Source organism: Flavobacterium tistrianum (assembly GCF_003254545.1).
GTDB classification, from domain to species: Bacteria; Bacteroidota; Bacteroidia; order Flavobacteriales; family Flavobacteriaceae; genus Flavobacterium; species Flavobacterium tistrianum.
This window is the reverse complement of record NZ_QJRH01000071.1, coordinates 1-57,671: the sequence shown is the minus strand read 5'-3', so window position 1 is coordinate 57,671 and position 57,671 is coordinate 1. Positions and strand designations below refer to the sequence as shown.

Annotated in this window: 49 protein-coding genes; 26 read left to right on the top strand and 23 right to left on the bottom strand. The window is 33.3% G+C overall.

Annotation, left to right across the window (positions count from 1 at the left end; all coding sequences use genetic code 11):
* The first annotated feature begins 37 nt into the window (after positions 1-37).
* From trmB to DMB71_RS15280, 3 genes are all read left to right on the top strand, one after another.
* The gene (trmB, locus tag DMB71_RS15290; RefSeq protein ID WP_111368046.1) at positions 38-715 is read left to right on the top strand and encodes a tRNA (guanosine(46)-N7)-methyltransferase TrmB; all 678 of its coding nucleotides are present in this window, start codon (positions 38-40) and stop codon (positions 713-715) included.
* Between the two features lie 42 nt (positions 716-757).
* Positions 758-1,396: a lysine transporter LysE gene (locus DMB71_RS15285; RefSeq protein ID WP_111367532.1), complete on the top strand. Its 639-nt coding sequence runs from the start codon at positions 758-760 to the stop codon at positions 1,394-1,396.
* 134 nt (positions 1,397-1,530) lie between these two features.
* The gene (locus tag DMB71_RS15280; RefSeq protein WP_111286436.1) at positions 1,531-1,857 is read left to right on the top strand and encodes an MGMT family protein; all 327 of its coding nucleotides are present in this window, start codon (positions 1,531-1,533) and stop codon (positions 1,855-1,857) included.
* A gap of 128 nt (positions 1,858-1,985) precedes the next feature.
* Here DMB71_RS15280 and DMB71_RS15275 read toward each other — a convergent pair whose 3' ends face one another.
* Entirely contained in the window at positions 1,986-3,311 is a 1,326-nt protein-coding gene (locus tag DMB71_RS15275) for a sensor histidine kinase (protein WP_111367530.1), read from the bottom strand.
* A gap of 99 nt (positions 3,312-3,410) precedes the next feature.
* On the bottom strand, positions 3,411-4,760 hold the full coding sequence (locus DMB71_RS15270; RefSeq protein ID WP_111367528.1) for a sigma-54-dependent transcriptional regulator: 1,350 nt from the start codon (positions 4,758-4,760) through the stop codon (positions 3,411-3,413).
* 160 nt (positions 4,761-4,920) lie between these two features.
* On the opposite strand from DMB71_RS15270, the gene DMB71_RS15265 reads away from it, so the two are divergent.
* The 3 genes from DMB71_RS15265 to DMB71_RS15255 all read left to right on the top strand — a co-directional run bounded on the left by DMB71_RS15265 (position 4,921) and on the right by DMB71_RS15255 (position 9,549).
* Positions 4,921-6,171: an efflux RND transporter periplasmic adaptor subunit gene (locus DMB71_RS15265; RefSeq protein ID WP_111367526.1), complete on the top strand. Its 1,251-nt coding sequence runs from the start codon at positions 4,921-4,923 to the stop codon at positions 6,169-6,171.
* A 109-nt stretch (positions 6,172-6,280) separates the two neighbouring features.
* The gene (locus tag DMB71_RS15260; protein WP_111367524.1) at positions 6,281-6,988 is read left to right on the top strand and encodes an ABC transporter ATP-binding protein; all 708 of its coding nucleotides are present in this window, start codon (positions 6,281-6,283) and stop codon (positions 6,986-6,988) included.
* Positions 6,989-7,122: 134 nt separating this feature from the next.
* Positions 7,123-9,549, top strand: coding sequence for an ABC transporter permease (locus tag DMB71_RS15255; protein WP_111367522.1), 2,427 nt, complete (start codon positions 7,123-7,125; stop codon positions 9,547-9,549).
* Positions 9,550-9,614: 65 nt separating this feature from the next.
* Here DMB71_RS15255 and DMB71_RS15250 read toward each other — a convergent pair whose 3' ends face one another.
* Positions 9,615-11,216: a L,D-transpeptidase family protein gene (locus tag DMB71_RS15250; protein WP_111367520.1), complete on the bottom strand. Its 1,602-nt coding sequence runs from the start codon at positions 11,214-11,216 to the stop codon at positions 9,615-9,617.
* A gap of 420 nt (positions 11,217-11,636) precedes the next feature.
* Here DMB71_RS15250 and DMB71_RS15245 point away from each other — a divergent pair, with 420 nt between their 5' ends.
* The 4 genes from DMB71_RS15245 to DMB71_RS15230 all read left to right on the top strand — a co-directional run bounded on the left by DMB71_RS15245 (position 11,637) and on the right by DMB71_RS15230 (position 14,158).
* Entirely contained in the window at positions 11,637-12,764 is a 1,128-nt protein-coding gene (locus DMB71_RS15245; RefSeq protein WP_111367518.1) for an Mrp/NBP35 family ATP-binding protein, read from the top strand.
* An 83-nt stretch (positions 12,765-12,847) separates the two neighbouring features.
* Positions 12,848-13,087, top strand: a complete 240-nt coding sequence (locus DMB71_RS15240; RefSeq protein ID WP_008466263.1) for a NifU family protein — start codon at positions 12,848-12,850, stop codon at positions 13,085-13,087.
* Between the two features lie 215 nt (positions 13,088-13,302).
* Positions 13,303-13,782, top strand: coding sequence for a hypothetical protein (locus DMB71_RS15235; protein ID WP_111367516.1), 480 nt, complete (start codon positions 13,303-13,305; stop codon positions 13,780-13,782).
* A gap of 58 nt (positions 13,783-13,840) precedes the next feature.
* Positions 13,841-14,158 (top strand): 2Fe-2S iron-sulfur cluster-binding family protein, encoded by a 318-nt coding sequence (locus tag DMB71_RS15230; RefSeq protein WP_091490641.1) that lies wholly within the window; start codon positions 13,841-13,843, stop codon positions 14,156-14,158.
* Between the two features lie 56 nt (positions 14,159-14,214).
* On the opposite strand, the gene DMB71_RS15225 is transcribed toward DMB71_RS15230, so the two are convergent.
* The 7 genes from DMB71_RS15225 to DMB71_RS15195 are packed head-to-tail and all read right to left on the bottom strand — an operon-like array spanning position 14,215 to position 19,546.
* A complete protein-coding gene (locus tag DMB71_RS15225; RefSeq protein WP_111367514.1) occupies positions 14,215-14,769 on the bottom strand; it encodes an SMI1/KNR4 family protein in 555 nt (184 codons plus the stop codon).
* Positions 14,770-14,783: 14 nt separating this feature from the next.
* Positions 14,784-15,464 carry a DUF6058 family natural product biosynthesis protein gene (locus tag DMB71_RS15220; RefSeq protein ID WP_111367512.1) on the bottom strand — a complete coding sequence of 227 codons (681 nt, stop codon included), beginning with the start codon at positions 15,462-15,464 and terminating at the stop codon, positions 14,784-14,786.
* Between the two features lie 56 nt (positions 15,465-15,520).
* Positions 15,521-15,814: a YciI family protein gene (locus tag DMB71_RS15215; protein ID WP_111367510.1), complete on the bottom strand. Its 294-nt coding sequence runs from the start codon at positions 15,812-15,814 to the stop codon at positions 15,521-15,523.
* 32 nt (positions 15,815-15,846) lie between these two features.
* On the bottom strand, positions 15,847-16,395 hold the full coding sequence (locus DMB71_RS15210) for a hypothetical protein (protein ID WP_111367508.1): 549 nt from the start codon (positions 16,393-16,395) through the stop codon (positions 15,847-15,849).
* A gap of 9 nt (positions 16,396-16,404) precedes the next feature.
* On the bottom strand, positions 16,405-17,436 hold the full coding sequence (locus DMB71_RS15205) for a hypothetical protein (protein ID WP_111367506.1): 1,032 nt from the start codon (positions 17,434-17,436) through the stop codon (positions 16,405-16,407).
* A 15-nt stretch (positions 17,437-17,451) separates the two neighbouring features.
* The gene (locus DMB71_RS15200; RefSeq protein WP_162614835.1) at positions 17,452-18,501 is read right to left on the bottom strand and encodes a hypothetical protein; all 1,050 of its coding nucleotides are present in this window, start codon (positions 18,499-18,501) and stop codon (positions 17,452-17,454) included.
* Positions 18,502-18,514: 13 nt separating this feature from the next.
* Positions 18,515-19,546, bottom strand: coding sequence for a hypothetical protein (locus tag DMB71_RS15195; RefSeq protein WP_111367502.1), 1,032 nt, complete (start codon positions 19,544-19,546; stop codon positions 18,515-18,517).
* A 158-nt stretch (positions 19,547-19,704) separates the two neighbouring features.
* Here DMB71_RS15195 and DMB71_RS15190 point away from each other — a divergent pair, with 158 nt between their 5' ends.
* The 3 genes from DMB71_RS15190 (at position 19,705) to DMB71_RS21990 (ending at position 20,839) form a co-directional block, all read left to right on the top strand.
* Entirely contained in the window at positions 19,705-20,154 is a 450-nt protein-coding gene (locus tag DMB71_RS15190; protein ID WP_111367500.1) for a hypothetical protein, read from the top strand.
* 155 nt (positions 20,155-20,309) lie between these two features.
* Positions 20,310-20,687: a hypothetical protein gene (locus tag DMB71_RS15185; protein ID WP_111367499.1), complete on the top strand. Its 378-nt coding sequence runs from the start codon at positions 20,310-20,312 to the stop codon at positions 20,685-20,687.
* Entirely contained in the window at positions 20,666-20,839 is a 174-nt protein-coding gene (locus tag DMB71_RS21990; RefSeq protein WP_162614834.1) for a hypothetical protein, read from the top strand. The genes DMB71_RS15185 and DMB71_RS21990 overlap by 22 nt, the downstream gene beginning before the upstream one ends.
* Positions 20,840-20,899: 60 nt before the next feature.
* Here the strand turns inward: DMB71_RS21990 and DMB71_RS15180 are convergent, their stop codons facing one another.
* The 4 genes from DMB71_RS15180 to DMB71_RS15165 form a co-directional block, all read right to left on the bottom strand.
* Positions 20,900-21,283 (bottom strand): hypothetical protein, encoded by a 384-nt coding sequence (locus tag DMB71_RS15180; RefSeq protein ID WP_111367497.1) that lies wholly within the window; start codon positions 21,281-21,283, stop codon positions 20,900-20,902.
* A 177-nt stretch (positions 21,284-21,460) separates the two neighbouring features.
* Complete coding sequence (locus DMB71_RS15175; protein ID WP_111367495.1) at positions 21,461-22,450, bottom strand: aspartate-semialdehyde dehydrogenase; 990 nt, start codon at positions 22,448-22,450, stop codon at positions 21,461-21,463.
* A gap of 176 nt (positions 22,451-22,626) precedes the next feature.
* Positions 22,627-23,004: a large conductance mechanosensitive channel protein MscL gene (gene mscL, locus DMB71_RS15170; RefSeq protein ID WP_111367493.1), complete on the bottom strand. Its 378-nt coding sequence runs from the start codon at positions 23,002-23,004 to the stop codon at positions 22,627-22,629.
* A gap of 68 nt (positions 23,005-23,072) precedes the next feature.
* Positions 23,073-25,544, bottom strand: coding sequence for a bifunctional UDP-N-acetylmuramoyl-tripeptide:D-alanyl-D-alanine ligase/alanine racemase (locus DMB71_RS15165; RefSeq protein WP_111367491.1), 2,472 nt, complete (start codon positions 25,542-25,544; stop codon positions 23,073-23,075).
* Positions 25,545-26,002: 458 nt separating this feature from the next.
* Here DMB71_RS15165 and DMB71_RS15160 point away from each other — a divergent pair, with 458 nt between their 5' ends.
* Entirely contained in the window at positions 26,003-26,608 is a 606-nt protein-coding gene (locus DMB71_RS15160) for a hypothetical protein (RefSeq protein WP_239452987.1), read from the top strand.
* Here the strand turns inward: DMB71_RS15160 and DMB71_RS15155 are convergent.
* Positions 26,603-27,307, bottom strand: a complete 705-nt coding sequence (locus DMB71_RS15155; protein ID WP_111367488.1) for a porin family protein — start codon at positions 27,305-27,307, stop codon at positions 26,603-26,605. The two genes, DMB71_RS15160 and DMB71_RS15155, sit on opposite strands and share 6 nt — an antisense overlap.
* A gap of 748 nt (positions 27,308-28,055) precedes the next feature.
* Here DMB71_RS15155 and DMB71_RS15145 point away from each other — a divergent pair.
* The 3 genes from DMB71_RS15145 to DMB71_RS15135 all read left to right on the top strand — a co-directional run bounded on the left by DMB71_RS15145 (position 28,056) and on the right by DMB71_RS15135 (position 34,179).
* Positions 28,056-30,263, top strand: a complete 2,208-nt coding sequence (locus DMB71_RS15145; protein ID WP_111367485.1) for a TonB-dependent receptor — start codon at positions 28,056-28,058, stop codon at positions 30,261-30,263.
* Positions 30,264-30,493: 230 nt separating this feature from the next.
* Complete coding sequence (locus DMB71_RS15140) at positions 30,494-32,602, top strand: prolyl oligopeptidase family serine peptidase (protein WP_111367483.1); 2,109 nt, start codon at positions 30,494-30,496, stop codon at positions 32,600-32,602.
* Positions 32,603-33,183: 581 nt separating this feature from the next.
* Positions 33,184-34,179: a Gfo/Idh/MocA family protein gene (locus DMB71_RS15135; protein WP_111367481.1), complete on the top strand. Its 996-nt coding sequence runs from the start codon at positions 33,184-33,186 to the stop codon at positions 34,177-34,179.
* A gap of 186 nt (positions 34,180-34,365) precedes the next feature.
* Here the strand turns inward: DMB71_RS15135 and DMB71_RS15130 are convergent, their stop codons facing one another.
* Together DMB71_RS15130 and dnaE are read right to left on the bottom strand one after the other, a co-directional pair.
* Entirely contained in the window at positions 34,366-35,328 is a 963-nt protein-coding gene (locus DMB71_RS15130; RefSeq protein ID WP_111367479.1) for an outer membrane beta-barrel protein, read from the bottom strand.
* A 177-nt stretch (positions 35,329-35,505) separates the two neighbouring features.
* A complete protein-coding gene (gene dnaE / locus DMB71_RS15125) occupies positions 35,506-40,038 on the bottom strand; it encodes a DNA polymerase III subunit alpha (RefSeq protein ID WP_111367477.1) in 4,533 nt (1,510 codons plus the stop codon).
* Between the two features lie 322 nt (positions 40,039-40,360).
* Between dnaE and DMB71_RS15120 the strand changes: the two genes are divergently transcribed.
* The 6 genes from DMB71_RS15120 (at position 40,361) to leuB (ending at position 47,726) form a co-directional block, all read left to right on the top strand.
* On the top strand, positions 40,361-41,164 hold the full coding sequence (locus tag DMB71_RS15120; protein ID WP_111367475.1) for an SDR family oxidoreductase: 804 nt from the start codon (positions 40,361-40,363) through the stop codon (positions 41,162-41,164).
* 76 nt (positions 41,165-41,240) lie between these two features.
* Positions 41,241-42,161, top strand: a complete 921-nt coding sequence (locus tag DMB71_RS15115; RefSeq protein ID WP_111367473.1) for a helix-turn-helix domain-containing protein — start codon at positions 41,241-41,243, stop codon at positions 42,159-42,161.
* A 518-nt stretch (positions 42,162-42,679) separates the two neighbouring features.
* Complete coding sequence (leuC, locus tag DMB71_RS15110) at positions 42,680-44,074, top strand: 3-isopropylmalate dehydratase large subunit (protein ID WP_111367471.1); 1,395 nt, start codon at positions 42,680-42,682, stop codon at positions 44,072-44,074.
* 164 nt (positions 44,075-44,238) lie between these two features.
* Complete coding sequence (gene leuD / locus DMB71_RS15105; protein ID WP_111367469.1) at positions 44,239-44,835, top strand: 3-isopropylmalate dehydratase small subunit; 597 nt, start codon at positions 44,239-44,241, stop codon at positions 44,833-44,835.
* A 208-nt stretch (positions 44,836-45,043) separates the two neighbouring features.
* Positions 45,044-46,564 (top strand): alpha-isopropylmalate synthase regulatory domain-containing protein, encoded by a 1,521-nt coding sequence (locus DMB71_RS15100; RefSeq protein ID WP_111367467.1) that lies wholly within the window; start codon positions 45,044-45,046, stop codon positions 46,562-46,564.
* A gap of 106 nt (positions 46,565-46,670) precedes the next feature.
* Positions 46,671-47,726 carry a 3-isopropylmalate dehydrogenase gene (gene leuB, locus DMB71_RS15095; RefSeq protein ID WP_111367465.1) on the top strand — a complete coding sequence of 352 codons (1,056 nt, stop codon included), beginning with the start codon at positions 46,671-46,673 and terminating at the stop codon, positions 47,724-47,726.
* A 101-nt stretch (positions 47,727-47,827) separates the two neighbouring features.
* On the opposite strand, the gene DMB71_RS15090 is transcribed toward leuB, so the two are convergent.
* Complete coding sequence (locus tag DMB71_RS15090; RefSeq protein WP_111367463.1) at positions 47,828-48,172, bottom strand: RNA recognition motif domain-containing protein; 345 nt, start codon at positions 48,170-48,172, stop codon at positions 47,828-47,830.
* A gap of 99 nt (positions 48,173-48,271) precedes the next feature.
* On the bottom strand, positions 48,272-48,766 hold the full coding sequence (locus DMB71_RS15085; protein WP_111367461.1) for a DUF6252 family protein: 495 nt from the start codon (positions 48,764-48,766) through the stop codon (positions 48,272-48,274).
* A gap of 189 nt (positions 48,767-48,955) precedes the next feature.
* Between DMB71_RS15085 and DMB71_RS15080 the strand changes: the two genes are divergently transcribed.
* The 3 genes from DMB71_RS15080 (at position 48,956) to DMB71_RS15070 (ending at position 50,840) form a co-directional block, all read left to right on the top strand.
* Positions 48,956-49,516: a 30S ribosomal protein S16 gene (locus DMB71_RS15080; RefSeq protein WP_111367459.1), complete on the top strand. Its 561-nt coding sequence runs from the start codon at positions 48,956-48,958 to the stop codon at positions 49,514-49,516.
* Positions 49,517-49,532: 16 nt separating this feature from the next.
* On the top strand, positions 49,533-50,057 hold the full coding sequence (gene rimM, locus DMB71_RS15075) for a ribosome maturation factor RimM (RefSeq protein ID WP_111367457.1): 525 nt from the start codon (positions 49,533-49,535) through the stop codon (positions 50,055-50,057).
* Between the two features lie 75 nt (positions 50,058-50,132).
* Positions 50,133-50,840 carry a tRNA1(Val) (adenine(37)-N6)-methyltransferase gene (locus tag DMB71_RS15070; protein WP_111368044.1) on the top strand — a complete coding sequence of 236 codons (708 nt, stop codon included), beginning with the start codon at positions 50,133-50,135 and terminating at the stop codon, positions 50,838-50,840.
* Between the two features lie 43 nt (positions 50,841-50,883).
* Here DMB71_RS15070 and DMB71_RS15065 read toward each other — a convergent pair whose 3' ends face one another.
* The 4 genes from DMB71_RS15065 to DMB71_RS15045 form a co-directional block, all read right to left on the bottom strand.
* Entirely contained in the window at positions 50,884-52,179 is a 1,296-nt protein-coding gene (locus tag DMB71_RS15065) for an HlyD family secretion protein (RefSeq protein ID WP_111367455.1), read from the bottom strand.
* Positions 52,180-52,181: 2 nt separating this feature from the next.
* Positions 52,182-54,374 (bottom strand): peptidase domain-containing ABC transporter, encoded by a 2,193-nt coding sequence (locus tag DMB71_RS15060; protein ID WP_111367453.1) that lies wholly within the window; start codon positions 54,372-54,374, stop codon positions 52,182-52,184.
* A 769-nt stretch (positions 54,375-55,143) separates the two neighbouring features.
* Positions 55,144-55,326 carry a hypothetical protein gene (locus DMB71_RS15050; protein ID WP_111367449.1) on the bottom strand — a complete coding sequence of 61 codons (183 nt, stop codon included), beginning with the start codon at positions 55,324-55,326 and terminating at the stop codon, positions 55,144-55,146.
* A 61-nt stretch (positions 55,327-55,387) separates the two neighbouring features.
* Entirely contained in the window at positions 55,388-56,944 is a 1,557-nt protein-coding gene (locus DMB71_RS15045) for a vitamin K epoxide reductase family protein (protein WP_111367447.1), read from the bottom strand.
* Positions 56,945-57,671 lie beyond the last annotated feature (727 nt).

The following is a 57,671-nucleotide window of genomic DNA, read 5'->3' as shown; positions in this document are numbered from 1 at the left end:
TTTATATTCCTTAATTTTGCCGAAAATTTTTGTAAAAGTGGGAAGTAAAAATAAACTTAAGAGATTCAGAGAAAACGAAACATTTCAAAACGTTTTTCAACCAACCAGAGAAGAAGTTGTAGGCGATTTAATGCCTTTAAAAGGAAAATGGAACTCTGATTTCTTTAAAAATGATAATCCATTAGTTTTAGAATTAGGATGCGGAAAGGGAGAATATTCTGTTGGATTAGCAGAAAAATACCCAAACAAAAATTTTATCGGAATCGATATTAAAGGAGCGCGTTTCTGGAGAGGTGCAAAAACTGCTGTAGAAAACGGTCTTCACAATGTTGCTTTCGTACGTACACAAATCGAATTGATCGACCATATTTTTGCTGAAGGCGAAGTAGACGAAATCTGGATTACTTTCCCAGATCCACAAATCAAATATAAAAGAACTAAACATAGAATGACTAATTCTGAGTTCTTGAAATTGTACAAAAAAATCTTGAAAAAAGACGGTGTCGTAAACCTTAAAACCGACAGCGAATTTATGCACGGTTATACTCTTGGATTGCTTCACGGAGAAGGTCACGAAGTTTTATACGCAAATCATAATGTATACAAAAACGAAGGAAGCCCAGAAGTTGTGACTTCTATTCAGACTTTCTACGAAAAACAATATTTAGAAATTAATAAGGCAATTACGTATATTCGTTTCAAAATTAAAGACTAACTTTAATTTTGAAACCTTTATCTAACAGTTTTTAATAACTAAATGACCTACCTAACTCCTTTAATTTCAGGTTTTATTGCCGCTGCCATTGGAACTATTCCGCCTGGATTGCTCAATATGACGGCTGCCAAAATAAAAATGAAAGAAGGGAAAAAGAATGCTCTGTCGTTTGTAATTGGTGCGGTTTTAATTATTTTTTTTCAGGCTTACATTGCGGTATTGTTTGCTCGCGTCATAGACAATCGTCCAGATGTTGTAATATTATTGCGTGAAGCTGGTTTTGTCATTTTTTCTATCTTAACCATTTATTTTTTCTTTTTTGCGAAAGATCCGATAGCAAAGAAAAAAACGAAACTAAAGAAAACCAGCAAAAAAAGCAGTTTCTTTCTCGGAATGCTGCTTTCTGGACTAAACTTTTTTCCTATTCCTTATTATGTTGTAATAAGTGTAACGCTTGCTTCGTACCATCTATTTGTATTCGAAAACACTATTATTTTAACCTTTGTATTAGGCTCAGTTCTTGGGGCTTTTGCAATTTTATATAGTTACATTGCTTTCTTCGGAAAAATCGAAAAGAAAACCGATTACTTCATGCGAAACATGAATACTATCATCGGAACCATAACAGGATTAGTTGCTCTTGCAACACTTTTTAATATCCTGAATTACTATTTCGGATAATTTTTATAGCCACAGATTTCACAGATTAAAATGATTTTTTTACTTTGTGGCTAAATATTTTTCATGCAGATTTTTAAGGATTTAAGCAGATAATCTCTTTAATCTTTCTAATCTGTGGCAAAAAAAACAAAATCATGGCAGAAGAGAATTTTTTCGAAAGAGTTTATGTAATCGCCAGACAAATTCCGTTTGGAAAAGTAACTTCTTATGGCGCTATCGCGAAAGCATTAGGTACGGCTCGTTCTGCACGAATGGTGGGCTGGGCAATGAACGCTTGCCATAATATGGATGATGTTCCTGCACATAGAGTCGTAAACCAAAAAGGACTTCTAACAGGAAAACATCATTTTGACGGAACGAATTTAATGCAGCAGCTTTTAGAAAACGAAGGAATCAAAGTCGTAAACAATCAGATTGTAGATTTTGAAAAGCACTTTTGGAAACCTGAAGTCGAATCGTAAAATCCAGGGCTCTTCCTGCAAGGTTTTCAAAACCTTGTAGGTCTAATATTTTAATTGACAATAGTTATAAAGACATTTAAAAGAACAATACCTACAAGGTTTTGAAAACCTTGCAGGAACACTAAAGATTAAATCAGACAAATCACAAAACTCGTTTTATCTTCGTCGGTTTGGTAGCTTAGATAACCTCCGTGGGCTTCTATAATGTTTTTAGAAAGCGTCAAACCAATTCCCGCGCCATCTTTTCTGGTGGTGAAAAACGGCAAGAAAACTTTATCTCTAATTTCGGCATCTACTCCTTTTCCGTTATCTGCAATCACAATGAAAAAGCGATTGTTTTCGGTATAACTTGAGATTAGCAGTTTCTTTTCTTCTTTTTCTTTTAAAGCATGAATACTATTGGTAATCAAATTGATAATTACTTGTTCCATCTGATTTTTATCAATCATAATAGAACGTGAACTATGTATTTCATTTATCAACTCGATTTTTTCATCCTTCAAAATTGGACTCATAATACGCAGACAATCTTCAAACAAAGCATTAATTGGCGTCATTTGTTTGTTTGGCGTTGGCAGCATTGCCAGTTTACGGTAATTCTCTACAAAAAACTGCAAATGATCGCTCCTATTTATAATTGTTGAAATACTGCTTTTAATGTCTTCAAAATCATCCTCTTCCAATTCTTCCTGATCCACAATATGAAGCAAATTTTGCGAAAGCGCGCGAATTGGCGTTAATGAATTCATTAATTCATGCGAAATAATCTTCATTAAATTAATCCACGCCTCTTTTTCTTTTTTCTCGATCACACGCTGAATGCTATCCAGCAAAATGATAAAATACTCTTTATTATATGTTTGAGTATGCGAAGTCTGAAGCATAAAAGTCTGAAGATCCTGATCTTCAATTTTGATAGAAATGGCTGTTTTAAGTTCTGTAAAACCAACCTTTTCAATCTCACTGCACAAACTCGGAAGATAGTTTTTAAGATATTGCCAATGACTTACTTTTGGCACTTTGAACAGCTTTGAAAAACAGTCATTCATTACAAAAACAGACCAATTATCATTTTCTTTTTCTAAGATTAAAGTAGCAGTATCAATACTGTTCAAAATCGAACGATAAATTAATTCTTTTGAAGTCTGCTCTTGTTTCTGAACCTTTAAAGTGTCATATAAAAGATACAGACTATTAAAATTGTCTCTTTTATGTTCTTCTGGAAAGTGAGCTGAAAAGTCGTCGTGTAGAATCGAGTTTATCGTTTTGTCATAAAACAGCAATTGGTTTTTGACAAAAAAATACATTTCGAACAGAAAAATCAAAACAAAAACACCTACCAAAATGCCATTGAATCGAAATCCTTTATAAAACAATAACGCACTGCAGAAAAAGAGCGCCATTACAAATAGAACTCTCACGAACAATGCATTATAAAATTTCCAGTTCTTCATTTATTATTTTTTTTTGCCACAGATTAAAAGGATTAAAAAGCATTTTTTATCTTAAATCTGGGAAAATCCTTTTAATCTGTGGCAAAATTATTATTCTTCCTAATTCTTCAAATCGTATTTCTCTATTCTTCTATACAAAGCCGCACGAGACAAACCTAATTCTTCTGCAGTTTTACTGATGTTTCCGTTGTTCTTAAAAAGTGCTTTTTCGATTGCGCCTTTTTCCATTTCTGATAATGGATTTTCATCGTTTTCCTGAATTTCTTCAAAGTCCAAAATATCCAAATCTATTACAGAAATTGTATTGTTTTCTGCCAAAATCAAAGCGCGTTCAATTTTGTTTTCCATTTCTCGAACATTTCCTTTCCACGGATATTTTTCCAAATAAGATGCTGCATTTTCTTCAAAACGCCAGTTTTCCTGATTGTATTTTTCGGCTATCTGTTCCAGAATAAAGTTTGCCATCGGTACAATATCATCTTTTCTTTCGCGCAAAGAAGGAAGATTTATTTCCATTGTATTGATTCTGTAAAGCAAATCTTCACGGAATGTTTTATTTTTTACTTCTGTTTTAATATCACTGTTTGTTGCCGCAATAACGCGAACATTTAATGGTCTTGGTTTGCTTTCGCCTAAACGTGTTACAGTTTTAGTCTGTAAAACATGAAGCAGTTTAGCTTGAAGATGTAGCGGAATATTCCCGATTTCGTCTAAAAAAATAGTCCCGTTTGAGGCATTTTCAAAACGTCCTGGAGTATCAACCTTAGCATCGGTAAAAGCCCCTTTGGCATAACCAAAAAGTTCGCTTTCGAACAGATTATCACTTAGAGAACCCAAATCTACATGCACAAAAGGTTGATTTTTCCTCTCTGAATGCTGATGAATAAATTCTGCAAAAACATATTTTCCTGTTCCGTTTTCGCCCAAAATCAAAACATTGGCATCTGTTCTGGCTACTTTTTCGGCGATAGAATAAGCTTGTTTTATTTTGGCTGAAGTTCCGACAAAATATTTCTTTTCGGTTTTTTCTACCTTTTCAGCTGTTTTTTTACTGTTTTTTCTGCTTTCAGCAATTGCCTTATCAATAACTTCTATAAGTTTTTCGTTGTTCCAAGGCTTTAAAACATAATCAAAAGCGCCAATTTTAATACCTTCTACAGCGGTTTCAATTTTACCAAAAGCCGTCATTAAGATTACAATAGTCTGCGGAGAAAGTGTTTTAATTTCTTTTAGCCAATGAATTCCTTCTCGCCCGTCTTCAAAACCAATTCTATAATTCATATCCAACAACACCACATTTATGTCGTTTTCGCTTAAGATTGAAATGATTTTTTTGGGACTATTGGTTGTAAAAATCATCTCAAAATGTTTTTTAAGAATCATTTTTGCAGAAAAAAGAATTTCTTCCTGATCGTCGACAACTAATATTTGGGCTAGTTTTTTTCTCATGTAGTCTTTTTTCTGTCCGTTTCCGAACGGTCAACTGTTCATTATCGGACACTGCTTTTTTGAAGTGTTTTCTGAAGCCTCTTTAAAATCAATACTTTACAAATAATAAATTCTATGGCACAGTATTTACCTATTGATTATCAGTAAAATATTTAAAAAAATGGACACGATAATTCCTCGTAAAAATAAAAAATTTAGATATCTCGCAATAGCAATTGCTGTTTTTTTAGTTTTGCTTACCATCTCGGTTTTCGCTTTTAACACCAAAAGAACTTTAAATGTAAAAGCAGACGAATTGGTAATTCAAAAAGCGGAAAAAGCCTTTTTTGAAGATTTCGTAGTTTTTCAAGCAAAAGTAGAACCTTTGAATGTGATGCTGGTAAACGTTACCGAAGGCGGTTCTGTAAAAGAGATTTTTGTAGAAAATGGCGCAATGGTTACCAAAGGACAATCGCTGGCTCGTTTATACAATCCGAATACAGAATTGAATTACCTGACTCAAGAAACTGCGATTATTGAGCAAATCAACAATTTAAATACTGGAAAATTAAATATTAGAAATCAAGAATTAAACTTAAACAAAGATTTAGTTTTAATTGAACACGACTACAACGATGCAAAAAGATTGTACGACATGAATGCAAAGTTGTATGAGAAAGATGTGATTTCTAAAAATGACTGGAATACTTTTAAGGAAAGCCTTCGTTTTCAGGAGGAACGTAAAAGAACAATTCAGCAAAGCATTCAAAAAGAAAAACAAAGCAATCAGGTTCAGATTTCTCAAATAAACCGTTCGATCCAGACTATGGAAAAGAGTTTGGATATTCTTAGAAATAACAAAAAGAACTTTTTAATCACAGCGCCAGAAACAGGTCGACTGACTTCTTTTGAACCTGTTCTAGGGAAGACTTTTCAGGCAGGCGCAAGTATCGGAAAAATTGATTCTAATAAAGGATACAAATTGACTGCCGAAGTTGACGAATTTTATTTGGAAAAACTTAGAGAAGGATTAAAAGGACAAGTGGAATTTAAAGGCAAAAATCTTGAAGTTATTGTTACTAAAGTAATTCCAGAAGTTAAAGGCGGAAGATTTACCGTAGAATTGGCTTTTGCATCGAAAGAAAATATTGTGCTTCAGGATGGACTTAGCTTTGGCGTAAAATTGATTTTATCTGAAAAGAACAAAACTTTAGTTATTCCGAGAGGCGCTTTTAATCAGGAAGCAGCCGGAAAATGGATTTTTGTAGTAAACGGAAATAAAGCCGTAAGAAGAAATATCAAATTAGGACGCGAGAATCCTTCTTACTACGAAGTTTTAGAAGGCTTAAAAGAAGGCGAATCTGTAGTCACTTCTTCTTATACCGATTATAAAGATATTGAAGAGCTTTCTCTTGAGTCGCAATCGCAGTAATTCAGTTTTCAGTCACAGTCACAGTTTACAATTCACAATTTACAATTATAAAGACATCAATCATCAATCAAAAAACGATTTTAATAACATTTCAAAACCTTAAAAAATTATGATCACAATTCAGAATTTAACCAAAGTTTTTAGAACAGAAGAAATAGAAACTGCTGCTTTGAGCGGTATCAATTTAGAAATAAAAAAAGGAGATTTTTTAACCATCATGGGACCTTCGGGCTGTGGGAAATCGACTTTATTAAACATCATTGGTCTTCTTGATGGCGCTAGTGGCGGAAGCTATAAATTATTAGATCAGGAAATGATCGGGCTTAAAGAAAAAGGAAGAGCAAAAGTGCGAAAAGAAAACATTGGTTTCATATTTCAGAATTTCAACTTAATCGATGAGCTTTCTGTTTACGATAATATCGAATTGCCTTTGCTTTACAACAACGTAAAAGCTTCTGAAAGAAAACAGAAAATTGAGGCTATTGCCGAAAAATTAAACATTTCGCACCGTTTGAAACATTTCCCTCAACAGCTTTCTGGAGGACAGCAACAGAGAGTTGCCGTTGCAAGAGCTTTGGTAAACGATCCAAAAATTATTTTGGCCGATGAGCCAACAGGAAACCTAGACAGTAAAAACGGTAATGAAGTAATGGAACTTTTAACCGATTTACATGCTAAAGGCGCTACCATTTTGATGGTTACCCACTCTGATTATGACGCTTCTTTTTCGCAGAGAACCATTCATATGAAAGACGGAGTTATATTTTCTGAAAAGTTAAATCAACGTAATGTTGATGTTTTTATGGACGCTAAATAACAAAGTGATGATTAAAATTATTGTTACTGCACTTGTGGTTCTGGTAGAACTGGTGTGCAAAATATTTACTATGATTTAAAACCGAAAGGTTTACCAAAAAACAACCATATCAACTATAAAAAATATACATCAAAATGATTTTTAACTGGTTTAAAATATTTATATATCATTTAAAGCAAAGCAAACTGTTTTCATTTTTAAATGTTCTCGGATTAAGCATCGGAATTGCAGCGGTCATTTTTGCCATACTTTATTGGAACAATGAGCACTCGTACGATCAATGGAATCCTGGAAAAGAGAATACTTATATGGTTCTCAACAAAATAAGCTCTGGAGATACTTGGGGTTCTAACTCTATTCCGTTTGGGGAAACTTGTAAAGCTACAATTCCCGAAATCGATAAAATCTGTTTCTTCAACACTTGGTATGCCGAAGATCTTGTAAAATATCAGGATCAAAAACTGATGGTTAAAGATATCATGATAAGCGATGAAAATTTCTTTGATTTCTTTCCTTTTGATATTGTAAAAGGAACAAAAATCAATATTTTGAAAGAAAAAAATAGTGTTGCCGTCTCTGAAGAACAAGCAAAATTGCTTTTTAAAGACGAAGATCCTATTGGTAAATCTATCACTTACAATAATAAAGATTATACTGTGAAGTCGGTATATCGTATTATTAGGCCTTCATCTATAGAACCTTCTTATGTTTTTAGTGGTATAAAGAGAGATAACGACTTAAATCAATGGGGAAATTTTAATTATGGTTTGCTAATTAAAATTAAAAAAGACGCAGCTGTGGCTACTGTTTTAAAGAAAATGCAAAATGTCTATTTTGTAAACAGAACCATAAAAGATGCCAAAGAAAGCGGCATGACAGTTGAACAATATGTCAAAGAAAATGGTGAAGTAAAAGTCATTTTAGACCAATTGAAAACGTCTCGCCTATATGGAACCAAAAGTTCAGCGGGACAAAATTATCCTGAAGGAGTTGGTAATTTAAAACTGCTTTATATCATGGGCGGTTTGTCTATTTTGATTTTAGTTTTATCATTGGTAAACTATATCAATTTGGCAACAGCATCTGCAATAAAACGTGCCAAAGAAGTTGGAGTTCGTAAAATCGTGGGTGCTTCAAAAAACCAGATTATTGCGCAGTTTATTTTTGAAACTGCCATAATTGTTACGCTGGCTATTTTATTTGCTTTGGCAATTGTGGAGCTTTCATTGCCTTACTACAATAATTTCTTGAACAAAACACTGACTATGAATGGCAGTGAATTTTACCTGCAGCTTATTTTAATATTTGGATTAGTAATCATTTTTGCGGGTATCTTCCCTGCCATTTATATTGCAAATTTTGAAACACTAAAGGTTTTAAAAGGGAATTTCTCAAGAAGTAAAAGCGGCATCTGGATTCGTAATTCGATGCTTATTTTTCAGTTCGGAATCGCGGCATTCTTTATCATTGGAGCGCTAATTGTAAATTCTCAAGTGAACTATATGATGGAGAAAGATTTGGGCTTTAGTGGCGATCAAGTCATTTCAATTCCTTACAATACTTTAGACAGGCTTAAAAGGACTGATGAATATTTAGCTTCAAAACAAGAAATTAAAAAAATCCCTGGAGTTGTAGATGTTGCCACATTTGCGGGAGATTTTGGAGGTAATTCGGGCTCAAGTTCAGGATTTAAACACAATGGAATTTTTGTACAGCCAAAAAATATTGAAATGGATTTTGGTTTCCTAGATATGATGAAAATAAAAATCGTAAAAGGGCGTGACCTATCTCCTCAATATGCTTCAGACACTATAAGCAGTATGCTTATGAATGAAACATTGGTCAAAACATTAAATCTGAAAGACCCAATTAATACGGTTATAACTTCAGGATGGAGCAATGGAGGTGACAATTTAAAATTTAAAATTGTTGGGGTTGTAAAAGATTTTAATTTGACTGGATTGCAAAATAAAATTCCTCCAATGGTTTTTATAAATCTTAAAACTTTAAAATGGAATAACTTTAATAGTGTACTTGTAAAGGTATCGCCTAATAATTTAACAGAAACGTTAGAAAATTTGAAATTATATTGGGAGAAGAATGTTAATCCAGACTATCCTTTTGACTACGAATTTGTTAACAAAAGTTTTGCGAGGACTTATGAGCAGCAAGTGAAACAAAAAAAACTGTTTTTTATCCTAAATCTGGTTGTAATTATAATTGCAATATTCGGATTGTTTGCTTTGGCATCATTTTCGATGGAGAGAAGATTGAAAGAAATCGCCATTCGAAAAACATTAGGAGCTGAAACAGATATCCTCTTAAAAGAATTATCGAAACAATATATTGTTTTCTGTTTAATAGGGTTTGCAATCGGGATTGTTCCTGCTTATATATTATTACAGAAATGGCTTGAAGATTTCGCTTTTAGAATTGGAATTTCGACAGTACCTTTTGCAATTGCCTTGATTTCTCTTTTGATTTTAACTTTAGTAATTGTTTTGACAAAAGCGTTTCAGGTAACCAAAATAGATGTCTTAAAATATTTAAAATACGAATAAGCTTGTAGACCATTTTTTTTAAAGAAGCCCGACAGATTTCAGTAAAATCCGTCGGGCTTTTATTTTTAGTCTTTCATCGTTACAGCATCATTATAAATCAGCTTGTCTAGATTTTGGTCACGATCGTATACATCTGGGAAAAAATTAACTTCTCCGTTGTCCTGAACCCAGCAGGTAAAATAACCTATATAAACTGGAATCTTGCGTTTAAGCATACAAGTTGTTTCTTTTCCACCATTCATAGCGCTCTCAATTTTGTCCGCTGGCCAGTCTGGATCATCTTTCAAAATATGTAGTGCAAGCTGTTTGGCTTCTTTCACATTTATACAGCCGTGACTGAAAGTACGTTTTTCAAATTCGAATAAACTTTTTGCAGGCGTGTCGTGCATGTAGATGTCGTTTGGATTCGGAAACATGAATTTTACTAATCCTAGAGAATTTTTTGGCCCTGGTTTCTGCCTTACCTTTCCTCCATTCCATTCCATATTATGCTCTTCTAGATAGTTTTTGTCACTCGCAATCTGAAGTTTTAGCTCGTTTTGAATAATACTTGTCGGCACATACCAATACGGACTGAAAACGATTCGATCCATATTTCCGCTAAAAATCACAGTTTCACTTAGCCTGTTACCAACAAAAATATCCGAAACCAAATCATACTTTCCATTCTTAACATAAAACAGCCTGAATGAAGGAATATTTACCATAACGTATTCATCTGCTTTGGCCAATTTGGTCGGAATCCATCTGCATCTTTCCATATTCAGCATAATGGTTCTGATTCTCTTGCTAATAGGTTCATTCATCTGATTGATAATATCTCTAGTTAGAGCATAATTTATTTTTAGATTATATCTTTTCTTATAATTTAAAACTCCTGCCATCAATTCTTCATCATAAATATCACTTCCAGAATCTTTTTTCAAATCTCCTACTACAAATAATCGATTTCTAATTTGCTTTATGGCAATAGCTGTATCATCTGGTCTTAAATCTTTAAAAGTAGCACTGTCAATCGCAATTTTCTGCCAAAGATTATCGGTTTCTATTTTACGATATTTTTTCAGCGCATCTTTCAGTTTATAATATTGGCTGAATAAAAGATTATCGTCTTTATCCAATCGATCTGTGTCCACCATTAAAGAATCTAGAATATGAGTATACGAAATAGATTTTGCAGGCAAGTACCATCCTATTTTTTTCAATGTCGCAGGATCGACACCAGAATACACATTGCTTGCATAAAATACATACATGCTTGTCAGCAGCAATTCGGTATCAAGCTGTGATGGCTTGCTAGAAGCACTCTCATTAAAAGCCTCATCAATTTGCTCTTTATAGGGCATTTTTTCTTCAATACCCTGATCTTTCAGAACATTTACTTTCTGATATAATAATGAGCCAAATTCTGTTATACTTTTATCATCATACCAAATAGATTTGTACTCTTTAGCTTTATAAATACCCTCAACATCTTTCTGATATTTTTTAAGCTTAGGGTATTTTTTAAAAAAGGCATTAATTGAAGCTGCATCGATGGTAATGACTGCAACAGCTTTTCGATTTGTTAAATCAGCCTTGCTTTTAGCATTGTTGGAAAATGAATTGAATGAAAATGCAAAAAAACTGACTGTAACAAGAATTAAAGAAAAAGTAAAATTTCGCATATTTTTAAAGTTTTAAATTGGTAGAAACAACTTTAAAAAAAATATCGAAAACCCAATAAATTACTCAAAAAACCTTAGTTTTCACATATTTTTTTCATATCTGATAATCATCGATTTGGGCAATCAAATATAACGAAGTTTTGTGAGAATTTTATTTAATTGAAAGAAAACTTTACGTAAAAAATATTCATTTAAATCGAATAAACTTTTCGCGCAACATTAAATTGATTAATCATTCTTGATTATAATTTTCAATAAAAATACTTTTGAATAATTTTGAATAATCTCAATATCAATAATTACAATCCAAAAACGCTTAATTTCCGAACTTAATCTGTTATCTTTGCACCCTGAAATCAGTTTAAATAAACATAATCTTATAAGACTGTTTTTGGAGAATAAAAAAATAGCCCATTACAAATGAAACTAGATAGAAAAGAAATTCTAAAAGCCTTAGAGACAATTACTATTGCTGGAGAAGGAAAAAATATGGTTGAAAGTGGCGCTGTAACCAATGTAATTACATTTGGAGACGAAGCTGTTGTAGATCTTGTATTGCATACACCTGCTATGCACATCAAAAAAAAAGCAGAAGATGATATTAAAAAAACAATTCATGATTTAATATCTCCTGATGCAAAAGTAAAAGTAAACATTAAAGTTGAAGCTCCAGAAAAACCAGAAATTAAAGGTCGCGCTATTCCTGGAATCAAAAATATTATTGCAGTCGCTTCTGGTAAAGGAGGAGTAGGAAAATCTACTGTAACTGCAAACTTGGCTGTTACACTTGCAAAAATGGGCTTTAAAGTTGGTGTTTTAGATGCTGATATTTACGGACCATCTATGCCGATCATGTTTGACGTTGAACATGCAAAACCTGTTTCTGTAACAGTTGACGGAAAATCTAAAATGAAACCAATTGAAAGCTACGAAATCAAAATGCTTTCAATCGGATTTTTTACAGCGCCAAGTCAAGCCGTAATCTGGAGAGGTCCAATGGCTGCAAAAGCATTAAACCAAATGATTTTTGATGCAGATTGGGGAGAATTAGATTTCATGCTTCTTGATTTACCTCCAGGAACTGGAGATATCCACCTTTCTATCATGCAGTCGCTTCCTATTACTGGAGCTGTTGTAGTAAGTACTCCACAAGCTGTGGCACTTGCTGATGCTAAAAAAGGGGTTGCGATGTTTATGCAGGATAACATCAATGTTCCTGTTTTAGGGATTATAGAAAATATGGCATACTTTACACCAGAAGAATTGCCAGACAATAAATATTATATCTTTGGACAAGAAGGTGCTAAAAACCTTGCTGAAGATTTAGGCGTTCCATTTTTAGGAGAAGTGCCAATTGTACAATCTATTCGCGAAGCAGGAGATTACGGTCGTCCAGCAGCATTGCAGACAGCATCTCCAATAGAAAAAGTGTTCGAAGGAATTACTAGAAATGTTGTACAAGAAACCGTAAACAGAAACGAAAGTCTGCCTGCAACAGAAGCTATCAAGATTACAACAATGGCAGGCTGTTCTGCAGTGAAAAAATAATTAGATAATTGAGATAATGTGATAATTAGAAAATTCTTTAAAATTACCTAATTATCACATTATCTAATTGACACATTAGTATTATGACAACAGAAGAAATAACAAGCAATGTTTTATTGGCCTTAGATGAGATAAGACCATTCTTAAAATCTGACGGTGGAGATATTTCATTAATTTCTATTGAAGATGACAAACATGTAAAAGTTCGTTTGGAAGGAGCTTGCATTAGTTGCAGTGTTAATCAAATGACACTGAAAGCAGGTGTTGAGACCACTATAAAAAAATATGCTCCACAAATAGAAACTGTGGTAAATGTTATGTAACAAATCATCGTTTTTTTGTCAAAATTGAACCCTTATAGTTTAACAAGAATAATAAGTGTTTTATTATTTAATTGAAAAAATAATAAAATAACACTGAAAAAAGGACGCTTTTTGCCACATTCATAAAAAACAATGCAAAGTTTTAAGAGTTTCTGTTAAGGAATTGTTACATTTTTAACTTAAATTTGTCAACATAACCCTTAAATCTGAAACTTATGAGAAACTTTTACGCTCTTTTTTTATTATTTTTTATAAGCGCTGTAAATGCACAACAGGGCCAAACACTTTTTGCTGAAAAAGCTTGGGTAAATGAATCTGAAGAATGGTCAGATTTCCAATATTCAGGACAAATCATTTTTTCTACAAATGGAAAAACTGAAGAAGGTGCTTTAAGAATCGGAAATTATGATTTCTTATATGACCTTTGCGACGGAAAGGCAAAGTTTTCAAATAAGGCAACTTATAGCTCAGCTGATTTTTCGCATCCGCGAAAACTTAGTGCGCAGACAGACAAACAAGGAATTTTAAACTCTACTTATGAAGGGACCTTAATTTTCCAGTCTGACAAGGATTATTATTCTGTTATCTCTCTAGTGACAATACTAGAAAAAGGAGGTAATATTATTGGTGTAAAAATGCGCCTTAAAGACGGTAATCGAAAAGAATATGCTTTTAGCTTAAAAGAAAAAAGTTAAAATTAATAGAGAATTTGAACACATTTTTCAAATTCTACACAAAATTCCAATAATTAAAATGGATGTATTAATAAAGATTAAAGATCGAGAAGGAGTTATACACGAATTACAGGCTCCAACTGATATGGCAATGAATATAATGGAGTTATGCAAAGCATACGAACTTCCTGTTGAAGGAACCTGCGGAGGAATGGCCATGTGCGCTTCTTGCCAATGTTATGTTCTAAATGATGTTGCATTACCAGAAATGGGTGACGATGAAGAAGCTATGCTTTCGGAAGCCTTTTACGTTAAATCTAATAGCCGTTTAGGTTGTCAGATTCCAATTACTGAAGACTTAGAAGGTTTAGAGCTGGAATTAGCTCCTGAATACTAAAAATATAAAAAGCGAGAATTTATTGATTCTCGCTTTTTTTGTATAACTTTTATAGATTACTCAACAATAAACTCTTTAGGAAATCCTTCAATATCTTCTATTTCAAAATATTCATCAAAATCTTCTTCCTTTGTATTGTCATAATAATTCACAATCTTAGAAATAAAAGTTTCAAGATTTGGCGCAATAACATTTCTGTCATTATCCCTATTCCAAAACTCAATTAATTGTCCTTTATCTCCAGTAAATAATCCTCCTAAATCATAACAGATATAGCTTCCTCCACCATTCCCAAAAATTGGCAGCCAATTCATATTCCACCAGTTTTCTATTTCAAAATCAGAGCCAATCATTGATGTTAGTTCTTCCCATGATTCCAATACATCTTCCAAAGGCATAAACATTGAATTATTTGCAAAAGCTTCATAACAATCATAAACTTGACCGTTTTTCCATTTATAAAGTTCTATCAAATCATTCGGAATTTGAACTTGATATTTTTCTACTAATATTTCTATTCCTTTCTCACTTAATGGCTCTTTAAGATTTTGATAATAATCAGGTCTCAATGTTTCCAATTGATCATTTAATCTCTTAACTAATTCTTTCATTTTTATGCAAATTATTATTCATAAGACTTAATCGAATCCTCCAAAGAAAACTCTTTTAACAACTTATCTAAATATTTTCCTCGACTACTAAATTCTCTTTGATACGGCGCAAAAGAACTTGTAGATTTATTAAATTCTATATTAAGTTCTTGCAACTCTAATTTTTCGTCGTCTGTCAATGACGTTGATTTCTTTTCTATAAAATTCAAAATTCTTTTTATTGCGATTTCTTTATTGGTAATTGCTTCTTCATTATTATTTAAAGTGCAAATTCCGTAGACACCTTTGCAGAAATAGCCCCACTCTTCTTCTAATGCATTTTCAATCTTTTCAGTATTAATATTGTGATTTTCATCAAAAACATTCCCGTATGCAAATGTTTTGTAAGCATGATTTTTCAGGTTTGTCAATAAATTTTCTTTAAACTCTGTTTTAAATTTTTCAGAATCTGAATTTGCATTCATTTTAATAAGTTCTAAAACTCTTGGATGAAAATACTTTTTATCAGTATTAATAATATGATTGTCATTTAGAGAAGAGCTTATTCTAATTTCCGAATTAATTACATAAGATGGCTGCGGAACAAGCTTGTTTTCAATTAAAGCAGTCAATTCATCCGAAGTTATATTTGCTAATTTTATGACTTCTTCAAATTCTATGAAATTGCCTTCGATGTATTTTATGTTTTGATCCATATCTTATTCTTTTTAAAATTTTCAATTTCAATCTAATTTTGAAATAAAATCTATTTTTAAGTTATTTCGGTAAAATGTTCAAAATCTTTGGCAAATTTTGTAGGTGTAAATTCCGTAATGTCATAATCAGCAATTTGATTTTGATAAAAAGGATCTTCTTTCAATAAATTCAATAACTCAAGCTTAGAAAGATTGTATGCCAAAATGATCCCTCCAGTTCTAGGTTCCTTTCTTCCTGAACAAATAAACTTATTTCTTGAATAATATTTTTCCAAGAAAAGAATATGCTCTTGAATAAATCTCTCGACTACTTCGATTGGCTTTTTGTATGTTAGTGAAATTACAAACATTGCTTTGTCTTTATAAGTAAATTAATTTATAATTATTGCCACTTCCAATCTAATTCTGAAATAAAATCTATTTTCAAATTTTTAGCAATTGATTTTAGTTTACTGCGCAATTCTTCAACATCTACAATTTTTTCTTTTGGAATTATTAAATTTACGTTTGTTTTAAAGGTGATAAAAACATAATCCTCAATCTCACTGATATTTTCAAACATAGAAAAATTAGTTACTGAACTTCCCATTCCTTCTGTAAAAGCTTCCAAAGTATCCTCTTTGAATACTATTTTAGAAACAACTCCTATTCTATTTTTAAAGTTTTCAGTAACATATTTCTTAAAAATTCTATAATAATATTTTTTTAAATAAAATGGAAAAAATAAGAAGCAGACTACACCCGCACCACCAAAATAATAGCCTAAAAACATATTTTTATTGATTAAAAATAGAATCCCTATTATTATCAATATTACAAGCACTAATATTCTTGCCGTTTTTCTTTGTTTTTTTATTAATTTACTTTTTGAAGCAAGAAATAGTTGCTGTTGTAAATAATCGTTTTCTGTTAGGCTATAGTTTAGTTCCATGAATGTGATTTATTTAATAAGTTCAATTTTTGTAATCTGCCATTTTTCATTAGTTTCTATAAGCTTAAATCTTAATTGATAGTTTACATTTTTCTTTGAATCATTAAAATCTACCGTTAAAATAGCTCCAAATTCGGCTTCTATTTCGTCAATCTTCAATCCATCATCTCCATCGGTTATTATTTTCAAATACGCTGATTTCCAAATTTCTGTATTCAGCGCTAATTCGTTTACATTTTTATCTAAACAAAGCTCATCTAGTCTTTTGCTACTAGCTTTATCAGTAAACCCTAATGATTTTAAGCAAATGTATTGCGTAACTACAGATTCAACTTCTTTGGGATAATTTTCGAATACACAACTTCTTTTTTTAAGTTTAAAAGTATTGTTTTCAAAAGAGAATATATTTTCTACATTAAATAGTTCATACATTAAAGTTTGAGTATATCCATCAAAAAAACCGTTTTTTTGTGAATCCGTTAGAGAATCATCATATTCATAAGAGTTTTTACCAACGGAAGCACTAAGAAAAGTTTGCTTTATTTGATTATCAACCATTTCATAAATAGCAAATCCTATTGCAGAAGGCCCTTCGAATGTTTCTAACTTGATGTAAGGTTTGTCTTTACCTTTTAATGATATTAACTCAATATTATCAAATTCGTATTTTTCATAATTCGAATTAAATTTGATTTCTTTAATGATTCCATTTTCATTTTTCAGGACAAAAAGATTTTGTATAAAAGGTCCTGCATCAGAATCTCTTTCGAAAGCAAGAATTACCTCATCTTGACCATCTAAATCAAGATCACTTTCTTTAAAAAATGATACTTTATCATTTTCATTCAATGCTTTCGGATGATTTTTTTTTATAAAAGCATAGTATGGATTTTTTCTGTCAAAAATGGTGTCAAAAACTGCTTTTGATTCTGTTTTATCTTTGACAGTTTCATTTTGAGTTTTAGAGTTATCTTTTTTGCAACTTGTAAGCTGAAAAATCAGAACAAAAAGTAAAGCGTAAACTATTATCGTATTTTTCATTTTCTTGTATTAAAATTATCTTATCACTTCAACTTTCGTAATCTGCCATTTATCAAGTGTTTTTTGCAAGCTAAATTGTAATTGATAAAAGCCTTGGTTTTTATCTGGGTCTAAATACTTATTAGTTGCTATTACAATTGCTGTATCATCATCTTCTTCTTGTATTTCACATATTCCAAAATCATCTCCATCTCTTATATGATAATAGCTTCTTACGCCTATACCATACCAGTTCTTGTTCCATTTTATTGCATTGGCATTGGCGTCAATGCACAATTCGTTCAATCTATAATTTATAATGTTATCATTAAAAGGCTCAGATCGAAGTCTGATATATTGCAATAAAACATCCTGAATTTCATCCGGGTAAGCATCCATATAATTTTGCGAACCTTTTTCTATACAGATTCCGTTTTCAAAAGCAAAATTGGTGTCCTTATAATAGTTTATTCTACCATCGTATGTTACACGCTGTGAATAGCCTTCATATTCACCATCATCATCATCGTCGACTAGTCTTTCTTCGTATTCTTTCTCAAATCTGGAAAGTCTGGTTTCTTGAATTACATTAAGATGATTGTTTTTTAATTCAAAAATCGAGACACCTGTATTCGAACTTGAGACTAAATTGTACTTTACAGCAATACAAGTTTCTTGTTGATTTTGTAGCTTTATTAAACTGACCTCGTTTGCAAAAAAATCGGAATCATTTAAATTAAAAGAACCTATAACTTGTTTTATAGTTCCCTTATCGTTTTTAAGAATAAAAAGGTACCTTATTTTTGTCCCTTCTTCTGTATAGTTTCCTAAAGCAACAATTGCTTCATTTATGCCGTCTAAATCAATATCTTGTTCTTTAAAAAAGAAAAGCTTTTCTTTTATTAGATCGGGATTGTTTTTTTGAATGAAAATGTAATACGGACTTTCTCTATCAAAAATAGTATCTGAAGCAATTTTTTGTTCACTATGGGCCTTCGCACTTTTTGTCTTCTTTTCTTTTGTACAACTATTTAATTGAAGCGCTAATGCAATTAAAACAAAGAAGATTATTGATTTAATTTTCATTTTATTTTGAAGATTATTCATCATCTTTAAGTATTGTTACTTTTATAATCTGCCATATATTACCATATTCTCTTAACTCAAACTGACATTCATATTGCTTTTTATTTTCATCCGTATAAGTTGCTGTAGTAGTATAAGTATCTTCTTGTATTTGAAACTGTATTCTATTATCTAATTCCATATAACTATTAAAATAGCCTTCAGCCCAAGCATCTGCATTCCATTTTAATGAAGAAGCATTTTGATCTTTACAAATCAATTTCAATCTTTGATTTACTTCTTTAGATTCGCCAAAACCTAATGAGCGAAGTGAAATATATTGCAATAAGATTTCTTCAATTGTATCAGGGTACTCTGGTGGAATTTCAACATGAGTTCGCGATTGTTGAAACGTGCCATTCTTGAAAATGTAATGTATATCGATTTCATAGTATAATGCATCTATACCATTACGTAATTGAACATAACCATCATATTTTCCATCATTATTTTCATCTACCAAATCATCATTTCCTACTCCGGTTGCAGAAGCGCTAGTGCAAATTTTCTTTAATTTATTGTTTTCCAATTCTTGAAGACTAAAACCTTTCAAATTTGCTCCATTTGTTAAACCTAAATAAATATATTTTTGTCTTTTTCCCTGTAATGATACTAATTTAACAGTATAAATAGTATAACCATAACTTCCAAAATCATCTATTTTTTTTATTACACCATTTTCATTTCTTAGTAAAAAAATATCACTCACAGAAGTCTGCATTTCATCCTCTTTATCAATTTCACCCAACGCAACAATTGCCTCTTTTTTTCCATCAAAATCAATATCTTCCTCTTTAAAGTAAATAAGTTTATTTTCTTTTAAAACTTCAGGATTGTTCTTTTGTATAAAAATATAATATGGATTTTTTGAATCAAAGATTGTATCTGAAACCATGAGTTTCTGTGAAGTTTCTTCTTTTACATCTGTTGTTTTTTCTTTACCACAACTTGTTAATTGTATAGCCAAGACTAGAAGTAGAACTCTTAAAATTAACTTGTTTTTCATTTTTTTTAAATTTTCAACAAAATTATTTTAGTATTAGAAGTCCACTGACTACTACAAGACATATTTGTGTTGTTATAAGGCATTTTTAAAATAGAAAACGTATTTCAAAATAAGAATAATCTTTCTTTTATTATTTTTGCCGAAATAATAATCATATAATGAAAAATTTAATTTGCATTCTTGGTGTTGCTTTTCTGATGGTTTCGTGCAACAATAAGGATAAAACAGACTTGGAAACAGCCACTACAAAAAACAACTCAAAAACTATTGAATATGATCTTTCTGAAGAAATGGGTTCGACAGAAGGAGCTGGAGCCAAAGCAGACTATATTGATGGAAAAATAAAAAGATGTACTATTAATATTTACGGTGAAATGGGGCAAACTGAAATTATTTACGTTTTTAAAAATAACGAAATTCAGGTTGCTCAGGAAAATCAAACCTATTCTACAGAAGGAGATTCTATAAATAGACAAAAGTGGCAATCTGAAAAAATCTCTTATACAATTGATTATAGTGGTCTTTTAATAAAAAGTAGGGCCGATCAGGAAAAAATTACAAACATATTTGAAGAAGTCCATAAAGTCATTCCTTTTGACTTGAAGTAATATCAGCTTCTTTTAAATATAATCCCAAATAGTCTTATTCTATTATTCAAAAATCTTTTAGTGGTTATCTAAAACATCTATTAAAAATATTTTTGCAAAAATTTTGAGGATTATAAACAACTCGTTTATTCCGTAGGTAATCAAAAATATTTAAAATGAAAAAAATTCTAAATTACATTAGTATTGCAGTTCTTGCATTCACATTATTCTCATGCAACAAAAATGAATGGACCCCAGAAAAGGAAGCTGACTTTAAAAAAGAGATGAAAGAAGGTTTATTATCTCAAGGAAAAGGAATGTTTTCTGATGAACAAGCAACTAACGTGGCTGATTGTGTATTAGAGAAAATAAAAAGCAAAAATTTAAAACCAAACGATTCTAAAAACCCAGGAACTACTATCATGGTAAGACAAATGGGAAAAGATTGCGCACAAGAAGTATTATCTAAAACTAAAAAAAAAACACTTGGGACTCACAAACCGAATCTCAATGCAAAGCTATGCTTAAAACTATGTTTTTGCGCTCTGGTGTAAATAGCTCAAACGCTTCATTTCTTGCTGATTGTGCTATTACCAAAATCAAAGAGCAAAATCTTAGTCCTGCAGATTTAGAAAATCCTAAGAACGAAGATCTGGTTCAGAAAATTGGAAAATCTTGTGGAGAAGAATTAATGAAAAAGAAATAGTTTAAACTCAAATTATAAGTTTATTATTTTTAGCAAAAAACCGTAATTACATTACTGCAATTACGGTTTTTTCTTTATAGCAATTTTCTGCCATTGTGGAATGGTTTCTAACATTGTTTCAGCCAACTCTTTTATGATTTCAGGTTCAAATTGATAATGTTGTTCTTTTACTTTTCCAATTATGTTTCTCTTATAAACCGTTTTTATTCTTAAATTCTCAACTAAATTTACTTTTATACAAATTGAAATAATTTTCTTTGTTTTTCTTTGAATTCCTGCAACAACTATTGTTTCGCATGTTCCAGGATACCAATTAATTATATAAACCTTTGTACCGCCGCTAAAATGTTTTGCGCCTTTTTTAAGTTCTTTATTTTCTCCTAAATAGCTTTCGGCAACTATATTACCTACTAATAGTTGAATTGGCTCATTCTCCTCTTGCATTAACTTTATATTTAAGATAATCGAATAAGTACAAAATTATACAAAATAGATTACTAAAATAACCTATATAAGCCACAAAACCAACAAAATAAGTCAATTATAAAATCAAAAAAACCGTAATTACATCACTGCAATTACGGTTTTTTCTTTATAACAATTTTAATTAATCTCTCTCGATTATACCAAACCTGCTTTAATTAAATATTCAGCAATTTGGATAGTGTTTGTTGCAGCACCTTTTCTTAAGTTATCAGCAACAATCCACATGTTTAAAGTATTTGGCTGGCTTTCGTCGCGACGGATTCTTCCAACAAAAACATCATTTTTACCTTCTGCATATAATGGCATTGGGTAAGTAAAAGTATCTAAATTATCTTGTACTGTTACGCCATCAGTATGGTGTAGAATTTCGCGAACTTCATTTACGTCAAAATCATTAGTAAACTCAACATTCACTGCTTCACTGTGTCCGCCTACAACTGGTACACGAACTGCAGTAGCTGTAACTCTGATAGTGTTATCACCTAAGATTTTTTGAGTTTCACGAACTAATTTCATTTCTTCTTTAGTGTACCCGTTTTCTTCAAAACTGTCACAATGTGGAATTGCATTTCTGTGAATTGGATATTTGTATGCCATTTCACCTTGAACTCCAGCGTACTCATTTTCTAATTGTTTCACTGCTTTTACACCAGTTCCTGTGATAGATTGGTAAGTAGAAACGATGATTCTTTTAATATTGTATTTTTTATGCAAAGGTGCCAAAGTCATTACCATTTGAATAGTAGAACAGTTTGGATTTGCAATAATTTTATCTTCTTTAGTTAAAACATCTGCATTGATTTCTGGAACTACTAATTTTTTAGTTGGATCCATTCTCCATGCAGAAGAGTTGTCAATAACAGTTGTTCCAGCAGCAGCAAATTTTGGAGCCCATTCTAATGAAGTATCTCCACCAGCAGAGAAAACCGCAATGTCAGCTTTCATATCAACAGCTGTCTGTAATCCTACTACTTTATATTTGGTTCCTTTGTATTCAATTTCTTTTCCAACTGATCTTTCTGATGCAACAGGAATTAATTCTGTAACAGGAAAATTTCTTTCTGCTAATACTTTAAGCATTACTTCGCCTACCATTCCAGTAGCGCCTACAACTGCAATTCTCATTTTTATATTTTTAAATAATCAATTAATCTAATTTAGTAAGGCAAAAGTAAGTATAATAAAAGTCTTAGCAAGGTGATTCACAAAAAATAACAAAATGTTATAAAATAAACATTTTGTAAAAAAACCGCCTCTTCAAAAGGCGGTTAAGTTAGACTTAGTGTAGCGGTATTATATTTTTATTTATTTTTTAATAAATCTCTAATCTGTGTCAATAATTCTTCTTGAGTTGGGCCAGCTGGAGGTGGCGGTGCAACATCTTTCTTTTTAGCGTGATTAATTCCTTTTATTATTAGGAATAAAACAAAAGCCACAATTATAAAGTTAATTACTGCCGATAAAAAAACTCCGTACTTTACACCTCCAAAAGCAGTTAATTGTTCAATAGTCGATAAATGTGCAGCATCTAAAGCTGGTTTCAACAGCAATGGCGTGATTACATCTTCAATAAATGAGCTGACAATTTTGCCAAAAGCAGCTCCAATGATCACCCCGACAGCCAGGTCAACCACGTTGCCTTTCATTGCAAATTCCTTAAATTCTGAAAAAAATCCCATATCGTATCTGTTTATATTTATAATTAAGCAATATCGAAAATACGCAATTTTATTGGAAATTCTTAATATTATCTAAAAAATACCCTCTTAACACGCTGCGAAATACTCGTCATTATCTCATACGGAATTGTTTTTAATGCAATAGCCATCTCTATCACAGTCGGGCTTTCGCCAAAAATAATTACCGAATCGCCTTCTTTACAATCGATATTGCTTACATTAACCATCAGCATATCCATGCAGACACTTCCAACGATTTTTGCTTTCTGGTTTTTAATGGTTACATAACCGACTTCATTTCCCCATAATCTCGAAATTCCATCTGCATAGCCAATCGGGATTGTTGCGATTTTTGTTTCTTTTTCTGCCATAAAACGACGTCCATAACCTACGCTATCATTTGCAGGAATTGATCTAATTTGAGAAATTATAGATTTTAAAGTTCCAACATTTTCTAAATATTTCTGTTCTGCAGGATCGTTTGAAACGCCATACAAACCAATTCCTAAACGTACCATACTGTATTGTGCATCAGGAAAATTACTAATTCCTGAAGTATTCAATATATGTCGAATTGGATTGATATTTAATTCTGATACTAATTTTGACGAAAGCTTTTCGAATAATGCAATCTGCTGTCTCACAAAATCAAAATGCTTAGGTTCGTCACTTGTTGCCAGATGCGATAAAATACTCTGAACACGAACCGTCGAATTGCCTTTTAATGTCGCAATCAGTTCATCGATTGTATTGTTTTCAAAACCTAAACGATGCATTCCTGTATCCATTTTGATATGAATTGGATAATCTTTTAAATTCTTTTCTCGAGCAATTTTCAAAAAGGCATTCAGCCCTTTTAAGCTATAAATTTCAGGTTCCAACCCATATTGAATCATAGATGGAAAACTCGTCGATTCTGGATTCAAAACCATAATTGGCACTTTTATACCGCCATTTTTTAGTGATATTCCTTCATCGGCGAAAGCCACACCCAAATAATCCACTTTATGATGTTCTAATAATTTCGCGATTTCCAATCCGCCATTTCCGTAGCCAAATGCTTTTACCATAACCATCATTTTGACATTTGGAGCCAATTTTGATTTGAAGTAATTGAAGTTATGACTAATGGCATCAAGGTTAATCTCTAGAATGGTTTCGTGTGTTTTTTCTTCAAGAAGCGAAACAATTTCTTCAAACTGAAAAGATCTTGCTCCTTTTATTAAAATAGTTTCGTTATTGAAATTCAGATTGTCAATTACTGCAATAAAATCAGCTGTGTTTTTAAACATGGTACTGTTTGGAAACTTAGCTGCAAAAGAAGAAATCGTTGGTCCAATACCAAATACTCGGTTTATTTTATTGTCTGAAATTAATTGGGCAACTTTAGAATATAATTCTTCATTTGTGAATCCGCTTTGGAAAATATCAGATAAAATAACCGTTTTAGAAGCACCTTTTTTCTTCTGACTTTCTAAGAAATCCAAAGCAATTTTAAGTGACTGAAAATCGGAACTGTAACTATCATCAATAATACTGCAATTGTTTATTCCGTTTTTTACTTCAAGTCGCATTCGAACAGGGTAAAGCATCTCAATTCGACTTTGGATTGTCTCCTGATCATATTTAAAATGCAGTAAAACCAATAAACATGAAATCGTATTTTCTATAGAAGCTGAATCGTTAAACGGAATTTCTAAATTGAATTTTTCATTTTTGTAGTGATATTGAATATAGGTATGATCGTTTTTATATTCTCTTTTTTCAATAAAAACATCTGCTTTTTTATCTGTAAAACTCCATGAAAAAAGCTTTCGCGGATGAATCATATATTCTGCTGCAAACTGAGTCAAACATGATTCTACAATTTCTGTTTTTTGATAGATAATAATTGGACAATCTTTAAACAAAAGCAATTTTTCATCAATCTTCTGCACTAAATTTAAAAATCCTTCATCGTGAGCACTTCCAATATTGGTAAGTACTCCTATTGTAGGTTTAATGATTTTCTCCAATTTAATCATTTCGTTCACTGTCGAAATTCCAGCTTCGAAAATGCCCAAATTATGCTTTTCGTTAATGCCTATTACCGAAAGCGGAACTCCAACTTGAGAATTATAGCTTTTTGGACTTCTGATAATATTGTAATCGGGACTTAGTAAGAAGTTAAGCCATTCTTTTACAATAGTTTTACCGTTGCTTCCAGTTAATCCGATCACTGGAAAATGGAAAAGATTTCTATAATAAGCCGCAAATTCTTGAAGGGCAACAAGAGTATTTTCGACCACTAAAAAGTTAGCTTTATCTGCATAGCCTTCTGGAATATATTGAACAACAAAATTCTGAACTCCGTTTTCTATTAGATCCGGAATAAATAAATGAGCATCATTATTAACACCGGCCAGAGCAAAAAATAATGTCTTAGATCCGTTTTGAAGCGAACGGCTATCAATTGAGATATGATCGATTAAAACATCAGCATTTGAGCCAGTCCATTTGGCGTTTAATACTGAAAGCAGGCTTTTTATATTTATGCTCATTTAGAAATTTCTTTTTTTCAAATTTAAAAAAAGGTTTGCCACTAATTTCCCAAATTTTCACTAATTATTCTATTTAATATGAAAGTGCAGAAAAAGAAGGTTTGCCACGAATTACACGAATTCACACGAATTAATTTTAAAAAAAATCGGCGAAATCCGCTTGGAAATTTTTAGCCACAGATTAAAAAGATTATCACTGATTATAATCCTTTTAAATCCTAAAATCTGTGGCTAAAAAATAATTCGTGCGAATTTGTGTAATTCGCGGCAGAAAACATTTAAAAAAAATCTGCGAAATCTGCGTGAAATATTTAGCCATTGATTAAAAAGATCATCACTGATTATAATCTTTTAATCCTAAAATCTGTGGCTAAAAAATAATTCGTGCGAATTCGTGTAATTCGTGGCAGAAAACATTTATTGATTATATTTGTTTTTACACCACAAATTTCCATGTTTTGAAAAAAGTACTTCCGATATTCTCTTATATTTTACATCCGATTTTTATATCGTTATATGCGACTTTATTTTACCTATTCTACAAAGACGATGTTTTTAGCACGAAAGAGAAGTATTTTGTTCTAATACAGATTTTAGTCATTAATATAATTGTCCCAGTCTTATTTTATTTACTGTTAAAATCGACTGGCCATGTAAAATCAATAATGTTAAGTCAGGCTTCAGAACGAACTATTCCGCTTATTTTACAGTGTTTTTTATATATTTTATTGGTAAAAAGAAGTATTGTAATTACGCGTTATCCTGAGCTTCACTTCTTTTTTCTAGCAGCTTTGTTCAGCACGATTTTGGCATTAGTGTGCGTGCTTTTCAAAACAAAAGCAAGTCTTCACATGGTCGCTGTTTCGGGTTTAACGATTTTTGTTATCGGACTAAACATTCATCTTCAGTTGCATAATCCGTATTGGCCAGCTTTGCTTATTTTATTGTCAGGAATTGTGGCTTCATCTCGTTTAGAAATGAATGCGCATACTTCTAGAGAAATACTAATTGGGTTGTTTATTGGAATAATGCCTCAGCTTTTATTTTTATACTTGTGGTTATAAAATATAAAAGATCAATCCAGCATTTAAGGTTTTCATATTGATTTTTTCTCCATTCAAAGTTGTTGCTGACTTAAATAAAGGGCTTAAACCGTAATATATATACACATTCCAAGTGTTATATCCTGCAGAAAGATATGGCCCGTATTGAAATTTATTAATATCAGCATTATTCTTGATTTTATATGTTTTTTCGCCGTCATCAAGAGTAGAAGCATTAGAAAAAACATAACTCAGTTTCACTCCACCATAAATACGCCAGAATTTAGTGCTTTCATAAGTCGAATTACGCCATCTGAATTCGATTGGAAGATCTACAGAATATTGTCTGTAACGATTAGAAACAAATTCTCCATAACTATTAACTCCATAAATTATAGATCCTGACCCATCTTGAGAAATGGTAAGATTCTGATAATAATTTTGATAACTCAAACCTAAACCCGCAGCAATAGCTACAGTTCTGGATTTATTAATGGGCATATCGCGCAAGAAACCTCCTGAAAGTCCAAGAGAAAATTTATTTTGTTTGAAATCTACTGGAATATCGGTAAACATATTATAAGTCACCGAAAAATAAAACTGGTCTTCTCGATACAGGGAATCTATTTTTACAACTGGCTTGATCTCAGGCTTAACGTCTCCTTGTGCAAAAGAGTTAAAAAAAGTGAGTAAAAATAAGCAGCTAAAAATAATTCGCATATCGTGGTTTGGTTTTTTAAAGAAATAATTATAAACAAACGCTTTTCTACGCCCATTTATTTCATATACAAATATAACATAATGCTTTCTCCAGTAGTGATAAGAAACAAAATATTCTCATTTTGATTGCGAATAAAAATAATCGCTGCATTATTTTCAATAAATCACTTCTATGAAATAAAAAATTAATTCATTTTCTTTTTATCTTTTATACCTTTGCAAAGTAATGAAGAAAAAGCAACTCATATTAAGTTTATCCTTTGCTGTAACAATATTGTTCTCGATATTGTTTCAGTCGATACACAGTTATGAGCATATTGTAAAGCAACTTTCAGAAAAGCAGTGCCATCACAATTATAATGATCCAAGTGGCGAAATAACACACCAGCATCACAATTACGATGTTTGTTTTGTCTGTAATTTTGCTTTTGGAAGTTACATTGCGCCAGAAAGTTTTTCTTTTCAATTTCATTCGTTCAATAGCGAAATTCCTTATTTTTTTCCGCTGTCAGAAAAGATTTTTTCTATTTCCACAACTTCGTATTTATTACGAGGACCACCCGTTTCTATAGTTTCTTAATTTCGAATACTCGAAAGAATATTTACCATTTTCTTTTAAATACAAATTCAAAACAACATTGAGTTTCCTAATCCTGTTTTTATTAATTAGGATCAGAATGCTTTTCTGTTAGGTTTAATTTTTCATTTAAAAGAAGAAAATTCAATTTAACTATAGCAAAATTTTCAAATGAAAAAATTCATAATAGCCCTTATTTTAGGGTTTTCGGGCATGCTTAATGCCCAAAATTCGGTTTCAGGAACCGTAACCGATAAACAAAATCAACCATTGCCTGGAGTTTCTGTTTATGCTCCAGAATTACATAAAGGAACTACAACAGACGCAAATGGAAAATACGAATTGAATAATCTTCCAAACGGAAGTCTTCGCATTGCTTTTACTTATGTTGGATATGGCAATCAGAATAAAACGATCGCAAAATTATTGAAGCATAATACTTTAGACATCACTCTTGAAGAATCTATTTTAGAAATGGACGAAGTAGTGGTTTCAACGCCTTTCAATAAACTGCAATCGCAAAACGTAATGAAGATTGAGCATGAAAGCATTAAAACATTACAGCAAAAAGGAACCTCAACTTTGATTGAAGGTTTGGCAACAATTCCGGGAGTTTCTCAGATTTCAACAGGAACTTCTATCGGAAAACCTGTAATTCGTGGACTTAGCGGTAATCGTGTTTTGGTTTATTCTCAAGGCGTTCGTATCGAAAATCAGCAGTTTGGAGATGAACATGGTCTAGGTTTAAATGATGCCGGAATTGAAAGCGTTGAAGTTATCAAAGGTCCAGCTTCGTTATTATATGGTTCTGATGCTTTGGGAGGTGTTTTATATTTCAATCCTGAAAAATTTGCTGATGCTGGCGATTTTAAAGCCAATTTCAGCCAAAAATATTTTACCAATACACAAGGAAGCAATTCTTCTATCGGATTAAAAACTTCTACAGATAATTGGAAATTCTTGGCTCGCGGAAGCTACAACACACATTCAGATTACAAAATTTCAGGTGGCGATCGCGTTACAAACTCTCGTTACAATGAAACAGACTTTAAAACTGGTATTGGCTACAGCAATTCAAGTTTCTCAAGTGTTTTAAGATACAACTACAACAAACTGGATATTGGAATTCCAGAAGACGGAATTGCAGAACAATCTTCAAGCAAAGACACTCAATTTCCAAGACAGGGAATTTTCAATCATTTACTGAGTTTAAACAATGTTATCTTTTTTGAAAATTCAAAATTGGATGTTGATTTAGGTTATATCGCCAATGATAGAAGCGAATTTGAAGACAGCAATGAAGCTTCTCTTCACATGAAATTGAACACTTTCAATTACAATGCAAAATATCATTTCCCTAAATTCGGAAAAATCGAAACTATTTTAGGTGTTCAAGGAATGCATCAAACCAACAAAAATTCTGGAGAAGAATATTTAATTCCAGATGCTACAACCAATGATTTTGGAGTTTTTGGAACTGCAAATTACGAATGGGACAACAGCGTTATTCAAGCTGGATTGCGTTTTGACAACCGTAATATTACTTCGATCGCTCACGGAATTGAAGGTGAAGAAGGTTATTTTCAAGCTTTAGACCGATCTTTTGATAGTTTTAATGCTTCTTTGGGCTATAAAACCAAACTGGCAGAACCGTTAACGCTTCGATTAAATGTAGCAACTGGATTTAGAGCGCCAAACTTAGCTGAATTAACTTCAAACGGTGTTCACGAAGGGACAAATCGTTACGAAATTGGAAATGCAAATCTAAAAACAGAACAAAACGTTCAGACCGATTTGAATTTAGAATACAAAAACACGCACTTTGAATTTTTCGTAAACGGATTCTACAATCACGTAAACAATTATATCTATACGTCGCCAACTGGAGAAGTTAAAGATGATAATGACGTATTTGCGTATGTTCAGGATAATGCTCAATTGTATGGTGGCGAAGTTGGTTTACACTTTCACCCGCATCCGTTAGATTGGTTGCATTTTGAAACTAGTTTTGAAACCGTTACAGGTAAAAAAGAAAACAAAGATTATTTGCCTCTAATTCCTGCAAACAACTGGAACAATACTTTGAGAACTGAATTTAATATCAAAAACTGGCTAAGTGAAGGTTTTGCTTCGCTAAATGTTTCTTCTACTTTCAGCCAAGATAATGTAAGCGGTTTCGAAACGGCTTCTAAAGGTTATACTTTAGTAAATTTAGGTTTTGGAGGAACTGTCAAACTAGGAAAAACAGCTTTCGACATTAACCTAAACGGAAACAATTTATTTGATAAAAAATATATTGCACACCTTTCTAGATTAAAAACAGACGGTATTCCGAATATTGGAAGAAATATCGTTTTGGGAGTTAATTTCAACTTATAAAATTTTCTTAACCGCAAAGAGCGCAATTCCGATAGCCATCGGAATACGCAAGGTCGCTAAGTTTTGTTTATTAAGTAACTTTTAAAAGAATCTCGCAAAGACGCAGAGACGCAAAGTTTTAAAAATTCTTTGCGACTTCGCGTCTCTGCGAGATTAAAAACATTGCGAACTTTGTGTTAAACATATCTCACAAAAAGTTCTATTTTTGTTACAACAGATAAAAACTAACTATGAAAAAAACATTTTTATTAATGGCAATTACAACCGCAGGGGTTTCATTTGGACAAGGTAAAATGCAATATCCACAAACTAAAAAAGGAGAAACTGTTGATGTTTATTTCGACACTAAAGTAAGCGATCCGTACCGTTGGTTAGAAGATGATAAATCTGCCGAAACCGGTGCTTGGGTAAAGGCTCAAAACGAAGTTACTTATGCTTATTTAAATAAAATTCCATTTCGTGAAGAACTTAAAAAGCGAATGGAAAAACTTTGGAACTACGAGAAAATTGGAGCTCCATCTAAAGAAGGAAAATTTACTTATTATTCTAAAAACAACGGACTTCAAAATCAATCTGTAGTTTATAGAAAAGATGAAAATGGAAAAGAAGAGGTTTTCTTAGATCCGAATACTTTTTCTAAAGACGGAACAACTTCACTTGGTGGACTTGATTTTTCTGAAGATGGAAACAAAGCGGCTTATTCAATTTCTGAAGGAGGAAGCGATTGGAGAAAAGTGATTATCATAGATGCGCTTTCTAAAAAAGTTTTAGAAGATACTTTGGTTGATATAAAATTCAGTGGTGTCTCTTGGCACGGAAATGAAGGCTTCTACTATTCTAGTTATGACAAACCAAAAGGAAGTGAACTGTCTGCTAAAACAGATCAGCACAAACTGTATTTCCACAAACTAGGAACTTCTCAAAAAGACGACAAAGTAATTTTTGGAGCAGACAAAAAAAGAAGATATGTTGGCGGGTATGTTACTGAAGACAATCGCTATTTAGTAATTACAGCTGCTAATTCTACTTACGGAAATGAACTTTACATTAAAGACTTAACCAAAGCTAATAGTCCTATTATTACAATCGTTGATAACTTTGATAGCGACAATAGCATCATTACCAACCAAGGCGCTAAATTGTTTATTGAAACAGATTTTAATGCTCCTAACAAACGCATTGTAACGGTTGACGCAGCAAATCCGAAACCTGAAAATTGGAAAGATTTTATTAAAGAAACCAAAGATATTTTATCGCCTTCAACTGGCGCAGGCTATATCTTTGCCAATTATACCAAAGATGCTGTTTCATTTGTACAACAATATGATTACAGCGGAAAATTAGTCCGCGAAATTAAACTTCCTGCAGTTGGAACTGCTGGCGGATTTAGCGGCAAAAAAGACGATAAAACTTTATACTACAGCTTTACCAACTATACAACGCCAGGAAGCATCTATTCTTTGGAGCCAAAATCTGGCAAATCTGAAGTTTATCAAAAACCAAAAGTAGATTTCAAAAGCGAAGATTACGAATCAAAACAAGTTTTCTATACTTCAAAAGACGGTACAAAAGTTCCGATGATTATTACGTATAAAAAAGGAACAAAACTGGATGGTAAAAACCCAACAATCCTTTACGGTTACGGTGGATTCAATATTAGTTTGACTCCAAGTTTCAGCATTGCCAATGCAGTTTGGATGGAAAACGGAGGAGTTTACGCAGTTGCCAACTTAAGAGGCGGTGGTGAATATGGAAAGAAATGGCATGATGCAGGAACAAAGCTTCAAAAGCAAAATGTTTTTGATGATTTTATCGCTGCTGCGGAATATTTAATTGCACAAAAATATACTACATCTGATTATTTGGCTATTCGCGGAGGATCTAACGGAGGTTTATTAGTTGGCGCAACTATGACTCAACGTCCAGATTTAATGAAAGTAGCATTGCCAGCAGTTGGAGTTATGGATATGCTTCGTTACAATGCTTTTACAGCAGGTGCTGGATGGGCTTTTGATTACGGAACTGCTCAAGACAGTAAAGAAATGTTTGAATACTTAAAAGGATATTCTCCAGTTCACAACGTAAAACAAGGAACTCATTATCCAGCAACAATGGTAACTACTGGTGATCATGACGATCGTGTAGTTCCTGCTCACAGCTTCAAATTTGCTTCTGAGTTACAGGAAAAACAAGCAGGAGAAAATCCAGTTTTAATTAGAATTGATGTAAAAGCGGGACATGGCGCAGGAAAATCTGTTGCAGCTAGCATTCAAGAAAGTGTAGATATTCAAGCTTTCACGCTTTATAATATGGGTTTTAAAGCTTTACCAAAGAAATAAGACTTTAAACTGAATTTTTTTAAGCCACGAATTCACGAATTATTTTTCTGAATATCGTGGCTTTTTCTTTGCCTTGAATTACACAAAATTTCTTTTTCTTTTCTCTCCTAGATTTTGCAGATTGAGCAGATTAAAATAATAATCTATTTTAATCTGCACACATCTTTTCAAATTTGCGTGAAATAAATTCGTGCAATCGATACAGATTTTTTAAACATAGAGATTAAAATAATTCGTGAATTCGTGGCTAACTCTTTTAAATAAACCATTTACACTAATTTGAAAACTTAAAGCTTAAATTTTTTTAAGCCACGAATTCACGAATTTTTCTGAATATCGTGGCTTTTTCTTTGGCCTTGAATTACACGAATTTTCTTTTTTTCTTCCTCTCGCAGATTGAGCAGATTAAAATTATAATCTATGTTAATCTGCTTAAATCTTTTTATCTCGATAGCTATCAGGAGCGTGAAATGAATTCGTGCAATTCAACACAACAATTTTAAACATGCAGATTAAAATAAATTCGTGAATTCGTGGCTAACTTTTTTATTTTAAATTTGAGAAAACTTAAAACTTACACAATGGAAATTATAAAATGGGGAATTATTGGCTGCGGGAATGTAACCGAAGTAAAAAGCGGACCTGCTTTTCAGAAAGCTCCAAACTCGGCTCTGGTTGCTGTCATGCGAAGAGATGCCGCGCTTGCCGAAGATTATGCAAAGCGCCACAATGTTCCTAAATGGTATTCTAAAGCTGAAGACTTAATTAATGATCCAGAAGTAGATGCTGTTTATATTGCCACTCCGCCGTCTTCTCATAAAGAATACACCATTTTATGCGCCAAAGCAGGAAAACCTGTTTACGTTGAAAAACCAATGGCTTTAACTTTTGAGGAATGCAACGAAATGATTAGCGCTTGCAAAGAGCATAATGTACCACTATTTGTTGCTTATTACAGAAGAGCTTTGCCTCGTTTTTTAAAAATAAAAGAAATAATCGATCAAGGGAAGTTAGGAAACATTAGGCATGTCAATTGTGTTTTGTATCATCCTTTTGAGCAACGTTATGATGACGAAATCAATCTTCCGTGGACTGTTTTGCCTCATATTTCAGGTGGCGGAATCTTTGTTGATTTGGCTTGCCATACTTTAGATTTCCTAGATTTTGTTTTAGGTCCAATAAAATCAGTTCGCGGGCATGCGACTTCGCAATTAATTGCCTATCCTGCCGAAGATGCGGTTTCCATGTCATTTTTATTCGAAAACGGAATTCACGGATCTGGCATTTGGAATTTTGCGAGTTTTGAACGTTACGACAATACTGAAATTGTAGGCGATAAAGGAAAAATTTCGTTCTCTACTTTTGGAAATGATCCTATCCATATTCAATACGCAAATGGAGAAAAGGAAACCATTACAATTGAAAATCCACTTCATATTCAGCAACCGTTTATTGAAACTGTTATTGCTGAATTATTAGGCAATGAAGGCGCTTCTCCGTCAAAAGGAACTTCTGGCGCCAGAACAACTTGGGTTATTGATCAGGTTTTGAAAGAGTTTAGAGAAACCTCCAAATAATATTTTACAAAGTCATTGCGAGGAACGAAGCAATCACACGCGGGAGTCGACAAAGATTAAGGATATACTTTGCAAAGCATCTAGTGAGATTGCTTCGTTCCTCGCAATGACAAGCAAAAAAAACAAAAAAAGGATATTCTCTCGAATATCCTTTTCTTCAAAAAACTATAAAACTTCTATAAAAAATTATAGGCTGTATTTGATACCTAATGTTAATCCTAAACCTGAAATACCAACATAAGAACTTAAATCGTCTGTTGCTTTTGTATTATCAAAACCTGCAGCATTTGTAACCATGCTATTAGAATTAGCATCAATTTTGCTGTGGTAGTTAGTATGATTAGCTGAATATGAAGCAGCTCTAAATGCAGTTGTAGTATTTAATTTATCTACACCGTTTTCAGTATAATCAGTAGTTTCTTTTGTTTTTCCGTGAACAGTAAAATTACGGTACTCTAATTCTGCAAAAGCCGAAATATGTTTCCCTAATTTGTAAGAAGTACCAATAGCTGCCATAAATCCAATTGTTGCATTTGGCTTAACTACATCTTTAGAGTAAGCATCAGTTTTTGCAACTTGGTTAGCACCTACAAATGTTGTATACTCTCTATTTGTTTTAATATCTAAAGTACCGTGAATAGGAACAATAACTCCAACTTTAGTATAAGGCTCAAAACCATGAGCTTCTCCTAAAAACATTACAAGCGCAGGAGCTAAATCAAAAGCTTTTATTTGTCCTTCAGCAGTAAAACTTACATAAGTAGCTGCAGGACTAGATGCTGGATTGTACGAAATAAGTCTATCTGTAGTTTGAGCCATTGTTTTGCTATTACTGATGTAGTAATTAGCAGACAATTCAACTCCTAAACGTGTAGAAAAACGGTAACCCCCAGTAATTCCACTTCTGAACCCCTGTCCAAAAGATCCCGTTACACTTTCTCTCGAAACTAATTTATTGTTTGCTAAAGTACCTGAGTAAACATCTCTATTAGGAGCCTGTCCTCCTACTTCTGGGAACTCAGTTGAAGCAGTTTGGTTGAAATATGATCCTCCTAATTTAAAATACCAGCTTTCTGGTTTTTCTGTTGTCTGCGCTACTGAAACCATAGAGCAAGCTAATAATCCTAATAAAAATAGGTTCTTTTTCATAATTTTGATTTATTGATTAGTACAAACATAGAATATTTTAACACATTCTTACAGCTTGTAAAGTTAGACTTGGAACGAAAACGTTGTAATTTTGGGCAATATTACTAAAAAAGTATTATGCATGCATATTTTTAACATAAAAAATTAACATTTGTTCAAATTTTAACTGTTAAATTTTTAGTTGAGTTTAAAATTAATCTGCATTTTTTCCAATTCCTGCAATAATTCGTTTGAAATTTTAACCTTCAGACGGCGGCTAGGCATCGTTAATTTGGTTACCACTTTTATTTCTTCAACTTCATTTACTTCTTGTATTTTTGCATTTCCTTCTCCCTCTTCATTTTCACCTTCATCTTCAAAAACAGCATCATCTGCTTCAAAATCGGTTGGAGTTTCTACCTCAATTAAACGCTTTATTTTTTCTAATTCCATAATTTCAAAAGTCACAGAATTCTCTCCTTTATTTTGATTAAACAAATGGCTCAGCTTATGTATAAACTCGGGATGAAGATCTTTAATATTCAAAAGAAGGATCAGTTTTTTAGCGAAAGCTTCTAAAATATCTTGCAGCTGACGAATCTCCACAAACTGCATTCTAGGATCTGATTTTTTACCAGTATCATGATTTACCCAACCATCTTTGATCATTATTTTCAAAAAGGCAAAATTATTTTGAATTAAAAAGTGGCGAAATTTCAAATATTCCTCACCGAAAATCTTAAATTCATAACTTTCGTCATAACCTTCTAAGTTGAAAGCCGCCCAACCTTTTCCATTTTTAGCCACGCGATGCTGTACGTTATTAATGATTCCAGCAAACATTAGATTTTTCCCAACATATTCATTCATGCTTTTCAGCGCTTCCAAACGAGAATTACAGAAATATTTCATTTCAAATCTAAAATCATCAAGCGGATGTCCAGAAATATAGATTCCAACAACTTCTTTTTCTTTCGCCAGTTTTTCCATGGTACTCCAGTCTTCGCATGGCGGTACAACTGGTTCTGCGATTTGCACTTCGCTCGTTTCTCCAAACAAACTTACTTGCGACGAGTTTTCATTTTCTTGAAATTTCGATCCGTAACGCATTGCTTTTTCGTAGAACGTAATTCCGTCACCATCATCGTGGAAATATTGTGCTCTGGTTGTTCCTTCAAAAGAATCAAAACCTCCTGCAAGTGCTAAATTTTCAATCGCTTTTTTATTGGCTGCACGAAGATCAATTCGCTTAGCCAAATCAAAAATAGATTTATATCTTCCGTCTTTTCTGTTTTCTACAATGGTTTCAACCGCTCCTGATCCAACACCTTTGATAGCTCCCATTCCAAAACGAACCGCATAATCATCGTTTACGGTAAATTTGTAGTACGATTCATTTACACATGGTCCTAAAACCTGTAATCCCATACGTTTGCATTCTTCCATAAAGAAAGAAACCTGTTTGATGTCGTTCATGTTATTGGAAAGTACCGCAGCCATATATTCTGCAGGATAATGCGCTTTTAAATAAGCTGTTTGATAGGCAATCCAAGCATAACAAGTCGAGTGCGATTTGTTGAAGGCGTAACTCGCAAAAGCCTCCCAGTCTTTCCAGATTTTCTCTAAAATCTTGGCATCATGACCTTTTGCTGCTGCTTGCTCAACAAATTTCGGCTTCATTTTATCTAGTACATCTTTTTGTTTCTTACCCATCGCTTTACGCAAGACGTCGGCCTCACCCTTTGTAAATCCTGCCAAAGACTGAGACAAAAGCATTACCTGCTCTTGGTAAACCGTAATTCCGTAAGTTTCAGAAAGATATTCTGCACAAGCATCTAAATCGTATTTGATTTCCTCGTCACCATTTTTTCTTCGAACGAAAGACGGAATATACTCCAAAGGTCCCGGACGATAAAGTGCATTCATGGCAATTAAATCTCCAAAAACCGTTGGCTTCAGATCTTTCATATATTTCTGCATTCCAGGCGACTCGTACTGGAAGATTCCAACAGTTTCACCTCTTTGGAAAAGCGCATATGTTTCTTCGTCATCAATTGGGAAAGTATCTGGATTCAGTTCAATTCCTGTTCTATACTTTACCAGTTTTACGGTATCTTTTATCAGCGTAAGGGTCTTCAGACCCAAGAAGTCCATTTTCAGCAATCCGGCACTTTCTGCAACCGAGTTATCGAACTGTGTTACATATAAATCTGAATCTTTTGCTGTTGTTACAGGAACATAATTCGTAATATCCGAAGGCGTAATGATTACTCCGCAGGCGTGAATTCCCGTGTTACGCATCGATCCTTCCAAGATTTTGGCCTGCTGAATGGTTTCTCCTGCCAAATCATCTTCATTGGCAATCGCGATTAATTCTTTTACATTATCAAATTCGTCAGAACGAAGGGCTTTTTTAACCTCTTCTTCACTCTCCGAAATAAAACGCGCCAAATTCCATTTTGACGGCATCATACCCGGAATCAGTTTCGCAATTCTATCGGCTTCAAATAAAGGTAAATCCAATACACGAGCCGTATCACGAATCGCCGATTTGGTTGCCATTTTACCATAAGTGATAATCTGAGCTACCTGTTTTTGACCATATTTGTTGATTACATATTCCATTACACGTCCACGACCCTCGTCATCAAAATCGATATCAATATCGGGCATCGATACACGGTCAGGATTTAGGAAACGCTCAAAAAGCAAGTCATATTTAATTGGATCAATATTGGTAATTCCGAGACAGTATGCAACGGCTGAACCCGCTGCAGAACCACGCCCAGGTCCTACCGATACGTCCATTTTTCTAGCCTCGGCAATAAAATCCTGTACAATCAAGAAATATCCAGGATAACCAGAGTTTGAAATCGTCATTAATTCAAAATCCAAACGTTCCTGAATCGATTCGGTAATTTCGCCGTATCTTCTTTTGGCACCTTCCATGGTAAGATGGCGTAAATAAGCATTTTCACCACGAACACCATTATCTTTTTCATCTTCCGGATCAACAAATTCGTCTGGAATTTCGAATTTCGGAAGCAATACATCACGATACAATGAATATCCTTCAACCTTATCAATAATTTCCTGTATATTGATAATAGCTTCAGGCAAATCGGCAAAGAGTTTTTTCATCTCGTCTTGCGACTTGAAGTAGTATTCCTGATTTGGAAGTCCATAGCGGTAACCACGTCCACGTCCGATAGGTGTTGCCTGCTTTTCACCATCTTTCACACACAATAAAATATCGTGCGCATTGGCATCTTCTTTATTTAAGTAATACGTATTGTTGGTAGCAATTAATTTGACATCATGTTTTTTTGAAAACTCAATCAGGGTTTTGTTGACACGATTTTCATCTTCCTGATTGTGACGCATCACTTCCAGATAGAAATCTTCACCAAATTGTTCTTTCCACCAAATCAACGCTTCTTCGGCTTGATTCTCACCAATATTCAGGATTTTACTCGGAATTTCTCCATATAAATTCCCAGACAAAACCATGATATCGCCTTTGTATTGTTCTACAATTTTGCGGTCGATCCTTGGAACATAATAGAAACCATCAGTATAGGCAATCGAAGCCATTTTTGCCAAATTGTGGTAACCTGCTTTATTTTTAGCCATTAAAACAACTTGGTAACCGTTGTCTTTTTTGCTTTTATCTAAGTGATTTTCGCAGATATTAAATTCACAACCTACAATTGGTTTTACTTCAGTTTCAATTGGTTCTTCTCCAGCTTCAACCAAAGCTTTATTTTTTCCAGAGGCAGCTTTGTTATGGTTCATAACGGCGCTCACAAAGTGGAAAGCTCCCATCATGTTTCCAGTATCGGTCATAGCAACGGCTGGCATTCCGTTTTTAGCTGCAGCGGCCACAATATTTCCAACTCCAATAGTCGATTGAAGAACCGAAAACTGCGTATGATTGTGCAAATGCGCAAATTTTGCTGCTTTAAAATCGGCTTTATCTTCTTCTGAAACAACAGTCTGCTGGCCTTCTCCAGCTAAAGCTTTAAGCTGTTCTCTAATTTTATCAGAAGCCGCTTTTAAATTGATATGTTTTAAACCTATAAGCTTAAACGGCTCTGGATTTCTTTCCTGAAAATCTTTGAAATATTCTTTTGGAACGTCAAGCTCTTCTTTGGTGAAAACCTCTCTTCGAACCAATTCTAAGAAGCAACGCGTAGTTGCCTCAACATCGGCAGTTGCGTTGTGCGCTTCCGCGAAAGGAACATTGAATAAATATTCATGCAATTCGGTCAAAGTTGGAAGTTTAAATTTCCCCCCACGACCTCCTGGAAGCTGTAATAACGAAGCCGTAACTTCAGTACAAGTATCCAAAACAGGAATTGAAGCCATAGTAGAATCTACTCCCATTCTATGGAATTCGGCTCCCATAATATTAACGTCAAAACCTAAATTCTGTCCAACGATGAATTTGGTTTTGCCTAAAACGATATTAAATTTCTCTAAAACTTCGGCCAAAGAGATTCCATCGGCTTCAGCCAATTCAGTCGAGATTCCGTGAATACGTTCAGCATCATACGGAATGTTAAATCCTTCTGGTTTTACCAAATAATCCTGATGCTCGACAAGCTGTCCCATTTCGTCATGAAGCTGCCAAGCTATTTGTATACAGCGAGGCCAGTTATCAGAGTCCGTTATTGGGGCATCCCAGCGTTTTGGTAATCCGGTTGTTTCGGTATCGAATATTAAATACATAGAATTATAAAAAGTCAAGTTTTAAAGCTCCAAATTTCATATCTTTTCACATTGTAAACCATTGACAACATGAAACATAATAAAATGCGAAATGAAAAATCGGAGGAATTCAAATTTACGCTTTTTTTACAGAAATAAAGAAGCTAAAGTTGTTAACAAAAACGTTAATTAAAAGCATTTCGATATGTGATCTAATTCTTTTTTAATCCTAAAAATTCAATAATCCATTTTGGATACTCATTGCACCAAAATGAACACTTTTAAACTGCAGTGTATCCAGAACTTTGCTTTATCAAATTATAACAATTAAAAAATAATAATCATGAAAACAATTTTTATAACAGGCGCATCATCAGGTTTAGGAAAAGCAACAGCAAAATTATTCCACGAACAAGGTTGGAATGTAATCGCAACCATGAGAAATCCTGAAAAAGAAATCGAGCTTTCTCAATTAAAAAATGTAACGCTTTTACCATTAGACGTTACCAATTATGACCAAATCCAAGCTACAGTTCAAAAAGCGCTTGAAATTAGTGATATTGACATTGTTTTTAACAATGCTGGTTATGGACTAATCGGCCCTTTAGAAAGTCTTTCTGATTCACAAATCACCAAACAATTGGACACTAATTTATTGGGAGTAATTCGCGTTACAAATGCTTTTATTCCTTATTTCAGAGAGAGAAAAAATGGTTCATTTATTTCGACAACATCTATCGGCGGATTAATTGCTTTCCCTTTAGGATCAATTTATCACGCAACAAAATGGGGATTAGAAGGCTGGAGCGAAAGTATGGCTTACGAGTTAAATCCGTTTGGAATAAACATTAAAACGGTTTCTCCGGGAGCAATCAGAACAGAATTTTTGCATGGTTCACTTGACACAAGCACTCTTCCTGAATACGAAACAATGACCAATAAAATGTTTGGAAACGTTGACACCATGTTTGAAATGGCCTCAACACCTGAGCAAATTGCCGATGTTGTTTATGAAGCTGCTACAGATGGAAAAAAACAATTGAGATATGTTGCCGGTGAAGACGCAAAAGCGCTTTACAAACAAAGACTTGAAGTTGGAGACGAAGTTTTTCGTTCTGAATTTGGAAAACAATTTTTTGGAGAATAATTCATTCAGACTAATACCGTTCAGGTTTCGAGAAGTCGGACGGTATTAGTCTCTCAAATTTTCATACTTTTATATCATGGAAAAGAAAAACAATAATCCAGCAAAAATCTCTTCTATATCGCAGTTTCATGACTTGCTTCGCCTACCGAAACCCCTTCACCCGATGGTAAGTTTGGTAGACAATACACAATTAGTCATAAATGAAGAAATAGCAAACCAAGCTTTTTTATTTGATTTTTATAAGATCTCTTATAAGTTTTCTACCAAAGGAAAAATGGGCTATGGTCAAGGCTATTATGATTTCAACGAAGGCGGACTCATGTTTGCTTCTCCAACTCAGTTAATTTTTACTGAAAATGAAGAAGGTGCTAAATATGGTGGCTATACACTTTTATTTCATCCTGATTTTATTAGAAATTATCCTTTGGGAAAAAGCATCAAAAAGTATGGTTTCTTTTCTTATGACACCAATGAAGCGTTGCATCTTTCAGACAGTGAAAAAACAATCATCATTGGATTATTGCAAAGCATCGACAACGAACTCAATACTGCAATTGATGAAATGAGCCAGGATGTGATCGTTTCTTACATTGATGTTCTGCTGAATTATAGCAATCGTTTTTACAAACGCCAATTTATTACGAGAAAAACTGTCAGTCATGATTTGTTATTAAAAGTCGAAGAAACGTTGGACAATTATATTAGCAACGCAGAAACCTTAAAAAGAGGATTGCCTACAGTAGAATTTCTGGCTTCGCAGATTAATGTTTCGAGTCATTATTTAAGCGACATGCTTCGCAATTTAACTGGATTAAATGCACAACAGCATATTCATTCAAAATTAATAGAAAAGTCAAAAGATTTCCTAATCACGACCAATCTTTCGGTAGCAGAAATTGCTTATCAATTAGGTTTTGAATATCCACAATCATTCAGTAAATTATTCAAAAAGAAAACCAATCTTACTCCGTTAGAATTTAAAAATTCATTGAATTAATTTTCAAAAACATTACTTTCAAAAAATCAGTTTTTGCTTCAAAAAAACATAAAATTTCATAAAAATACACTTCTTGGATGTCGTAGTATTTTGATGTTTTATTGAATCTAAATAACGCCCAAAAAACTCCTTTCAAAGCTTTAAAAAACTCAAAAAGCGCTCTTTTAGCAAAGATTTTAAAACTAGCAATTATTACTATTTTTATGTAATTTGTTAGATTTTTTCAATCAAATCCTTACATTTTGTATTGATTTTGAGATAAATTTGCAAACTATTAAAACAAAAAACAAACAAGGAAAATTTAAGCCGAAAAAGAAAAGCTAAATCAGTTTCTTTATCATTATTCTTTCAAATTTTAGTCTGCAGAAGGCATTTGGCAATTTGTAATTTAGTTTGGGTATCGTATATAATGAAATATCGAAATTGACGCTTTTTTATCTTTTTTTACTTTTGTTTTGCTATTATAATGAACAGGAAATTGCTGTGGTTATAGAAATTACAATTAAAAAAAACAAAAAATGAGTAAGACATTATTTGACAAAGTATGGGATTCACATGTTGTGCGTAAAATTGAAGATGGACCAGATGTGTTTTTTATTGACCGCCATTTCATTCATGAAGTTACGAGTCCTGTTGCTTTTTTAGGATTAAAATCAAGAGGCGTTAACGTATTATACCCGGAACGTACTTTTGCAACTGCCGACCACAATACACCAACCATAAACCAACATTTACCAGTTCAAGATCCGCTTTCTGCAAACCAGCTTAAAGCTCTTGAAGACAATGCAAACGAATACGGAATTTCGCACTGGGGATTAGGTCACCAAAAAAATGGAATTGTACACGTAGTTGGTCCTGAAAACGGAATCACTTTGCCTGGTGCTACTATTGTATGTGGAGATTCGCATACGTCTACTCACGGTGCTTTTGGAGCTATCGCTTTTGGTATCGGAACATCTGAGGTTGAAATGGTGCTTTCTACTCAATGTATTATGCAGCCAAAACCAAAGAAAATGCGTATTAACGTAAACGGTAAATTAAGCAAAGGTGTTGGACCAAAAGACGTTGCACTTTATATTATCTCTAAATTAACTACTTCTGGAGGAACTGGTTACTTTGTAGAATATGCTGGTGATGTTTTTGAAAACATGACTATGGAAGGTCGTATGACAGTTTGTAACTTAAGTATCGAAATGGGTGCTCGTGGAGGAATGATTGCTCCTGACCAAACTACTTTCGATTTCTTAGAAGGAAGACTTTACGCTCCAAAAGGTGAAGCTTGGACAAAAGCTGTTGAATACTGGAAAACACTAAAAACTGATGCTGATGCTGTATTTGATGCTGAATTAAACATCAAAGCGGAAGACATCGAACCAATGATTACTTACGGTACAAACCCAGGAATGGGAATTGGTATCACAAAACATATCCCAAGTGCAAAAGAAGTTGAAGGCGGTGAAGAAACTTACAAAAAATCTTTAGCATATATGGGCTTCAACGAAGATGATGTAATGATTGGAAAACAAATCGATTACGTTTTCTTAGGAAGCTGTACAAACGGACGTATTGAAGATTTTAGAGCTTTTGCTGAAATTGTAAAAGGAAGAAAAAAAGCAGATAATGTTACAGCTTGGTTAGTTCCAGGTTCTCACGTTGTTGAAGCTCAGATTAAAGAAGAAGGAATTTTAGATATTTTGACTGAAGCTGGTTTTGTATTGCGTCAGCCGGGATGTTCTGCTTGTTTAGCAATGAACGACGATAAAGTTCCTGCTGGAAAATACGCAGTAAGTACTTCAAACAGAAACTTTGAAGGCCGTCAAGGTCCTGGTTCAAGAACTTTGTTAGCGAGTCCGATTATGGCTGCTGCAGCTGCTGTTACAGGAAAACTAACAGATCCAAGAGAGCTTTTTTAATTTTAGATTGAAGATTTTAGATTTTAGATTGCTGATGTAACTAAATCCAAATGTCTTCAAATGAAATTGACTAACATTATTAAAACAAAATATTTTAGATTCAAAGTTTTACGTTTTCAAAAGAAAATCTAAAATCTAAAATCTAAAATCTAAAATTCCAAAAAATGGCATACGATAAATTTAATATACTTACAAGCAGCGGTGTACCGTTGCCAATTGAGAACGTAGATACAGATCAAATCATTCCAGCTCGTTTCTTAAAAGCTACAAAACGTGAAGGTTTTGGAGACAATCTTTTTAGAGACTGGAGATATAACGGAGACGATACTCCAAAATCAGATTTCGTTTTAAACAATCCTACTTATAGCGGGAAAATCTTGGTTGGGGGGAAAAACTTTGGTTCTGGATCTTCTAGAGAGCACGCTGCATGGGCAGTTTACGATTACGGATTCCGTGCTGTAGTTTCTAGTTTCTTTGCAGATATCTTCAAAGGAAACTGTTTGAATATTGGTGTTTTGCCAGTACAAATCAGCCCAGAATTTTTAGCTAATATTTTCAAAGCTATCGAAGCTGATCCAAAAACAGAATTAGAAATCAATCTTCCAAACCAAACCATTACTTTATTGTCAACTGGTGAGCAAGAATCATTCGCTATTAACGGTTACAAAAAGAACAATTTAATTAATGGTTTTGACGACATTGATTACTTACAGGATATGAAGGAAGATATTAAGGCTTTCGCCGATAAACTTCCGTACTAATAGAAATATCATTCAGTCTATTAGACCCGACAGGCTTCAAAAACCAGTCGGGTCTTTCTAAAATATAGAATGCAGATAAAACAGATTTGCTATCGCAAAAACGCTGAAAAAAAACAGATTCTTTTTTTAGCTAAAACAAAAATCCGCGTAAATCCGCGTCAAATTAGAAACTGTTTATCAAACACAGTTAGAAATATAGAATATCAATATGGAAAAAAGAAAAATTGAAATAATGGATACGACGCTTCGTGATGGTGAACAAACCTCAGGAGTTTCATTTTCTGCTGCAGAAAAACTAACCATTGCGCAATTGTTGCTGGAGGAATTAAATATTGATAGAATCGAAATTGCTTCTGCCCGCGTAAGCGAAGGAGAATTTCAAGCCGTAAAAGGCATCACTTCTTGGGCTGAAGAAAAAGGATACATCAACAGAATTGAAGTCCTTACATTTGTTGATGGAGGCGTTTCAATTGATTGGATGAAAAAAGCAAGTGCTAAAGTTCAAAATTTGTTGACAAAAGGTTCAATGAATCACTTGACGCATCAGTTGAAAAAAACGCCCGAACAACATTTTTCAGAAATTGCTCAAATTATTGCTTTAGCTAAAGAGAATAACATTGAAACCAATGTTTATCTAGAAGACTGGAGCAACGGAATGCGAAATTCTCCTGAATATGTCTTTCAATTTTTGGAGTTTTTATCGACTCAGCCAATCAAAAGAATTTTACTTCCTGACACTCTAGGAGTTTTAATTCCGTCTCTAACTTTTGAGTTTATTTCAAAAATCAGAGCAAAATATCCAAACATTCATTTTGATTTTCATGCGCATAACGATTACGATTTAAGCGTTGCCAACGTTATGGAAGCAATAAAAGCAGGAATCAACGGACTTCACGTAACCGTAAACGGAATGGGAGAACGTGCTGGAAATGCGCCTCTTGAAAGTACTGTTGCCGTAATTAATGATTATCTGCCAGAAGTAAATATCGGCATTAAAGAAACTTCGTTGTATTCTGTAAGTAAGCTGGTTGAAACTTTTACGGGTTATAGAATTCCTGCAAACAAACCAATTGTGGGCGACAATGTTTTTACCCAAACTGCTGGAATTCATGCTGATGGCGACAATAAAAACAATCTTTATTTTAATGATTTGCTTCCGGAACGTTTTGGAAGAAAACGAAAATACGCCCTTGGAAAAACTTCTGGAAAAGCTAATATCGAAAAAAATCTTCAGGAGTTAGGTCTAAAACTTAACAACGAAGATTTGAAATTGGTTACCCAAAGAATTATTGAATTGGGCGACAAAAAAGAAACCGTGACTAAGGAAGATCTTCCATACATTATTTCTGATGTTTTGGACAGTCATACTTACGAAGAAAAAATAAAAATCGAGTCCTATATATTAGTACACTCAAAAGGAATGCGTCCGTCTACTACTTTGTCATTAAATCTTAATGGAGAAATAATTGAGGAAAATGCACAAGGAGACGGTCAGTTTGATGCTTTTATGAATGCTTTATCCAAGATTTACAAAAGCAAAAAATTAACGCTTCCAAAATTAATCGATTATGCTGTGAGAATCCCTCCGGGAAGTAGTTCTGACGCCTTGTGCGAAACCATTATCACTTGGGTCAACAACGGAAAAGAATTCAAAACCCGCGGATTAGACTCAGATCAAACCGTTGCAGCTATTATTGCAACGCAAAAAATGCTTAACATTATAACTTAAATATAGGTTCAAAGGAACAAAGGGACAAAGGCTAAAAACAGTTTTCATCCCAACATCCTTTGCGCCTTTGAACCTTTGAACCTTTGAACCTTTTAAACAAAAAAGAATGAAATTAAACATAGCCCTTTTAGCCGGAGACGGAATCGGACCAGAAGTAATAAATGAAGCTGTAAAAGTATCTGATGCTGTTGCGAAAAAATTTGGACATGAAATTACTTGGAAACCAGCTTTAACTGGAGCAGCTGCGATTGATGCTGTAGGAGAGCCTTATCCAGATTCAACACACGAAGTTTGTAAAAATGCTGATGCCGTTCTTTTTGGAGCGATTGGCCACCCAAAATACGATAACGACCCTTCTGCACCTGTAAGACCAGAGCAAGGTTTATTAAAAATGCGTAAAGCATTAGGTTTGTTTGCAAACGTGAGACCAACTTTTACATTCCCGTCATTATTAGATAAATCTCCTTTAAAAAGAGAAAGAATTGAAGGAACTGACTTAGTTTTCTTAAGAGAATTAACAGGCGGAATTTACTTTGGTGAAAAAGGAAGAAAAGATAACGGAGATACAGCTTACGACAACTGCGTTTACACAAGAGAAGAAGTACAGCGTTTAGCTAAAAAAGGTTTCGAATTAGCAATGACTCGCTCTAAAAAATTATGCTGCGTTGACAAAGCAAACGTTTTGGAAACCTCACGTTTATGGAGAGAAACGGTTCAGGCAATGGAAAAAGACTATCCCGAGGTTGAAGTTAGCTACGAATTTGTTGATGCTGTAGCAATGCGTTTGGTTCAATGGCCAAACTCTTATGATGTATTAATTACTGAAAACTTATTTGGAGATATTTTAACAGACGAAGCTTCTGTAATTTCTGGTTCAATGGGATTAATGCCTTCTGCTTCTATGGGAGCTGAAGTATCTTTATTTGAACCTATTCACGGTTCATATCCGCAAGCTACAGGATTAAATATTGCAAATCCAATGGCTACTATTTTATCTGCTGCTATGATGTTCGAAAACTTCGGATTGATGGAAGAAGGAAAAGCGATGAGAGATGCTGTAAACAAGGCTTTAGAAGCTGGAGTAGTTACTGAAGATTTAGCAAACGGAGGCAAAGCATATGGCACTAAAGAAGTTGGTGACTGGTTAGCTACGAATGTATAAAAGTTAATTTTGTTTCAAGTTTCAAGTTCTGGAACGTGAAACCTGAAACAAAAAAAGGGATCAACGAAAGTTGATCCCTTTTATATTTTAGAAAAAAAACATTAATATTCTCTTCTGTTTCCGCGATCTCCGCCACGGTCGTTTCCATAACCACCACGATTGTTTCCTCCGCGGTTGTTATTAAAACTTCTTCTTTCGCCTTCTGGTTTTGGTTCAGATTTATTTACAACGATTGTACGACCTGAAACAACAGCACCGTTCAATTCATCGATAGCTTTCTGAGCTTCGCTATCATTTGGCATTTCAACAAAACCAAAGCCTTTACTTCTTCCAGTAAATTTATCAGTAATAATTTTAACAGAGTCAACTGTTCCATAAGCCTCAAAAGACTCTCTTAAATCTGCTTCCTCAATACTGAATGGAAGGCTTCCAACGAAAATATTCATAGATATTTATTTATAATAAGAAACAAATGTAGTCTTATTTATATCTAATCCACTATCTTATCAATTTATTTAAGTTTTTATTCTGATTTGAAGCAAACTTTAATTGTTAACTGGCACAAAGTTTCCTCCTGAAGTCACTGGAATTTTATAGAAAACTCCTTCCGAAAAATGTATAGTTTGCTTTTCGGCATTAGGATCAGTATTAACTGCTGTAAATTTAAACGTCCCCGAAATAGTATTATCAACAGTATTATATTCTGTAACAACAATTTCTCCATTTCCTTTGCCAGTTCCAGTGCTAAATTCTGCTTCTTGTCCTTTATAACCGTTTTTGTAAACGGCTTTTGTATTATCATTTATTCCTAAAACATATGTTTTCTCATCTGGTTCAAGAATCTGAAATTTTATCTTTTCGTAACCTAAAGAACCTTCAATAGTAAAAAAGCCACTCGATTCGGTTCCAGCTTCGTAGACTTGTGCTCTCCAAAAAGCATTATCTTTTAAGGCCTGAAAAGCTGGATTATTAAATCTTATATCCTCTGTACAAGATACAAGCAGTAGTAAAAGTGATAAAAAGTAAAAGTATTTTTTCATATTTAAAATGAATTTGATGCAAAAGTATCGCATTAAGAGCTAAATACTTAAATTAAAAAGTCAAAAAAAAGCTAAAAAAACGACTCAAATATATTTAATCTCTTTTAAAACGTGTTTTTCATAAAAAAATTATATCTTTGCGCCCTTAATTAACAGAGGTCGAGTACCTCAAAATTTAATCACTAGATTATGTCAGTAAAAATTAGATTACAAAGACACGGTAAAAAAGGAAAACCTTTTTACTGGGTAGTAGCTGCAGATGCACGCTCAAAAAGAGATGGTAGATACTTAGAGAAAATCGGTACTTACAATCCAAACACTAACCCAGCAACTGTTGAGTTAAACCTTGACAGCGCAGTTAAATGGTTACACAATGGTGCTCAACCAACTGATACTGCTAGAGCTATCCTTTCTTACAAAGGTGCTTTATTGAAACACCACCTTGATGGAGGAGTTCGTAAAGGTGCTTTAACGCAAGAGCAAGCAGATGCTAAATTAACTGCTTGGTTAGAAGCTAAAGCTGGTAAAGTTGATGCTAAAAAAGATGGTTTATCTAAAGCAAAAGCTGATGCTAAAGCTACAGCATTAAAAGCAGAGAAAGAAGTTAACGCTAAGCGTATCGCTGATGCTGCTGCTGCACAAGCTGAAGCTGCTGCCGCTGCACAAGCTGCTGAGGCTACTGAAGAAGTTGCTGAAGCTACTGAAGAAGCTCCTGCTGCTGAAGAGAATAACGAAACAACTGAAGCATAATTTTTACTTGGCGATAATGCGTAAAGAAGATTGTTTTTATTTAGGTAAAATCGCTAAAAAATTTAGTTTCAAGGGTGAAGTCTTAGTCTATTTAGACACAGATGAACCTGAGTTATACGAAAATCTGGAATCAGTGTTTGTTGAAAACAACAAACACTTGGTTCCTTTTTTTATTGAAACTAGCTCTTTACACAAAAACGACTTTCTTAGAGTCCGTTTTGAAGATGTAAATACCGAAGAAGATGCAGATGCTCTAGTTGGCTGCCCTATTTATCTTCCTTTAACTATGTTGCCAAAACTTACCGGCAACAAATTCTACTTCCACGAAGTTATTGGCTTTGAAATTGAAGACAAACGTTTGGGTGTTTTCGGAAAAATAACTTCTATAAATGATTCAACTGCACAGCCTCTCTTTGAAGTTTTAAATGGTGAAGTTGAAATCTTGGTTCCTATGATTGATCAATTTCTAGTAAAAATCGATCGTGAGAACAAAAAAGTCATCATGGATCTTCCTGAAGGATTGGTGGAAATGTACTTGTAAAAAGTTTTCAGTTTTCAGTCACAGTTTTCAATTGTGTACTTTCTTAAATATTTACTTAATTTTTCAGCAATGTCTATATTCAGTTTTAAGCAATTTTCTATAAATCAAGATCGTTGTGCTATGAAAATAGGCACAGATGGTGTTTTACTTGGTGCCTGGGCTCCTATTAATCATAATCCTTTTAGCATTTTGGATATTGGTGCAGGAACGGGAATTATTGCTTTAATGCTAGCACAGCGAACTCATGCGGAACAAATTGATGCTCTTGAAATTGATGAAGAGGCGCACGAACAGGCTGTAGAAAATTTTGAAGCTTCTCCTTGGGGCGATCGTTTATTTTGTTTTCATGCTGGTTTAGATGAATTTATTGACGAACCAGAAGATGAATATGATTTAATCGTTTCGAATCCTCCTTTTTATGCTGAAGATTATAAAACTGAAAACGAACAACGCGATTTAGCTCGTTTTCAAGACGCAATGCCTTTTGAGGAATTAGTCGAAGCAGCAGATTTATTACTTTCAGAAAACGGAATATTTGCTTTGATTATTCCTTTCAAAGAAGAAGAAAAATTTATTGCTCTGGCAAAAGAATCTGAACTTTATCCATTAAAAGTTACAAGAGTTAAAGGAACTCCAAAATCGGAAATTAAACGCAGTTTATTGGCTTTTAGCCGGAATGAAGTTCCTGAAATTGAAACAGATGAACTTGTTATTGAAACAGACAGACACGTTTATACTCCCAAGTATATTGAGCTTACTAAAGATTTTTACTTGAAGATGTAAAACATATTTCTAGATTTAAAATTCATATCGGACAAATTTTTTTTTAAACTTGTTCAAAAATGCTTTTAAACTGATACAGAATTCGTTCGATTAAACGCAGATCTTCAGTTACAATCTCTGCACTTCCTTTCATTTCCTGCTGAAAAGCAATCTGTTTATCGTATGATGTTCTGAGCCCCTTTGGAAGTGCAACATCAATAAGAAGATTTCCATCTTTATCGGGCACCAGTGAAATGTTTTTTATTTCTCCTTTTAAGACGCCAAATTCTCTGTCAGGATAATTGGCCAGACGGATATTTACACGCTGCCCCACTTTGATTTTTCCTGAATTTAAAGCCGGCGCTTTTACTTTTCCTATAAAACTGTTTCTGGCATCTGGGATTATAGAAAAGACATTGTCTCCAACATTTATAGTCTGATTTTCATTCCAAACCTGAAGAAAAGTTACTTTTCCGCTAATGGAAGATTTTAACGCATATGCCAATTCCCAGTCCCTTATCACTTTTTTGAGCTGATAAAAAGACTGCGACATGCTACGCCCAAGGTTAACTTCTTCTCTGGTACTATTTATCTGCGAATTCTGGCTTGATTTTGTATTATCAATCAGAGAAGACCTTAATTGGGAAATTGACGACAATAAACCCCTATAATTCTTTTGAGCTTGAAGAAAACCCAGTTTTTTGGCTTCCATTTCTTGGGCAGAAATAATTCCTTTATTAAATAAAGTTTCAAAGCGTGCCACTTCATTTTTCTGAAGTTCTAATTCGCTTTCGTTAAGCTGTTTTTGCTGCAGCAGAATATCAAGTCTCTCCTTTATCTGAATTTTCTCCGAACTCTGTGCTTTGCTTTCAACTTCGAAAGGATGCAGGCTCTCATTAAGCTGCTGTGCCTGGTAATCTTTCTGAAATACAGCAAAAGCACTTTCAATTTCACCTAGCTGTGTGTTTTTTAGCAATGCAAATGGAAAAGCTTTCTCAGGGCTATTAATATCATAACCATCCACAATCTCTTTCAGCAGGAAAACATCTTTATAATTCGCCGTGTTTTCAATAATGGCCAGCGTACTGTTTTTAGGAACCTCTGTTTTATCTTTTACTAAAATCGCTTCAATTCGCCCAGAAGATTTTGACACAATCTTCTCCGGCGGAATATTTGTAGTGATAACTATTTCTGTTTTTACCACATCGGGATATTTGACAAACCAGGAAACAAAAAATAGCATGATTATTATGGCAAATATTAGAACGGTTCCCCATCGTATCATCCAATGCGGCACTTTGGTCAGGATATCCTGAACCTCTTCGCTTCTTAATTCAAATGTATCGTTATTCTCTGCCATGACTAATTTCCTAATTGCAACTGATTCTTAACCAATTCAAAATAATTTCCTTTTTGTTCTACCAATGACGAATGGCTTCCTATTTCGATAATTTTTCCTTTCTCCAAAACTACAATCTGGTCTGCATTCATAACCGTGCTAAGTCGATGCGCTATTACAACCACGGTTTTATCTTTGAAAAAGATATCTAGTTTTTTCATAATCTCCTTTTCATTATTAGCATCAAGGGCTGAAGTTGCTTCATCAAAAAATAAAATTTCAGGATTTTTATAAACTGCGCGAGCAATTAGCAAACGCTGTTTTTGTCCAGTGCTCATTCCTATTCCCTCTGCTCCTATTTTGGTATTAAAACCTAAAGGAAGTTCGCTGATGTATTCTCTAATATTGCCGACATCTGCTGCATACATTAATCTCTCTTTGTCAATATAATCCACTCCAAAAGCAATGTTATTAGCAATTGTGTCACTAAAAATAAAGCCTTCCTGCATTACAGCACCAATATTAGATCTCCAAGCATTTTGCGATATGTTTTTAAGCTGTGTATTGCCAATTAAGACTTCTCCTTTTTCGGGTTCGTAGAACTTCAGAAGCAGTTTCATTAAGGTTGTTTTTCCGCTTCCGCTAACTCCTACTATTGCGGTTACTTTATTTGATGGAATTATTAGACTCAAATTATCTAAAACAGGAATGTCCGAGCCCAAATAACGAAAAGTAAGATTTTTGATTTCGATATCTACATCTTGCGGCACATCGCTTGTCTGATGGATTTCCTGCTGCAATTCATCTTCTTTCTGGTGAATTTCGGACAATCTAGCAAGCGAAATCGTTGCGTCTTGTAATTCTCGCACAAACTCTATTAACTGAGTAATCGGACCATTTAAACTTCCAACTATTGCACTTATAGCGAGCATCATCCCCAGTGTAATAGAACCATCTATTACCAGTTTAGCCGAAAGGAAAATGATAAATATATTCTTTAATTCATTAATAATCGAAGAACCAATTGTTTGTGTCTGCTCTAAAATCAGTCCTTTTATCGAAACTCTAAAAAGCCTTGCCTGAACATATTCCCAGCCCCATCTCTTTTGTTTTTCAGCATTATGGAGCTTAATTTCCTGCATTCCGTTTATCAGTTCCATTACTTTACTTTGCTCTTTTGAAACCTCAGCAAACCGTTTATAATCTAGTGCTTTTCTTTTTTTCAAAAACATCACTATCCAACCAAAGTAAAGAAGGCTTCCTCCAAAGAAAACAAGAAATATTTGCAAATTGAAATAGGCTAAAACAGCTCCCATAACAAACATATTGATTACAGAAAAGAGAACATTAAGCGATGATGTGGTAAGTATTTTTTCGATACGTCGATGATCATTTATTCGCTGCATAATATCTCCCGTCATTCTCACATCAAAAAAGGAAATTGGAAGATTCATTAATTTGATAAAGAAATCAGAAATAAGAGAAATATTGATTCTCGTTGATAAATGCAATAAAATCCAGCTTCTGATAAGTTCTAGACCTGTTCTTCCTGCAAAAACAAAAAGCATCGCAAAGAGAATCAGATAAATAAAATGGATATTCTGGTTTTGAATGCCAACATCGACAATACTTTGGGTTAAAAATGGAAAAATCAGGTTAAGCAAACTACTTGCTAAAAGTCCTATTGCAAGCTGGATAAGAAATGATTTGTATTGAAACAAATACTTGAAAAGAAACCTAAATCCTAATCCAGAATTTTCTTCTTTATCAAAATCAGATTGAAAAAATTTAGGAGTTGCTTCAATCAGCAATGCAATTCCTTCTTTCGTTTGATCGTCGGCATTGTTACCAATCCAAAACTTTACAAATTCTTCTTTATTGTAGTCCAAAAGACCAAAGGCGGGATCTGAAATGTAATATCTCCCTTTTTTAATTTTATAAAGAACTACATAATGATTATCATTCCAGTGCAGAATACATGGCAATGGGGCTTCTTCAATTCTTTTAACAGACAATTTTACGCCCAAGGTTCTAAATCCAATTTTCTCCGCGGCACCACTCAAAAAAAGCAAATTACTTCCTTCACGAGTTGTTTCGCTAAAATCTCTCAACTCTTGAATATTGATTGTTTTACCGTAATATTTAGCAATAATTTTTAAACATGTCGGGCCACAATCCTTTTGATCAGCTTGTCTATAATGAATGAATTTTTTCAATTGTTTTTGATTTATTAATGGCCAAATTAAGAAAAAAAATTCTTGTTAATCCATAAAAAAAACAGAGAAGACCTAAATCTTCTCTGTTTCAATATTTAAAAACAAATTTGTAGCAACACAATTTCTTTAGGACATGGCCGCGGTTACCCTAACCAAATAAAAACAACCTAGCGGCCAACTCCTAAGAATCTCAGTACCAATCATCAATACTGAGAATATGCTCAATGTTCCACGATCGAGCGCCTATACATTCAAAAAAAACATGACTAAATTCTAAATAAGGCTATATCGTATTACTTTTAAAAAAGTTAAAAATCAACAACAAAGACGACTTGTATCACAAATACCCGATGATGTATTTAGCGGACAAGTTTCGCCTGGTGGTATTAAAAAACATCCTGCTTCTAAAGCATAAACCCAGCATTCTGGAATTCCTCCCTTCATGGTTTTCTGCTCATTTTTATTAATGCATTGAGCACCTTCTAGGTTTAAAATCTTCTTTAACATAATTAATACCATTTTTATATAGCAATAGTGTTTTATCTATTGCTAGTTAATATTAAAAATTAGCAAGCAGCGTATTTCTCAACAGCAGTATCATGACAATTGAGTTCTTGTAGATACTCATTTCCCAAAATGTTTTTCTGCTCTTTTTTTGTCAGCTTTCTTGTTTCTTTGCTTCTTAAAATCTTTTCTAACATAACTGGCTATTTACATTTTTTGGTTTAAGCCTCAAATCTGTAATAACTTGCTGCTTAAAAAATTCTCCTTAACAGCTTCCGATATAGTTACTTGGTATACAGTTCCAGTGTACTGGCATTGTTCCAAATTCTGTACATCTTTTAGCCTTAAATCCGTCTTCACAAATCGGAGCACGATCTCCATTTATTGTTTTCAGTTCATTAGCAGTCAATTCTACCGCACCTTTCAATTTCAAAATATTCTTTAACATAACTGCAGGTTTTTAATGGGGTTATTCTCTTCTATTTGAGCAGTCGAAGCTTCTGCATTTTTTAAGCTATTTTTTCTAAAACTTGAACTTCTTCCACATAATCATTTAAGAAATATTTTAACTCGTTCAATTCATATTCATTAGGAAATAGCCTTTCGTTGACAATTTTAATAGGTGTATAATTAAAATTGTTTATAGAGCACCAATCATATTGTTTCTGAATTTCCTGATTTATCATCATACTTACAGAATCAACATTCCATTTTTTAAGCCATTTTTTGTGAGTCATTCTCTTAATGTACCAATCAGAAATTGCTTCAACCGTTTTTCCAGGTGATGTTCTGTTAATAGTTAAAAGTCTTTCTACAACTGCTTTATAAGGGTTATCGTTGTTTTCAGGATTAATATTAAAGAGAACATTCAAAAATATTTTGTCTGGAAACTTCAACACGAGATCAAACGCTTCTTGAAAAGTTTTATAACAATGTCCACAGCTTGGACTAAGAATTACAGAAAGTCTTACTCCTGCATTTTTATTGCCAAATGTCAACCCTCTCAAGTCTTCAAATCCTTTTGTATATTTTACTTTTTTAGACAAGAAGTTTAATAGCGAATAATTTCGTTTGAATTTTTTAAGTTCTTTCAAAGAGTTTTCATTCTCAAGTAATTTTTTAATCATTACTTTAACAGCAGCCCAAATTGGTATTAAAAGCAATAAAGAGAATACATAAGGGAAGATTTCATTAAAACTGAAACTCAATGTAAAAAGATCTGACGAAAACCAAACAACACTTTGAACTAATATTAAAAATGATATTGCCAGACACATTATACACCATTTTTGAATCTCAAACTTTTGAATCCAGATTGAACAAACTATTATTGGAATAGCCAAGAGACTTAAAAATCCAACAAAAATTGCCGAATTTAAAGGTTGAACCAATATTGCAATAATGCTTGAACTAAAGAAAAGCAATGGCAAATCTGAAAAACTCAACCATCTATTTGCTATATCATCATTGAAGCTTATTACAGAATGACAAGAAGAATTAGAACTGAGATTACAAAATTTTGAAATTACAGTGTTTTTAACTCCCCATCTTTCCTGAACAATAAATATGCTTACAATTAGTCCTAAAACTGATGTTGTCAAAAAAGAAGCGCTAAACCAATCAAAACGATTGTAGTAGAAAGACAATCCCGCTACAAGTACAAGCGGCAAGAAATATTTTAGCCAATTGTATTCTATTTTTAAATTATCTCTTGCTACAACATTATTTGGTTCAATGGCAACAATTACTCCATTCCAATCTAAAAGGAATTTATCATAAGATAATTTTTGACTTCCTTTTTTTGAGGTTGTAATTCTAACACCGCTTTTAATTTTTTCAACTAGCGTCAATTCATCTTTAAAATATGCCAAAAAGTTAGATGGCAAATCTTCAATCTGCTCTTTTGATACTCTTACGGCTGCGTTCTCTACAGAAAGCAAATCAAACGAGTCTGTAATGGCGAACAAACTCGGATAATTTGGATGAGACAAAAATAGGTCCTTAAACTCATTTTTGATATCTGAGTATCGATTGATTTGCAGAAATTTTTGGACCAGTTTTAACATCGCTTTTGATCGTTTTTAAATCATAATTACACTGCAAAGATTGGGGTTTTTATTGATAAAAATCGCATGAGCACATACATTTTATTAATTATACCACATACAATTTATAAATTATACCAAGTATAGTACAATACTCAAGTATTTGAATATCAGATATTTGAGTTGTTTATTTTTTAGTAAAAAGGCCTAGAAGTCCATTTTCGATTAACGGTTTTGCTTTTTATCTAGTTTTGAATAAGCAATAATCTAAACATTGAAAAACATGAAAATAAGGACATTAAGATGACATGATTTTGAAGAAAGAAAATCATAAAAAGAGGTCTATAAAATGACTTCAAATCGTTACAAAAAACCTCAAATCAGAAGCAAAAAAACTCCCTCTAAAAGCAAGAAGCAAACCATAATTTGGTCGTTTTACCCCACAAATAAAATTCGATTTTTTATTGCTTTTGAACAAAATAAAAACTCAAAACATTTTAGCATAACCCAATTTATCGCTCTTTTTTGTTGCGTTTGATAATGCTGCAAAAAAGCAAACAACGCGATTAACAGTATAAACTAAAAAATTAAAAGACATGAAAAATAAAGCATTCACATTGGCAGATTTCGAATTAGAAAAAATAGATACAAAAACTCAAAGAATTATTCGAGGAGGTGGTAGCGACACTGTTGATCCTCCGCCTTATCAAAGCTCTCCGATAAAAACGAATGGTGGCGGCAACGGCTG

What these genes read in the sequence shown, in the direction of transcription:
- DMB71_RS15285 (WP_111367532.1), top strand. Translation starts at nt 758, where the DNA reads ATGACCTACCTAACTCCTTTAATTTCAGGTTTTATTGCCGCTGCCATT.
- DMB71_RS15280 (WP_111286436.1), top strand. Translation starts at nt 1,531, where the DNA reads ATGGCAGAAGAGAATTTTTTCGAAAGAGTTTATGTAATCGCCAGACAA.
- DMB71_RS15275 (WP_111367530.1), bottom strand. Translation starts at nt 3,311, where the DNA reads ATGAAGAACTGGAAATTTTATAATGCATTGTTCGTGAGAGTTCTATTT.
- DMB71_RS15270 (WP_111367528.1), bottom strand. Translation starts at nt 4,760, where the DNA reads ATGAGAAAAAAACTAGCCCAAATATTAGTTGTCGACGATCAGGAAGAA.
- DMB71_RS15265 (WP_111367526.1), top strand. Translation starts at nt 4,921, where the DNA reads ATGGACACGATAATTCCTCGTAAAAATAAAAAATTTAGATATCTCGCA.
- DMB71_RS15260 (WP_111367524.1), top strand. Translation starts at nt 6,281, where the DNA reads ATGATCACAATTCAGAATTTAACCAAAGTTTTTAGAACAGAAGAAATA.
- DMB71_RS15255 (WP_111367522.1), top strand. Translation starts at nt 7,123, where the DNA reads ATGATTTTTAACTGGTTTAAAATATTTATATATCATTTAAAGCAAAGC.
- DMB71_RS15250 (WP_111367520.1), bottom strand. Translation starts at nt 11,216, where the DNA reads ATGCGAAATTTTACTTTTTCTTTAATTCTTGTTACAGTCAGTTTTTTT.
- DMB71_RS15245 (WP_111367518.1), top strand. Translation starts at nt 11,637, where the DNA reads ATGAAACTAGATAGAAAAGAAATTCTAAAAGCCTTAGAGACAATTACT.
- DMB71_RS15240 (WP_008466263.1), top strand. Translation starts at nt 12,848, where the DNA reads ATGACAACAGAAGAAATAACAAGCAATGTTTTATTGGCCTTAGATGAG.
- DMB71_RS15235 (WP_111367516.1), top strand. Translation starts at nt 13,303, where the DNA reads ATGAGAAACTTTTACGCTCTTTTTTTATTATTTTTTATAAGCGCTGTA.
- DMB71_RS15230 (WP_091490641.1), top strand. Translation starts at nt 13,841, where the DNA reads ATGGATGTATTAATAAAGATTAAAGATCGAGAAGGAGTTATACACGAA.
- DMB71_RS15225 (WP_111367514.1), bottom strand. Translation starts at nt 14,769, where the DNA reads ATGAAAGAATTAGTTAAGAGATTAAATGATCAATTGGAAACATTGAGA.
- DMB71_RS15220 (WP_111367512.1), bottom strand. Translation starts at nt 15,464, where the DNA reads ATGGATCAAAACATAAAATACATCGAAGGCAATTTCATAGAATTTGAA.
- DMB71_RS15215 (WP_111367510.1), bottom strand. Translation starts at nt 15,814, where the DNA reads ATGTTTGTAATTTCACTAACATACAAAAAGCCAATCGAAGTAGTCGAG.
- DMB71_RS15210 (WP_111367508.1), bottom strand. Translation starts at nt 16,395, where the DNA reads ATGGAACTAAACTATAGCCTAACAGAAAACGATTATTTACAACAGCAA.
- DMB71_RS15205 (WP_111367506.1), bottom strand. Translation starts at nt 17,436, where the DNA reads ATGAAAAATACGATAATAGTTTACGCTTTACTTTTTGTTCTGATTTTT.
- DMB71_RS15200 (WP_162614835.1), bottom strand. Translation starts at nt 18,501, where the DNA reads ATGAAAATTAAATCAATAATCTTCTTTGTTTTAATTGCATTAGCGCTT.
- DMB71_RS15195 (WP_111367502.1), bottom strand. Translation starts at nt 19,546, where the DNA reads ATGAAAAACAAGTTAATTTTAAGAGTTCTACTTCTAGTCTTGGCTATA.
- DMB71_RS15190 (WP_111367500.1), top strand. Translation starts at nt 19,705, where the DNA reads ATGAAAAATTTAATTTGCATTCTTGGTGTTGCTTTTCTGATGGTTTCG.
- DMB71_RS15185 (WP_111367499.1), top strand. Translation starts at nt 20,310, where the DNA reads ATGAAAAAAATTCTAAATTACATTAGTATTGCAGTTCTTGCATTCACA.
- DMB71_RS21990 (WP_162614834.1), top strand. Translation starts at nt 20,666, where the DNA reads ATGTTTTTGCGCTCTGGTGTAAATAGCTCAAACGCTTCATTTCTTGCT.
- DMB71_RS15180 (WP_111367497.1), bottom strand. Translation starts at nt 21,283, where the DNA reads ATGCAAGAGGAGAATGAGCCAATTCAACTATTAGTAGGTAATATAGTT.
- DMB71_RS15175 (WP_111367495.1), bottom strand. Translation starts at nt 22,450, where the DNA reads ATGAGAATTGCAGTTGTAGGCGCTACTGGAATGGTAGGCGAAGTAATG.
- mscL (WP_111367493.1), bottom strand. Translation starts at nt 23,004, where the DNA reads ATGGGATTTTTTTCAGAATTTAAGGAATTTGCAATGAAAGGCAACGTG.
- DMB71_RS15165 (WP_111367491.1), bottom strand. Translation starts at nt 25,544, where the DNA reads ATGAGCATAAATATAAAAAGCCTGCTTTCAGTATTAAACGCCAAATGG.
- DMB71_RS15155 (WP_111367488.1), bottom strand. Translation starts at nt 27,307, where the DNA reads ATGCGAATTATTTTTAGCTGCTTATTTTTACTCACTTTTTTTAACTCT.
- DMB71_RS15145 (WP_111367485.1), top strand. Translation starts at nt 28,056, where the DNA reads ATGAAAAAATTCATAATAGCCCTTATTTTAGGGTTTTCGGGCATGCTT.
- DMB71_RS15140 (WP_111367483.1), top strand. Translation starts at nt 30,494, where the DNA reads ATGAAAAAAACATTTTTATTAATGGCAATTACAACCGCAGGGGTTTCA.
- DMB71_RS15135 (WP_111367481.1), top strand. Translation starts at nt 33,184, where the DNA reads ATGGAAATTATAAAATGGGGAATTATTGGCTGCGGGAATGTAACCGAA.
- DMB71_RS15130 (WP_111367479.1), bottom strand. Translation starts at nt 35,328, where the DNA reads ATGAAAAAGAACCTATTTTTATTAGGATTATTAGCTTGCTCTATGGTT.
- dnaE (WP_111367477.1), bottom strand. Translation starts at nt 40,038, where the DNA reads ATGTATTTAATATTCGATACCGAAACAACCGGATTACCAAAACGCTGG.
- DMB71_RS15120 (WP_111367475.1), top strand. Translation starts at nt 40,361, where the DNA reads ATGAAAACAATTTTTATAACAGGCGCATCATCAGGTTTAGGAAAAGCA.
- DMB71_RS15115 (WP_111367473.1), top strand. Translation starts at nt 41,241, where the DNA reads ATGGAAAAGAAAAACAATAATCCAGCAAAAATCTCTTCTATATCGCAG.
- leuC (WP_111367471.1), top strand. Translation starts at nt 42,680, where the DNA reads ATGAGTAAGACATTATTTGACAAAGTATGGGATTCACATGTTGTGCGT.
- leuD (WP_111367469.1), top strand. Translation starts at nt 44,239, where the DNA reads ATGGCATACGATAAATTTAATATACTTACAAGCAGCGGTGTACCGTTG.
- DMB71_RS15100 (WP_111367467.1), top strand. Translation starts at nt 45,044, where the DNA reads ATGGAAAAAAGAAAAATTGAAATAATGGATACGACGCTTCGTGATGGT.
- leuB (WP_111367465.1), top strand. Translation starts at nt 46,671, where the DNA reads ATGAAATTAAACATAGCCCTTTTAGCCGGAGACGGAATCGGACCAGAA.
- DMB71_RS15090 (WP_111367463.1), bottom strand. Translation starts at nt 48,172, where the DNA reads ATGAATATTTTCGTTGGAAGCCTTCCATTCAGTATTGAGGAAGCAGAT.
- DMB71_RS15085 (WP_111367461.1), bottom strand. Translation starts at nt 48,766, where the DNA reads ATGAAAAAATACTTTTACTTTTTATCACTTTTACTACTGCTTGTATCT.
- DMB71_RS15080 (WP_111367459.1), top strand. Translation starts at nt 48,956, where the DNA reads ATGTCAGTAAAAATTAGATTACAAAGACACGGTAAAAAAGGAAAACCT.
- rimM (WP_111367457.1), top strand. Translation starts at nt 49,533, where the DNA reads ATGCGTAAAGAAGATTGTTTTTATTTAGGTAAAATCGCTAAAAAATTT.
- DMB71_RS15065 (WP_111367455.1), bottom strand. Translation starts at nt 52,179, where the DNA reads ATGGCAGAGAATAACGATACATTTGAATTAAGAAGCGAAGAGGTTCAG.
- DMB71_RS15050 (WP_111367449.1), bottom strand. Translation starts at nt 55,326, where the DNA reads ATGTTAAAGAATATTTTGAAATTGAAAGGTGCGGTAGAATTGACTGCT.
- DMB71_RS15045 (WP_111367447.1), bottom strand. Translation starts at nt 56,944, where the DNA reads ATGTTAAAACTGGTCCAAAAATTTCTGCAAATCAATCGATACTCAGAT.